Annotated in this window: 47 protein-coding genes, 1 tRNA gene and 7 pseudogenes (1 of these 55 running past the window's edge); 26 read left to right on the forward strand and 29 right to left on the reverse strand. The window is 69.8% G+C overall.

Annotated features, from left to right (window positions below; all coding sequences use genetic code 11):
- Positions 1–313 (forward strand): annotated as a pseudogene (locus ABZ904_RS34625) (hypothetical protein); the annotation flags it as partial.
- A 50-nt stretch (positions 314–363) separates the two neighbouring features.
- On the opposite strand, the pseudogene ABZ904_RS34630 reads toward ABZ904_RS34625, so the two are convergent.
- Positions 364–1,187, reverse strand: a pseudogene (locus tag ABZ904_RS34630) (cytochrome c oxidase assembly protein).
- 11 nt (positions 1,188–1,198) lie between these two features.
- Positions 1,199–1,373: pseudogene (locus tag ABZ904_RS34635) on the reverse strand (DUF2243 domain-containing protein); the annotation flags it as partial.
- On the opposite strand from ABZ904_RS34635, the gene ABZ904_RS34640 reads away from it, so the two are divergent.
- Positions 1,371–1,553 carry a hypothetical protein gene (locus ABZ904_RS34640; protein WP_361005876.1) on the forward strand — a complete coding sequence of 61 codons (183 nt, stop codon included), beginning with the start codon at positions 1,371–1,373 and terminating at the stop codon, positions 1,551–1,553. The pseudogene ABZ904_RS34635 and the gene ABZ904_RS34640 sit on opposite strands and share 3 nt — an antisense overlap.
- A gap of 211 nt (positions 1,554–1,764) precedes the next feature.
- On the opposite strand, the gene ABZ904_RS34645 is transcribed toward ABZ904_RS34640, so the two are convergent.
- Complete coding sequence (locus tag ABZ904_RS34645) at positions 1,765–2,334, reverse strand: hypothetical protein (protein ID WP_361005873.1); 570 nt, start codon at positions 2,332–2,334, stop codon at positions 1,765–1,767.
- 120 nt (positions 2,335–2,454) lie between these two features.
- On the opposite strand from ABZ904_RS34645, the gene ABZ904_RS34650 reads away from it, so the two are divergent.
- Complete coding sequence (locus ABZ904_RS34650; RefSeq protein WP_361827874.1) at positions 2,455–2,793, forward strand: hypothetical protein; 339 nt, start codon at positions 2,455–2,457, stop codon at positions 2,791–2,793.
- 140 nt (positions 2,794–2,933) lie between these two features.
- Here the strand turns inward: ABZ904_RS34650 and ABZ904_RS34655 are convergent, their stop codons facing one another.
- Positions 2,934–3,257 carry a hypothetical protein gene (locus ABZ904_RS34655; RefSeq protein ID WP_361005867.1) on the reverse strand — a complete coding sequence of 108 codons (324 nt, stop codon included), beginning with the start codon at positions 3,255–3,257 and terminating at the stop codon, positions 2,934–2,936.
- 103 nt (positions 3,258–3,360) lie between these two features.
- On the opposite strand from ABZ904_RS34655, the gene ABZ904_RS34660 reads away from it, so the two are divergent.
- Positions 3,361–3,831 carry an HtaA domain-containing protein gene (locus tag ABZ904_RS34660; protein ID WP_361005864.1) on the forward strand — a complete coding sequence of 157 codons (471 nt, stop codon included), beginning with the start codon at positions 3,361–3,363 and terminating at the stop codon, positions 3,829–3,831.
- Between the two features lie 195 nt (positions 3,832–4,026).
- Here the strand turns inward: ABZ904_RS34660 and ABZ904_RS34665 are convergent.
- The 8 genes and pseudogenes from ABZ904_RS34665 to ABZ904_RS34700 form a co-directional block, all read right to left on the reverse strand.
- Positions 4,027–4,356 (reverse strand): annotated as a pseudogene (locus ABZ904_RS34665) (SDR family NAD(P)-dependent oxidoreductase); the annotation flags it as partial.
- Between the two features lie 28 nt (positions 4,357–4,384).
- Positions 4,385–5,605 (reverse strand): transposase, encoded by a 1,221-nt coding sequence (locus ABZ904_RS34670; RefSeq protein WP_361005861.1) that lies wholly within the window; start codon positions 5,603–5,605, stop codon positions 4,385–4,387.
- Between the two features lie 455 nt (positions 5,606–6,060).
- Positions 6,061–6,423 (reverse strand): hypothetical protein, encoded by a 363-nt coding sequence (locus tag ABZ904_RS34675; RefSeq protein ID WP_361827879.1) that lies wholly within the window; start codon positions 6,421–6,423, stop codon positions 6,061–6,063.
- A 1,662-nt stretch (positions 6,424–8,085) separates the two neighbouring features.
- On the reverse strand, positions 8,086–9,090 hold the full coding sequence (locus ABZ904_RS34680) for an aldo/keto reductase family protein (RefSeq protein ID WP_361005838.1): 1,005 nt from the start codon (positions 9,088–9,090) through the stop codon (positions 8,086–8,088).
- A 182-nt stretch (positions 9,091–9,272) separates the two neighbouring features.
- Complete coding sequence (locus tag ABZ904_RS34685; protein WP_361005835.1) at positions 9,273–11,201, reverse strand: glycogen debranching N-terminal domain-containing protein; 1,929 nt, start codon at positions 11,199–11,201, stop codon at positions 9,273–9,275.
- On the reverse strand, positions 11,198–12,553 hold the full coding sequence (locus ABZ904_RS34690) for a trehalase family glycosidase (protein WP_361005832.1): 1,356 nt from the start codon (positions 12,551–12,553) through the stop codon (positions 11,198–11,200). The genes ABZ904_RS34685 and ABZ904_RS34690 overlap by 4 nt, the downstream gene beginning before the upstream one ends.
- Positions 12,550–13,350, reverse strand: coding sequence for a sugar phosphate isomerase/epimerase family protein (locus tag ABZ904_RS34695; protein WP_361827883.1), 801 nt, complete (start codon positions 13,348–13,350; stop codon positions 12,550–12,552). The genes ABZ904_RS34690 and ABZ904_RS34695 overlap by 4 nt, the downstream gene beginning before the upstream one ends.
- 11 nt (positions 13,351–13,361) lie before the next feature.
- Complete coding sequence (locus tag ABZ904_RS34700; protein WP_361001420.1) at positions 13,362–14,408, reverse strand: zinc-binding alcohol dehydrogenase; 1,047 nt, start codon at positions 14,406–14,408, stop codon at positions 13,362–13,364.
- A gap of 126 nt (positions 14,409–14,534) precedes the next feature.
- On the opposite strand from ABZ904_RS34700, the gene ABZ904_RS34705 reads away from it, so the two are divergent.
- The 7 genes and pseudogenes from ABZ904_RS34705 to ABZ904_RS34735 all read left to right on the forward strand — a co-directional run.
- Positions 14,535–15,938 (forward strand): extracellular solute-binding protein, encoded by a 1,404-nt coding sequence (locus tag ABZ904_RS34705; RefSeq protein WP_361827888.1) that lies wholly within the window; start codon positions 14,535–14,537, stop codon positions 15,936–15,938.
- 31 nt (positions 15,939–15,969) lie between these two features.
- Positions 15,970–16,989 carry a sugar ABC transporter permease gene (locus tag ABZ904_RS34710; protein WP_361001414.1) on the forward strand — a complete coding sequence of 340 codons (1,020 nt, stop codon included), beginning with the start codon at positions 15,970–15,972 and terminating at the stop codon, positions 16,987–16,989.
- A complete protein-coding gene (locus tag ABZ904_RS34715; protein ID WP_361001411.1) occupies positions 16,986–17,870 on the forward strand; it encodes a carbohydrate ABC transporter permease in 885 nt (294 codons plus the stop codon). Before ABZ904_RS34710 ends, ABZ904_RS34715 begins: the two co-directional genes overlap by 4 nt.
- 3 nt (positions 17,871–17,873) lie before the next feature.
- Entirely contained in the window at positions 17,874–19,088 is a 1,215-nt protein-coding gene (locus ABZ904_RS34720; RefSeq protein WP_361001408.1) for an ROK family protein, read from the forward strand.
- 31 nt (positions 19,089–19,119) lie between these two features.
- A complete protein-coding gene (locus ABZ904_RS34725) occupies positions 19,120–20,013 on the forward strand; it encodes a Gfo/Idh/MocA family oxidoreductase (RefSeq protein ID WP_361001405.1) in 894 nt (297 codons plus the stop codon).
- A 516-nt stretch (positions 20,014–20,529) separates the two neighbouring features.
- Positions 20,530–20,619 (forward strand): annotated as a pseudogene (locus ABZ904_RS34730) (hypothetical protein); the annotation flags it as partial.
- Between the two features lie 63 nt (positions 20,620–20,682).
- Positions 20,683–20,832: pseudogene (locus tag ABZ904_RS34735) on the forward strand (2-phosphosulfolactate phosphatase); the annotation flags it as partial.
- Between the two features lie 47 nt (positions 20,833–20,879).
- Here the strand turns inward: ABZ904_RS34735 and ABZ904_RS34740 are convergent.
- The 4 genes and pseudogenes from ABZ904_RS34740 to ABZ904_RS34755 form a co-directional block, all read right to left on the reverse strand.
- Positions 20,880–21,345: pseudogene (locus tag ABZ904_RS34740) on the reverse strand (ATP-binding protein); the annotation flags it as partial.
- Between the two features lie 51 nt (positions 21,346–21,396).
- Positions 21,397–21,472, reverse strand: a tRNA-Met gene (locus tag ABZ904_RS34745).
- 448 nt (positions 21,473–21,920) lie between these two features.
- Entirely contained in the window at positions 21,921–22,127 is a 207-nt protein-coding gene (locus ABZ904_RS34750) for a DUF6417 family protein (protein ID WP_361001401.1), read from the reverse strand.
- 305 nt (positions 22,128–22,432) lie between these two features.
- Entirely contained in the window at positions 22,433–24,163 is a 1,731-nt protein-coding gene (locus ABZ904_RS34755; protein ID WP_361001398.1) for an LCP family protein, read from the reverse strand.
- Between the two features lie 648 nt (positions 24,164–24,811).
- Here ABZ904_RS34755 and ABZ904_RS34760 point away from each other — a divergent pair.
- Positions 24,812–26,032 carry a transposase gene (locus ABZ904_RS34760; RefSeq protein WP_361827894.1) on the forward strand — a complete coding sequence of 407 codons (1,221 nt, stop codon included), beginning with the start codon at positions 24,812–24,814 and terminating at the stop codon, positions 26,030–26,032.
- Positions 26,033–26,230: 198 nt separating this feature from the next.
- Positions 26,231–27,039 (forward strand): IS5 family transposase gene (locus ABZ904_RS34765; protein ID WP_361001392.1). Its coding sequence is split into 2 segments (ribosomal slippage): positions 26,231–26,570 and positions 26,570–27,039, totalling 810 coding nucleotides; the frame shifts between segments, so codons are not numbered across the junction.
- A gap of 9 nt (positions 27,040–27,048) precedes the next feature.
- On the opposite strand, the gene ABZ904_RS34770 is transcribed toward ABZ904_RS34765, so the two are convergent.
- Both ABZ904_RS34770 and ABZ904_RS34775 read right to left on the reverse strand, forming a co-directional pair.
- Positions 27,049–28,233, reverse strand: coding sequence for a serine hydrolase domain-containing protein (locus ABZ904_RS34770; protein WP_361001389.1), 1,185 nt, complete (start codon positions 28,231–28,233; stop codon positions 27,049–27,051).
- 358 nt (positions 28,234–28,591) lie between these two features.
- Positions 28,592–29,794: a serine hydrolase domain-containing protein gene (locus tag ABZ904_RS34775; protein ID WP_361827898.1), complete on the reverse strand. Its 1,203-nt coding sequence runs from the start codon at positions 29,792–29,794 to the stop codon at positions 28,592–28,594.
- 563 nt (positions 29,795–30,357) lie between these two features.
- Between ABZ904_RS34775 and ABZ904_RS34780 the strand changes: the two genes are divergently transcribed.
- The gene (locus tag ABZ904_RS34780; protein WP_361001383.1) at positions 30,358–31,326 is read left to right on the forward strand and encodes a pirin family protein; all 969 of its coding nucleotides are present in this window, start codon (positions 30,358–30,360) and stop codon (positions 31,324–31,326) included.
- A 180-nt stretch (positions 31,327–31,506) separates the two neighbouring features.
- Here the strand turns inward: ABZ904_RS34780 and ABZ904_RS34785 are convergent, their stop codons facing one another.
- Together ABZ904_RS34785 and tal are read right to left on the reverse strand one after the other, a co-directional pair.
- Complete coding sequence (locus ABZ904_RS34785) at positions 31,507–33,402, reverse strand: BTAD domain-containing putative transcriptional regulator (protein WP_361001379.1); 1,896 nt, start codon at positions 33,400–33,402, stop codon at positions 31,507–31,509.
- A 206-nt stretch (positions 33,403–33,608) separates the two neighbouring features.
- On the reverse strand, positions 33,609–34,718 hold the full coding sequence (gene tal, locus ABZ904_RS34790; RefSeq protein WP_361001376.1) for a transaldolase: 1,110 nt from the start codon (positions 34,716–34,718) through the stop codon (positions 33,609–33,611).
- Between the two features lie 403 nt (positions 34,719–35,121).
- On the opposite strand from tal, the gene ABZ904_RS34795 reads away from it, so the two are divergent.
- The 9 genes from ABZ904_RS34795 to ABZ904_RS34835 all read left to right on the forward strand — a co-directional run bounded on the left by ABZ904_RS34795 (position 35,122) and on the right by ABZ904_RS34835 (position 42,456).
- Entirely contained in the window at positions 35,122–35,925 is an 804-nt protein-coding gene (locus ABZ904_RS34795) for an aquaporin (RefSeq protein ID WP_361001373.1), read from the forward strand.
- Positions 35,926–36,117: 192 nt separating this feature from the next.
- Positions 36,118–37,374: a YbfB/YjiJ family MFS transporter gene (locus tag ABZ904_RS34800; protein WP_361001370.1), complete on the forward strand. Its 1,257-nt coding sequence runs from the start codon at positions 36,118–36,120 to the stop codon at positions 37,372–37,374.
- Between the two features lie 29 nt (positions 37,375–37,403).
- Positions 37,404–37,826: a universal stress protein gene (locus tag ABZ904_RS34805; protein ID WP_361827903.1), complete on the forward strand. Its 423-nt coding sequence runs from the start codon at positions 37,404–37,406 to the stop codon at positions 37,824–37,826.
- Between the two features lies 1 nt (position 37,827).
- Positions 37,828–38,244 carry an OsmC family protein gene (locus ABZ904_RS34810; RefSeq protein WP_361001364.1) on the forward strand — a complete coding sequence of 139 codons (417 nt, stop codon included), beginning with the start codon at positions 37,828–37,830 and terminating at the stop codon, positions 38,242–38,244.
- A gap of 74 nt (positions 38,245–38,318) precedes the next feature.
- Complete coding sequence (locus tag ABZ904_RS34815; protein WP_361001361.1) at positions 38,319–39,044, forward strand: histidine phosphatase family protein; 726 nt, start codon at positions 38,319–38,321, stop codon at positions 39,042–39,044.
- A 20-nt stretch (positions 39,045–39,064) separates the two neighbouring features.
- The gene (locus ABZ904_RS34820; protein ID WP_361001358.1) at positions 39,065–40,057 is read left to right on the forward strand and encodes an alpha/beta hydrolase; all 993 of its coding nucleotides are present in this window, start codon (positions 39,065–39,067) and stop codon (positions 40,055–40,057) included.
- Positions 40,057–40,917 (forward strand): patatin-like phospholipase family protein, encoded by an 861-nt coding sequence (locus tag ABZ904_RS34825; protein WP_361001354.1) that lies wholly within the window; start codon positions 40,057–40,059, stop codon positions 40,915–40,917. The genes ABZ904_RS34820 and ABZ904_RS34825 overlap by 1 nt, the downstream gene beginning before the upstream one ends.
- Before the next feature lie 76 nt (positions 40,918–40,993).
- A complete protein-coding gene (locus tag ABZ904_RS34830) occupies positions 40,994–41,809 on the forward strand; it encodes an aquaporin (protein WP_361001351.1) in 816 nt (271 codons plus the stop codon).
- A 185-nt stretch (positions 41,810–41,994) separates the two neighbouring features.
- Positions 41,995–42,456, forward strand: coding sequence for an ATP-binding protein (locus ABZ904_RS34835; RefSeq protein WP_361001348.1), 462 nt, complete (start codon positions 41,995–41,997; stop codon positions 42,454–42,456).
- A 39-nt stretch (positions 42,457–42,495) separates the two neighbouring features.
- On the opposite strand, the gene ABZ904_RS34840 is transcribed toward ABZ904_RS34835, so the two are convergent.
- Positions 42,496–43,278: a DUF3152 domain-containing protein gene (locus ABZ904_RS34840; RefSeq protein WP_361827909.1), complete on the reverse strand. Its 783-nt coding sequence runs from the start codon at positions 43,276–43,278 to the stop codon at positions 42,496–42,498.
- 213 nt (positions 43,279–43,491) lie between these two features.
- Complete coding sequence (locus ABZ904_RS34845; RefSeq protein WP_361001343.1) at positions 43,492–43,959, reverse strand: hypothetical protein; 468 nt, start codon at positions 43,957–43,959, stop codon at positions 43,492–43,494.
- Between the two features lie 279 nt (positions 43,960–44,238).
- Here ABZ904_RS34845 and ABZ904_RS34850 point away from each other — a divergent pair, with 279 nt between their 5' ends.
- On the forward strand, positions 44,239–44,895 hold the full coding sequence (locus tag ABZ904_RS34850; RefSeq protein WP_361001340.1) for a response regulator transcription factor: 657 nt from the start codon (positions 44,239–44,241) through the stop codon (positions 44,893–44,895).
- Positions 44,892–46,082, forward strand: a complete 1,191-nt coding sequence (locus tag ABZ904_RS34855; RefSeq protein ID WP_361827912.1) for a HAMP domain-containing sensor histidine kinase — start codon at positions 44,892–44,894, stop codon at positions 46,080–46,082. Before ABZ904_RS34850 ends, ABZ904_RS34855 begins: the two co-directional genes overlap by 4 nt.
- Before the next feature lie 67 nt (positions 46,083–46,149).
- On the opposite strand, the gene ABZ904_RS34860 is transcribed toward ABZ904_RS34855, so the two are convergent.
- The 7 genes from ABZ904_RS34860 to ABZ904_RS34890 all read right to left on the reverse strand — a co-directional run bounded on the left by ABZ904_RS34860 (position 46,150) and on the right by ABZ904_RS34890 (position 56,202).
- Positions 46,150–46,581 (reverse strand): STAS domain-containing protein, encoded by a 432-nt coding sequence (locus tag ABZ904_RS34860; protein WP_361001334.1) that lies wholly within the window; start codon positions 46,579–46,581, stop codon positions 46,150–46,152.
- 189 nt (positions 46,582–46,770) lie between these two features.
- The gene (locus tag ABZ904_RS34865; protein WP_361001332.1) at positions 46,771–47,436 is read right to left on the reverse strand and encodes a response regulator transcription factor; all 666 of its coding nucleotides are present in this window, start codon (positions 47,434–47,436) and stop codon (positions 46,771–46,773) included.
- Positions 47,436–48,719 (reverse strand): histidine kinase, encoded by a 1,284-nt coding sequence (locus ABZ904_RS34870; RefSeq protein ID WP_361001328.1) that lies wholly within the window; start codon positions 48,717–48,719, stop codon positions 47,436–47,438. The genes ABZ904_RS34865 and ABZ904_RS34870 overlap by 1 nt, the downstream gene beginning before the upstream one ends.
- Positions 48,720–48,862: 143 nt before the next feature.
- Positions 48,863–49,876 carry a GlxA family transcriptional regulator gene (locus ABZ904_RS34875; protein WP_361001325.1) on the reverse strand — a complete coding sequence of 338 codons (1,014 nt, stop codon included), beginning with the start codon at positions 49,874–49,876 and terminating at the stop codon, positions 48,863–48,865.
- Between the two features lie 114 nt (positions 49,877–49,990).
- Entirely contained in the window at positions 49,991–51,022 is a 1,032-nt protein-coding gene (locus ABZ904_RS34880; protein WP_361001321.1) for a GlxA family transcriptional regulator, read from the reverse strand.
- A 340-nt stretch (positions 51,023–51,362) separates the two neighbouring features.
- Positions 51,363–52,382, reverse strand: a complete 1,020-nt coding sequence (locus ABZ904_RS34885) for a winged helix-turn-helix transcriptional regulator (RefSeq protein WP_361001318.1) — start codon at positions 52,380–52,382, stop codon at positions 51,363–51,365.
- A 301-nt stretch (positions 52,383–52,683) separates the two neighbouring features.
- Positions 52,684–56,202 (reverse strand): S8 family serine peptidase, encoded by a 3,519-nt coding sequence (locus ABZ904_RS34890; protein ID WP_361001315.1) that lies wholly within the window; start codon positions 56,200–56,202, stop codon positions 52,684–52,686.
- A gap of 604 nt (positions 56,203–56,806) precedes the next feature.
- On the opposite strand from ABZ904_RS34890, the gene ABZ904_RS34895 reads away from it, so the two are divergent.
- Positions 56,807–57,671, forward strand: partial view of a hypothetical protein gene (locus ABZ904_RS34895; RefSeq protein WP_361002294.1) — the 5' end (the start) only. It continues 1,370 nt past the right edge of the window; only the first 865 of its 2,235 coding nucleotides appear in the window; the start codon lies at positions 56,807–56,809; its stop codon lies beyond the right edge, outside the window.

Raw genomic sequence — 57,671 nt, forward strand, 5'->3', positions numbered from 1 at the left:
GACCACCGGTCTCCGCCTGGAGGTTCCCGCTTTCGTCGCCGTGGACCGGGGGCCGCCAGGCCGCTGGGTTCCGATCGGGCGCCCAGACGACGTGCACCAGGATTGCCCACACTGGGGAAACAGGCTGTGTAGCCCATACCGTCATTCCGCCCTGACGCACCTGGGTGAGCAGGGCGCGTCGTTGCTGATGCTGATGCTGATGGCGAAGTCGAGGCACAAGAAGCCGGAGAACGTCCGCCGCTACTTCACGCCGTCTCCCGAGTCGATTGCCGAACTGGCCAGCTTGCTCGCGCCGGGCAACGCGCACCGGTAAACAGCTTGCGGGGACGTTCTCCTCGGTCGCCGACACACCAGGGGGCACGCTCAGGCCGGTGCCGTCACTTCCCGGACGGTGGCGGGCTCGCGGGTGGCCGGGCGCCGGGGCTCGGGGCGCCAGGTGGCGACCAGGGCGGCGGCCAGGAGCAGTTCGGCGATGTCGCCGCCGTAGTACATGATCTCGGTGCCTGCCTGTACCTGGGGGATGGGGGCGTGGATGTCGACCCAGAAGCCGCCGTATATCAGCTGGGAGATGCCCGCGTGGGCGGCGATGGCGACGCCAAGGTAGACCAGCCGTGCGCGTACGCCGGGCTGGGAGGGGGCGGGGTCGGGGCCGGCGATGACGTAGGCGAACAGGCAGCCGGACAGCAGGAAGTGTGTGTGCAGCAGCCAGTGCCCGGCCGGGTTGCCCGTGGTCGCGTTGTAGAGGGGGTGAAGTAGAGGACCGCGAGGCTGCCCGTGGACAGCGCAAGCGCCACGGCGGGGTGGGCGACGAGGTGGGCGGGCGGGCTGTGCAATACGGCAGTCAGCTGCCTGCCCCGGGCCGCGGGCAGGGTGCGCAACAGAAGGGTGACGGGGGCGGCCAGGACGAGCGCGATCGGCGCGTACATGCCGATGAGCATGTGCTGGGCCATGTGGCCGCGGAAGTCCTCGTGCGCGAAGTGCGCCACGGGCGGCAGCAGCGCGATGCCGAGCAGCGCGGTGCCGGTCAGGAAGCCGGCCGTCCGCCACCTGCTCCAGCCCAAGGCCGGATTGCGGCGGCGCGCGCGGCGAGCGAGTAGCAGGTAGGTGCTAGCGGCGGCCAGCAGGACGAGGGCGGGCAGCAGCCACTGAAGGAGGCTGCTGCCCGCGTCGTGCCCGTGAGCGGGCATGTCGTGGTCCATCAGGCGTAGCGGCTCTCACGCCGGCCGGCCGGGGCGCCCGGGTCGAAGGGCTGGCCACTGCGCTGGAGCAGGTAGCCGCCGGCCAGGAACACGGCGCCCAGCACGAGGAAGCCGGCGTCCCACCATGCCTGGTAGGGGCCGCCGTGGACGTGGTGGATGCCTATAGGCCGCGTGCGCGAAGAAGCCGGCGACTACACCGGGGCCGAGGACGTCTACCGCTGCGCCGCCGAAGGAGGAAACTCGGAGGCTGTGGGGCGCCTGAGCTGGTTGCGGGAGAGAAACGGCGACACCGATGCGGCCGCAGCGATCGAACGTGACGGCCTGGACGCTGACCGCACCGCCCAAGACAACTGAATGTTCTGGTCGAACATCAAGGCAGCGGTAGGCGGCCGATGCCGCCGGGTCTCGGTCGGCATCTGGGCCGGCGCTCATCGCGAAGTCGGAAAGGCGTGGCGCCCCCTCCGGGCGGGCGACCAGGGTGACCCGCTGCTGGGTGCTCGGGATGGTCCGGTCCACGGTGCTCCGCCTCTCTCGGTGTCCGGGGCGGCAGACCGTGACCCGGGTGTCAGTCGGTGGTGCGCCCGGCCGCCGCGTCGTCGCCACGCAGGTCGGCGCTGATCGGCTGGCCCAGCAACTCGTCGAGCTGGGCGCGGGCCAGCTCCAGCCGGCGGGCGTACTCGTCACGCTCGGCCTGGAGCCGGTCCTCGTCCGCCGAGGAGACGGCGGCCTGGGCCTCCTGCGCTGCCGCAGTCGCCCCGAGCAGCTCGCGGACCAGGGCCTGGGCAAGCAACTTGTAATCGATCTCGATTGGCGGCTGGCCGGGGACAGCGACGGTGGCCGTCGCGCCGGCCGGCTCCGCCGGGGCGAGCGCACCGGCGGAGGGCGTGGGCGGCACGCCCAACCCCTCGATCTTGTACGTCCGCTTGCCGCGAATCTCCCGCGCGATCTCGCCCTCACGGTCCATCGTTGCGATGAGCTGGATGAACGCGACCGGGCTACCGGAATAGCCGACGGCGTCCTTCAGCACCCCCGTGGCGTATCCGGACGGGTCCACGACAGGGCCCGACGTGGCCAGGAACTGGCGGATACGCAAACGTGCGGTGCGGTCCCGAACCATCTCGTCCTCCAGTGACACATCGCCTGATTGCAGCACGATAGCACGTAGAGAGGAGGACGGCTTGTCACAACTTCCGGGCGAGTACCTCCAGTCCGACGTCGAGCGTTCTGGTGCGTCGTTCAGGGCATCGGCAACGGGTTGATCCTTTCCACTGTCGCGGCCGTGGTCGTGGCCTCGGTGCCCGCTGGTCAGACCGGAGTGGCGAACGGCATGAACACGAACATCAGGACGCTCGGTGGCTCACTTGGGGCGGCCGCCACGGCAGCCATCCTGACGGCGTACGCGGGGCCGGCCGGTCTCGACGGGGTGGGTTACGTCGCCGCCTTCGTTGTGCTGGCGGCAGCCATGGCGCTCGCCGCTGGGGCGGCCTTGCTGATCCCCCACGACGGCGCTCAGACTCCGGGTCCAAAACCGGACCCGATGGTCAGCGACGCGGGTCTGGCCGGGCCGGCGACGACGCACCCGGAGCCGGGGTGATCCCGGCCTGGGCTCGCAACTCCTCGAGCTTGGCGCGCGCCAGCACGAGACGACGCGCATAGTCGTCACGCTCGGCCGCGATCCGCTGCTGCTCGGCCGTCAGTTCCTGGATCACGGCGGGCGTCCCGCTCCCCGTCAGCTCACGAAACAGATACCGGGGCCAGCACGTCGTAGTCGACCTGCAACCGGCCGGCCGGGGTCTCCAGGACTCCGGAGGCAGGCTCGCCCGAGCCGGCGGGGAGGTCGACCGCGGTGATCCGGTAGGTCCGTTTGCCTCGGATCTCCCGGACCAGTTCGCCGTCACGCTCCATGGCCGCGAGGAGCTGGATGAAGGCTACGGAGGAGCCCTCATAGCCGACTGCTTCCTTGAGCACCTTGGTGGCCAGGCCGTGCCGGTCCTCGAGCGGACCGTGCTGCACGAGGTACTGCTTGATGCGGGCTCGAGCCGTACGATCGCGCGCCATCCCAATGAACCTTCCCGGGCCGTCTGTAATCGTGCCAACATGGTAACCGAACACGATTAGAGGAGCATCCAGGGAAACCGGCGAGGAAGAGCGTCAGGGGCTTGTGCACGGCCTGCGGTGGGGACTGAAGAAGTCCTTCGTGGACTACGTCCGCCGGATGCCCGACGGCAAGGGGTCGGTCGGTGCCGGCGCGGTGCCCGTCGGGACCGGGGACCTCTTCTACGAGCACGACGTCGAAAGGAGCGGCGCCGGGGTGTGGGCATTCCGTGGCGACGTCCGCTTCAGTGGGTACTTCGGAATGCTTTTCGTCCGCGTCGCCAACCCTTGGCTGGAGATCGACGGGAGCAGCGTGGTCCTGAGCATCGAGGATCCGCAGGCTCGAAAGGACGCGCCGCGCGTCCCGCTGGTGACGGGAACTCTTCAGCGTCTCGGCGACCAGGACGGCACCGAAGTCTGGGGCAGCGACGACGTTGCTCTGACGGCCGAAGGCGTCGCGCTGTTCAACGACGTCTACGCCGAAGGTGAACCGTTCGAACCTCTGGTGGTCCAGCTCCCCTTGAGCCGGGCGAGCTGATCGTCGAGCATCGGTGCCACCACACCGGTCGGTGAACACCACATCGCGACCGGCCCGGACTCCGTCGAGAGCGAGCGCGGCGACGGTGTCCGGGCTCAAAGGGGCACTCAACCCGTAGTCGGCGAAGGGATCATCAGGGGGATCCTCACGGGTGCGCGCGAACCGGGACGGCCGGACCTCTTCGGAGTTCCCGATGTTCGTGCGCACCGCCGACGGCGCCAGCACGGTCACCCCCACCTGGGTCCCGGCCAGCTCCAGGCGAAGCGTGTCGCTCAGCCCGACGACTCCGTACTTGGCCGTCGAGTAGAGCGCGCTGACCCGATTCGGCACGTACCCGTTCATCGAGGCGGTGTTGAGCACATGGGCCGCCCGGCCCGAGGCGACCATGCCGGGAAGGAACTCCTCGACGCCGTGGATCGTCCCCCAAAGGCAGACGCCGAGCACCCACTGCCAGTCCTCGTGCGTCGCTGTCAGCGCGTGGCGCGGTTTGAAGGCTCCCCTCCCTGAAGGGAGGGGATTCTCCACCCTCCAGGGTTGAGCGGGGATGTACGGCTCAGGCTGCCACCTGAGCCGGCGGCTCAGGTGGTCTTACGCCCTCGACACCGTCCGGGTTCCAACCTGCCCGGACCAGCATCACGCGGGCGGAGTTCTTGTCCCTGGGGGACACGGCTCCGCACACGGTGCAGGCATACGTTCTCATCGAGAGAGGTAGCGCGTGCTTGGTTCTCGCCCCGCACGTTGCGCAGTCCATCGTGGTGTGCGCCGGGTGCACGAGACGGACGTCCCGTGCGTGCTTGCGGCCCAGCTCGATCAGGGCACGCTTCGTCGCCGCGATGGCGGCATCGGCCGCCTTGCGGGCCATGGTGGTCTTCGCGAGGAACTTCGGCCTGAAGTCCTCCACCGCCACCCCGTCATGATCGCGCATGACGGACTTGGCCCACTTGCGGCCGGTGTCCTCCCGCTGCCGCGCGATCTTCCTGTGCAGCTTCGCTGCCTGTGCCTGCGCCTTCCGGTAGCCGGTGGATGCGGGCTGTCCTTTCGGTCGCCGGCGCCGGGCCATCATCCGCTGGTACTTCGCGAGCCGCTGAGCGGCCCGCTTGCCGTGTTCGGCATGCGGAAGGTCGTAGGCGTCGTCGGTGGTGGTCGCGGTCTCCTTCACACCCCAGTCCACGCCCAGGACGTGGCCGCTCTCCACAAGCGGCTCGACCTGGGCCGGGGCGACGAAGGAGGCGTACCAATGTCCGAGCGTGTCCTGGTACACGCGCACACTCGACGGGTCGGCCGGAAGAGCCCGCGACCACACCACGCTCACCACGATCTGGCCCGCAAGGTGCAGACGACCGTCCTTCAGACGGAAACCCCGCTTCGTGTAGTTGAGGCTCGGCCTGGCCTCCCGCTTGCGCTTGAAGCGGGGCATCCCCGCCCGACGGTGCATCGCAACCCGGTCCTTGATGTCCTTCAACGCCTTCGCCCTCGACCTGGCGAAGTCCCGAATCACCTGCTGCTGCGGCACCGAGGCACCCTCGGCCAGCCACGGCGTCACCCGACGCGCCTCGGTCAGCATCCTGTCCAACTGCGCCGGACCACACGTCACCTTCTCGCCGCCCGCTCTGCTCTGCACGTGGGCCTGCCGGGACTTGGCCACGCATTCGTTCCAGATCCAGCGGCAGCGATCCCACTCGGCTTCGAGTGCGCGCCGGGCTGTCTTGGACAGGCGTACACGGAAGGTGTACCGGGCATGCCCGGTGTCCTTCGTGGTCGCTTCTGCCGTCATGCATCCGAACCTACCTGGGAGGACTGACAGTTGAGAGTTCTTGATCATCGTGGGCGGCATCACCGCCGTGCGGGGTGGACACCGGATCGCCCTGACGGCGATCCGGCTGTCCCTGCCCTGCTCCGCAGGAGTCCGATTCCTCCCCCGCCTGAAGACCGGCGCATCCTCGGAGAAAGCCGGTGAACTTTTAGCCTCAGGGGTGCTGCGGTGTGACGCAGCCTGACTGTCGATCCCATCGGGCAGGCCACACTCCCCGCGTGTCTCAGCCGGTGCCCCGACGTGCCGATCACCGTCGCCCTCGCGCATTGAATGAAGCCGGGCCCGTCACCACGGGGGTGTGACGGGCCCGGTCCGCGTCGACGGTGCCACACCCCTTCATCCCCGCACGCGCTGAAAGGGGGCCGCCGCCACCAGGCGGGCGGTTTCTCCTTCAGTTGGGTCCGGCTGGGGCGGTGTCAACCGATGCCGAGGGTGTTCAGGGCGGTGGTCCAGTCGGTGACGATGGCGCGCTGGGCGGCGGCGAGGGTGACCTGGCCGGCGCAGACCGCGGTGTGCAGCTTCGTCTCCACCGGGTCCTTCTTGTTGTTGACTCCGCCGCCCGCCTGGTGGCCGGGGTCTGGGGGTTCAACCCACAGATTGCGAGGGTCGTTAGGGTCACCGCCGAGCTGCAAGCTGATCAAGTGATCGTATTCCGCGTCGCCCATACGACCGGTGTAGCCGTAGGAGGCCGCGTTCCCTTCCTTCTCCTTGCCGGTGACGGAGACGGGCGGGCGGATACCGGCGGTGTAGCCACCCTTACGGCAGATCGTGGACTTCAAGTTCGCCTGCGTGACAGCCGGAGAGATAGCGCCTGGGGTGCACGCCGGATCCTCCAACGGCTCCCCCTTCTCGGTGCGGTAGTGGCAGCTACCCGCCGGGGGCTGCTGTTGCACGCTGTACGTCTTCTGCGGCCCGGCACCGACCGGGATTTGCCGTTCGGAAGTCCCCCCTGCGGCTGCCGTACCTGATGCTCCTGCCGCCGGACTCGCCTTCCCGGACGAGGGCGTGCCGCCGATGGAGGAGGTAGGGGAGCAGCCAGCCAGCACAAGGCAGGCGAGCAGTACCGAGGAACCGGCTCTGTAGGTGGAACGCATCACACCCCTCTCATTACGCGGTTGCTTGAGCAGATGCTCCCCCAGCGGGCTGCTGGTCTACCGCACGAGGTGCGGCGCGAAGGCGCACAACGTCATACAGCACTGCGCCGTCGGCACACAACGAGCGGCCGCATTCTGCACCCCTCGGGGGTGGGATGCGAGCCGGGCAGGCCTCGTTCCGCCCGCTGCACGTCACCGCTCCATTGGTCGTCATTGAGCTCCTGCCGGCGGGCTTACGCCCCGTCGACCGTGTGACGTCCAGCCAGCCGGTCCGTCCGCACCTTGCGCATTCTTGCTTCCGGAGTGCGCTGGGGACTCTCACGTGGTGTCACCGATTTCTCTCACGCGATGTCTCAAGAAACGCATGACATCAAAGCGAGAATGAATAGTGACACCGACATGAGAAGTCACAGGAGGTGGCTCTTGCGGCGCTGCGTGGGGCCGGTGGATACCGCCGCGGGCTTGCTGCCGAACTAGCGTGTGAGCACGGGGGTGTTGCCCGTACCTGGCAGCGGGCGGTGACCGAGGCACGCGAGCGCTACGGGCGGGAGTGCGGCGGGGAGTCCTCGAGCACGGCATCGCGATTCCCGCGCCGTGCTCTCTTGCTGCGGCTGCCGGCCGCGCCCCGCTCGCCCTTTCTTTCTTCGGTGTGCCGGGGTGTCCCGCGCTGGGCGCGACGGCCCCGCCGACGCGCAACACCCGCTACGCGCACGCCCGGCGCCCAGGCGACGTCGGGCACCCTCCTCGGTCGGGTGTTGCGGCCCGGTCGACCAGCATCCGCAGGGACGTGCCACGCGGGCTGGCGGCTTCTGTCGTTCAGTCCAGGGCACGAAGGCGATTGGCTCCCAAGGCTGAGCAACGCTCAGCCTTGGGAGCCAATCAGAGACGCTTTGTCGTGGCGCTTCGACAGACGGGTCTCCCCCACCGCCAGCCACCAGCTATAGCGCTGCTTGGTCATTACGCTGACCGGAGTTTCACCGGCAAGTTCATCACCGCTTCCAGGACGCACGCTACGAGCCGGTCCGCCGACGCGCCCGGCGACGGTACTCAACTGCACACGATTTCGGGCAGCTTGGAGCGCTTGCTGTCCCCTCACCCATCAGCTGGGTGCGGGAGTATGCACACGCGCCGTCTCATGCCGGGGCTGGTTGTGCCGTCCAAGGCCAGCTGTGCTGACCGGAGCTGGCCGTGCCGCCCGGAGTCGACCGCGCAGACCGGTGTGTCGTCCGTGCCGCCCGGAGTCAACCTGCGCCGACCGTCCTCAGGCGGCCCGGTGCCGTTCCTCGGCCGCCCCCTCGCCTGTTCCGGCCACGGCCGGGGCGTCGGCGGTCCGGCCGTGGCCCGGGATCAGGGGCGGCGCTGCGGCACATTGTCGTGGACCCGCTTGGGGTCGGTGACCGCAACCGGCTCCAGGATCTCCTCGATGCGGGCCATGAGGTCCGGCGTCAGCACGACACCGGAGGCCTTGGCGTTTTCCGCGACCTGCTGCGGACGCGAGGCGCCGATGATGGCAGCCGAGACGTTGGGGTTCTGCAGCACCCAGGCCACGGCCAGTTGTGCGAGGGACAGCCCGGCCTCGGCGGCCAGCGGCTTGAGCTGCTGAACGGCCTCCAGCATTTCGTCGCGCATCCACCGCGCGATCATGTCGGCGCCTCCCTTGTCATCGGTGGCTCGCGAGCCCTGCGGAGGCCGGCGACCGGGCTCGTACTTGCCCGTCAGCACACCCTGCGCGATCGGCGAGAACACCACCTGGCCCATGCCCAGCTCCTCGCAGGTGGGCACGACCTCTGCCTCGATGACCCGCCACAGGGCGTTGTACTGGGGCTGGTTGGACACCAGAGGGATACGCAGTTCCCGCGCCAGGGCGTGAGCGCGCCGGATCTGCTCCGCGGGCCACTCGGAGACACCGATGTAGTGGGCCTTGCCGGAGTGGACGATGTCGGCGAACGCCTCCATCGTCTCCTCCAGCGGCGTAGCCACGTCGTACCGGTGCGCCTGGTACAGGTCCACGTAGTCGGTCCGCAGGCGTCGCAGCGATCCTTCGATCGATTCCATGAGGTGCTTGCGTGATAGGCCCCGGTCGTTGCGACCCGGTCCGGTCGGCCAGTACACCTTGGTGAAGATCTCCAGCCCCTCGCGGCGCTCGTCCTTCAGCGCGTGGCCCAGGACGGACTCGGCACGCGTCCCGGCGTAGGCATCGGCTGTGTCGAAGGTGGTGATGCCCACCTCCAGCGCCGCGCGCACGCACGCGGTGGCCGCCTCCGCCTCCACCTGCGAGCCGTGGGTCAGCCAGTTCCCGTAGGCGATCTCACTGATGACCAGTCCGCTACGGCCGAGATGACGGTGATGCATGGAAGTAGTCCTTTTGTTGGCATGTGCGGGAGCGTCGGCTCGGCCCGGTGCAGGAGCACTGGCAGGGCTTTCATCAGGTCATTTCAGGTCCTTCGGTGGCAGCACGTGTCTGCTTCTGTGAAGGTCCCTCTGGCCCTCGGTCGTGTGCCCGGCGCGGGAGAGCGACCGGCGAGGGCCGGTGCTCAGGTCCGTCGTTCGTTCCGCACCTGTTGCCGCGCCGTGCGCAGGGCTAGTGGCGCTGCGGCTGCCCATGCCTGGGGTGAACAGGAATGCGGGTAGGGGGTGGGACCTGTGGTGGCGGAGCGGTCGTAGCCGGCGATGACTTCGGGCAGACGGTAGCCGTGATGGGTCGCTGCCGCGATGAGGCCTTCGGTGATGGTGTCGACCTCGTCGGCGAGCTTGTAGCGGGCCAGACCCAGGGTGATGACGGCGTTGTCGTGGGGCCAGGCGCTGCCGCGGTGGTACGAGAGAGGGTGGTACGGCTTTTGTCCGGCGGCCAGGGTGCGGATCGCCCAGCCGGAGAAGAAGTCCGGTGCCAGCAGGCGTCGGCCGACCCGGCGGGCGTGCTCCGCGTCGAGGATCCCGGACCACAGCAGGTGGCCGGCGTCCGAGGCCAGGGCGTCGACCTGGCGTCCGTCGCCGTCCAGGGCGAGGGCCGGGAAGTCGGCTTCGGGCATCCAGAAGTCCGTTGTGAAGCGGCTGCGCAGTCGGGCGGCGGCGTCACGCAGCCGGTCCGCGTACGGTTCGTCCTGCCAGATGCTGTGGGCGAGTTCTGCTGTGCGCTGGAGTGCGTCGTAGGCGTAGCCCTGGGCTTCCGAGACGGCAATGGGGCCTTTTGCCTGGGTGCCGTCGGTGAAGCAGATGGCGCCTGCGGAGTCCTTCCAGTTCTGGTTGACCAGCCCGCCGGGGTCGGGGGTGTAGAGGAGGTAGCCGTGTTTTTCCAGGCCGCCGTCGGTGAGCATCCAGTCCACGGCGTTGCGGGCGTGCCGCTCCAGGCGTAGGGCGAGGGAGCGATCGTTGGTGGTCTCGTAGTGGGCGTGGAGCAGGACCAGGAAGAGCGGTGTGGCGTCGACGGCGCCGTAGTACCGGCCGTAGGGGATTTGTCGGAAGTGGGCGAGTTCGCCGTGGCGGGTCTCGTGGACGATGCGTCCGGGTTGTTCGCCGCTGAAGGTGTCGTAGCGCTGTCCCTGGGTGGCGGCGAGGGCGCTCAGTGTGGCGGCGGCCGTGCCGGGTCGGTAGGGCAGGAGGAAGTAGGAGGTGAGCAGGGAGTCGCGGCCGAACAGGGTGAGGAACCACGGGATGCCGGCGGCGGGGACGTGTACCTCGTCACCGTCGACTCCGGTGACCGGGATGGTCAGCAGGTCCACGTCGGCGAGGCCGCGTTCGCAGGTGCGGCTCAGGTCGTCCGTCGCCGTCGGCGTCTGCCGGTGGGGGTGCGGCACGGCAGGCGCGTCGAGCGGCAGCCCGTGCGGGTGGGCACGGACGGTCAGGTGGAGTTCGCTCTCGCCGTGCCCGTCGAGCCGAAGGTGCCAGCTGAGGGTCCGCGCGGTGGATTGCTGTGCGTCGGCCGTCGGGGTGAGGGCGTTGGGGGCGGGATGGCAGGCGAGGGTGGTCCGGGCGTGCCAATCGGCTCGGTGGTAGTCGAAGAGCAGGCCGTCGGGTGTGGGGTGTGCGGTGTGTCGGCCGTCGGGTTTGGGGTAGTGGCGGTCGTCGGCCCGCAGTTCGAACAGGTCGGCGAAGTCCGCGTTGACGGTGAGGTCGACGCGGGCGGTCACCGGGTCGGGCAGGTTGCTCACCAGGCGCAGATGGTCGGTGAGGGTCCCTGCGGTGACGGTCTGCCGACGGAAGACGGTGTAGGCGGGTGGTTTGTCCCGCGTGCCCTGGGGGGTGAGGACACACGCCGCCGTGTCGTCCGTCGTCGCTTCGGCGGGCACCAGGGCGCTGGGGCTGGTGCCGTCGACGGTGAGCTGCCAGCGGCTGAGGTGGCGTGCATCCCTGAAGAAGAGTCCGTCGGGGGTGGTGCCGCGGGTGCCGCTGATGCCTGCGTCGGCGTCGAGGCGGACGAAGGTGGCGTCGCGCACCAGCTGGACGCGGGTCTCGGCCGCGTTCATGGCATGGGCTCCTTCGGGTCGGCGCACAGCAGGTCGAGGGTGAGGGCGGCGGTCCAGGAGAAGTGCCGGGCGCCTCGGCCGGTGCCGGTCGTGGGGTCGACGTATTCGGCGAACCGGGACCGTCCTGCCTCCGCGAGAAAACCCTGATGGAGGCGTTCGGCGTCCGTCTGGAGACGGTGGGTGCGCAGTCCTCGGTGGATCAGCCAGGCCGTGTTGAACCAGGCCGGGCCGCGCCAGTAGCGATGGGCGTCGAAGGCATGACCGGTGAGGTCGTAGCTGGGGACCAGTCCGGTGGCCGCTGCACTGAAGTGCGGGCCGTCCAGGACGTCCTGGAGGCGCTGCACGATGTCGTAGGGCAGGCCTGGCACGACGAGCGGGATGAGGCCGGTGACGCTGCGTTCGTCGATCAGGGAGTCGGTCCTGAGGTCGAGGACACGGAACAGGCCGGCGTCGTCGTCCCACAGCCGGGCCACCAGCTGCCGGGTCAGTTCGTCGGCGCGCCGCGAGTGAGGTGCACCATCCATGCCCAGCTCGTACGCCATGGCGGCGAGGGCCCGCTCGCTGACGATGAGCAGGGCGTTGAAGCAGGGGTCTTCCATGGCGAAGCCGTGCTCCAGCGCATGGTCGTCGTAGCCGGCCTCGCGGTAGTTGGTCGCGAGCCGGACATAGCGGCCGTAGTCCAGGTCGGTGGGCCGGTCGGCGGGGTGGCCGTGGTTGAGGTCGGCACGTTGGAAGGCCTCGGGCGCGGCGGGCTGGATGCGCTGCAGGGCCTGGTCCCAGCAGGGGCTGTTGTCCATGCCGGGCTCCCAGGGGTGGACGACGGCCGCCAGCCCTGCGCCGCCGAGGTCGCGGCGGGTGAGTAGATAGTCGTGCCAGGCGGCGAGCCGTGGATAGGCGCGGGCGAGGAAGCCGCGGCGTCGTGATTCCTGCGGGCCTGCCTGGTGCACGAGCCAGGCGGCCAGGGCGTGCACGGGGGGTTGGACGATGCCCGAGGTCTGGGGGGCCGTCGGTGCGCCGGCCGCTTCGCCGGCGTGGGAGGACTGCCAGAAGTCGGGGCTGGGGAAGTAGGCGTCGTGCGGGACGGCGGGGTTGAACACGATGTGCGGGATGCGTCCGTCGGCCCACTGCCCGGCGAGCAGGGACTCGAGTTCCTGCTGGGCGCGGCGCACCGAGAGATGGCGCAGCCCGATGGCGATGAAGGCGGAGTCCCAGCTCCATTGATGGGGGTAGAGGGTGCGGGAGGGAACGGTGGAGATGCCGGTCCAGTTGTCGATGAGGACCCGCGTCGCACCGCGTCGCAGTGTCAGGGCTGCGGCCGCGGTGGACACGGGCCGGTCCAGGAGGGAACTCACGCGCCGGACCTCTGCAGGAAGGCGGGTATGGAGCGGACGGCCTGGAGGGGATCGCCGGTGAGTCGGCATTCCGCGGCGAGGTAGCCGTCGTAACCGATCGTGTGCAGGGCGCCGAGCCAGGCGGGCCAGTCGAGGTGTCCGGCCCCGGGCTGGAAGCGGTTGGAGTCGGAGACCTGGGCGTGGCCGATGACGTCGGCGTGGGCGAGGATCGCGGCGGCCGGGTCGCTCTCCTCGATGTTCATGTGGTAGCTGTCGATGCCGATCCTGATCGAGTCGAGTCCGGTCTGGCGGATCAGCTCGGCAGCCTGCTCGAGCCGGTTGACCATGTGGTCCTCGTACCGGTTGAGCGGCTCCAGGAAGAGCGTGACGCCCTCCTTGCGTGCGTGCTCGCCTAGTTCGGACAGTCCGGCGAGCAGGACCTCGCGGTCCTCCTCCTCGGTGCGCGGCGCCTCGAAGGGCGGAAGGCGGCGGGAGAACATCCCGTAGGAGGCCGGGGTCTGGGCGCCCAGGCCTCCGATCTCGGCGATCACGGTGAGCTGTGATTTCATCTGCGCGATGGCGTCGCGGCGCAGGTCCGCGTCGAAGGCGCCGAAGAAGTGCAGCATGTCGACGCAGACCGTGGGCATGACCACACCGTCCTTGCCGGCCTGTTTCAACTCCTGCAGGCGCGAGGCGAAGTGGAAGTCGCCCTTGCCGCGCAGCTCGATGGCGTCGTAGCCGGCCTGCTGGGCGAAGTCCCACTTGGCCTGCAGGGTGTCTCCGGGCAGGAGTTGCTCCTGGACGGCGGTCTTGAGCATGAGGGGGCCTTTCAGAATTCCAGGACGACCTGCAGCGCCTCGGCGGGGCGCTCGTCGAGTAGCACGTAGGCGTCGGCCGCGTCGGCGGCCGGGATGACATGGCTGACCAGGGTGGTGACGTCCACCTGTCCTTCGGCGACCAGCCGCAGGAACGTCTGCTGGAGGCGTTCGACGCTCCAGCGGCCGGACAGCTGCTGCGGGACGCCGCCGATCTGGGAGCAGATGAGCTGCACGCGGTTGTGGTGGAACTCGTCTCCCAGGCGCAAGCCGATGCCGTCACCCTGGTAGAAGCCGGAGGCCACCACGCGGCCGCCGACGGCGACTGAGCGCAGGGCATCGTGCAGGGCCGGGTAGGCACCGCTGATCTCGATGGCGAGGTCGGCGCCGCGCCCGGCGGTGGCCTCGCGGATGCGTTCGGCCACCGCGTCCGTGCGGGCGTTGAGTGTGTGATGTGCGCCATAGTGCTGGGCGGTCTTAAGGCGGCCGTCCAGCGCGTCGACGGCTGTGACGCGGGCGCCGTTGAGCTGCGCGAGCCGGGTGGTGAGCAGTCCGATGACACCCTGGCCGAATACGGCGACGTCCTCGCCGAGGTGGATGTCGCCGGCCAGTACGGCGTTGTAGGCGATGGCGCCGACCCGGGCGAAGGCGCCGGCCAGGGGCTCGAGCCCGGTCGGCAGGGTGTGGCCGATCATGCGCTCGGCTGGGACGATGCCCTCGCTGCGGTGTCCCCAGATGCCCCACACCAGGTCGCCGGGGTGCGGCAGCCCCGGGGTGTCGGAAAGGTCCGGGGAGACCTCGACGACCTCGCCGACCTCGGAGTAGCCCCAGCCGGCCACGGGGTACTGGATGCCGGCGGCGCCCTCCCGGAAGAGCCGCGCGTCGGGGTCCCAGGTACGCGTCAGGTAGGGGTTGGTCCCCCGGTAGGCGGTGAGCTCGGTGCCCGCCGAGATGCCCGAGTAGCGGGTGCGGACCCTCAGGTGGCCCGGGGGCAGTTCGGCTCTGACGTGCTGGGCGACCTCCACCTGGCGAGGGCCGGTGAATTGAACGACGCGTTCCACGGATGGCTCCGGAAGTGGTGCGGTGGTGAGTTGCGTCGACAATAGCCCCAACTTATGTCTTGTCAATACGCAAAACTAGTGCTGAGATGCGTGTCCAGTAGTCGTAAGCCGGAGCAAGGACACGCAATGCGCACCATGACCCGGCGGTCGAGGATGACCGCGGTCGGCGTCACAGCAGCCCTGGGAGTGGGGCTGCTCACGGGCTGTTCCAGCAGCACCGGACCCGGCAAACCGGACCGTGAGATAACGGTCTGGTCACAGGAGAACCTCCCCGATCGCGTCGCGGCGACGCAGAAGGCGATCGACGGGTTCGAGAAGAAGACCGGGATCAAGGTCCATCTCGTCGGAGTCGACGAGGGCCAGATGCCCCAACTGATCATGTCGGCCGCAGCGGCCGGCAAGCTCCCCGACGTCATCGGCGCGGCCCCGATGGGGCAGGTCTGGCAGATGTACACCAACGGGCTGCTCAACACCGACATCCCGAAGAAGATCATCAACGAGTTGGGGCGCAGCACCTTCAACGCCAACGCGCTCGACCTGACCTCGGACGGGAAGACCAGTCTCGGTGTGCCCTCCGACGCCTGGCTCCAGCTGCTGGTCTACCGCAAGGACCAGTTCGACCAGAAGCAGCTGGCAACCCCCAACACCTACGAGCGGGCCGTGAGCGCCGCCAAGGCGCTCACCACCAAGGGCCATGACGGCCTCTCGGCGGCCACCGACCCGGGCGACGCCTTCACCTCGCAGAGCTTCGAGAGCCTCGCCCTGGCCAACAACTGCCAGCTCGTCGACGACCACCACGCCGTCGCCCTCGAATCCCCGCAGTGCCAAACGGCCTTTCGCACCTACGACCAGCTCGCCCGCACCTACGGCGCCCCGGGCACCCAAACCGTGGACACCACCCGCGCGAACTACTTCGCCGGCCAGTCCTCCATGGTCATCTGGTCGTCGTTCCTGCTGGACGAACTCGCGGGCCTGCGCAAGGACGCCCTGCCCAGCTGCCCCCAGTGCAAGAAGGACCCGCAGTACCTCTCCCGCAACAGCGGCATCGCCACCGCACTGCAGGGCCCCGACAGCACCACGCCGGCCCAGTTCGGCGAGATCACCTCATGGGCGACCACCAAGACGGCCGAGACGTCGGCCTCCCGCCAGTTCATCGAGTACATGATGGGCCCCGGCTACGAGCCCTGGTTCGGCATGGCACCCGAAGGCAAGATCCCCGTGCGCCACGGCACGGCCGCCCAGCCCGACCTCTACCTCGACGCCTGGCGCCACAGCGACATCGGAGTCGACACCAAGAAGCCCTTCGACCAGGTGTACCCGGCGACCCTGCTCAACCAACTCGCAGGCGGCGTCAGCAACATGCGGCGCTGGGGCATCACGCAGGGCGAAGGAGCCCTCGTCGGCGCCACCAACGGCGAACTTCCCGTGCCCAAGGCCATCGGCGCCATGACCAGCGGACAGATCTCCCCCTCCGAGGCCGCACACGAAGCCGACGACGACGTCGCCGCCCTCAAGAAGTCCCTGCAGTAGCCGCCCGCATGCACGTCACAAAGGTCACTTCATGACAACAGCCCCCGTCGGCGCACCGCAGCGCCGCGACACCAGCCCCCGGTCGACAGACCGGCCCCCCCACCGCCGGCGGCGCCCGCTGACCGCCAGCCGTCGCGCCAACCGCGCCGGCCTCGCCTTCGTCACCCCCACCTTCATCGTGGTCCTCGTGGTGGTGATCCTTCCCATCCTGTGGACCGTGCTCCTGGCGTTCCAGCACGCCAAGCTGGTCGACATCCAGGGCATGGGCATCTTCGGGAACTGGTCCCTGGACAACTTCACCCAGGTCTTCGACTCCGCCGGATTCTGGTCAAGCCTGGCCACCACCCTGCTGTACACCGCGGGCGGCACCTTCGGCTCCGTCGTCCTCGGACTCATCGCCGCCCTCGCCCTGCGCAAGCCCTTCCGCGGGCGTGGACTGCTGCGCGCGGCGATGCTGCTGCCCTACGTCGCCCCGGTCGTCGCCGTCGCCTTCGTCTGGGAAGTCGCCCTGAGCCCGCAGTACGGCGTGGTCAACAACTGGGGCCACCGCCTGTTCGGATGGGACAACCCCATCGCCTTCCTCTCCACCCGCCAGTACGAAGTCCACCTGCTCGGTGTGCACTTCGACATACCACTGGCCCTGCTGACCGTCATCGCCTTCGAGTGCTGGCGCTACTTCCCCTTCGCGTTCCTGTTCATCCTCGCCCGGCTGCAGGCAGTCCCGCACGGCCTGGAGGAGGCCGCCATGGTCGACGGGGCCACCATCACCCAGCGCTTCCGTCACATCCTGCTGCCCCAACTGATGCCGGTCATCGCCCTGCTGTGCGTCTTGCGGTTCATCCTGACCTTCAACAAGTTCGACGACGTCTACCTGCTGACCGGAGGCGGCGCGGGAACCGACACCGCCGCCGTCCGGGTCTACGACTTCCTCACCGCCCGTTACGACGTGGGAGCCGCGGCGGCCCAAGCCCTCGTCCTGGCCGCCTCCTTGATGATCCTGCTGGGCCTCTACTTCAAGTTCTTCGGCAACAAGGTCCAGGAGGAATCGTGACCCGCAAGGCCGCACTGACCAGGGCCCAGTTCGAGGACAGAGTCTTCGGCGTCCTGCGCTGGCTCGTCATCGCGTTTCTCGCAGTGATCACCCTGCTGCCCTTCTACTACATGCTGCTGCTGTCCGTGAAGCCCATCGATGCCCTCCTGCTCGACCCGGGATCGCTGTGGGTCTCGGCCAAGGACTTCACGCTGTCCACCTACCGCGACGTCCTCAAGTCCACCGACGACGGCGGTCAGGGCTTCCTGAAGTTCCTGCTCAACTCCGCGCTGGTGTCGCTGGGCACCGTTGTCCTCACCCTGCTGGCCGCCGTACCCGGCGCCTACGCCGTCAGTCGACTGAAGTTCTTCGGCCACCGCCAGGTCAGCGCGCTCTTCCTGGCCGTCTACCTCTTCCCCGCCACCCTGTTGGCCGTTCCACTGTTCGTCATCTTCGCCAAGATGGGCCTGTCCTCCAGCCTGGTCGGCCTCGCCATCGTCTACGTCGCCCAGACCGTGCCGGTAGCGATCTACATGCTGAAGAACTATTTCGTCACGATCCCCCCCTCCATCGAGGAAGCGGCAGCAATCGATGGAGCCACCCGGCTGCAGACCGTCCGCAAGGTGGTCCTGCCCCTCGCCCTGCCCTCCCTCATGGCGACCGGCCTGTACGTCTTCATGATCGCCTGGAACGAGTTCCTCTTCGCGCTGCTCTTCCTGGCCGCCGACCCGGGACAGTGGACCGTGTCCCTGGGCCTGGCACAGCTCTCCAACGGCGTCGAGGTCCCCAAGACCGTCCTCATGGCCGGTTCGGTCGTGCTCACGATCCCCGTGATACTTCTGTTCTTCGCCGCCGAGCGCATGCTGACCGAGGGCCTGACCAGCGGCGCCGACAAGAGCTGAACCATGGGGGATGTCATGATGACGCCAAGTCAGGTCAGCGCGGGCGGACTGTTGCAGCTGATCCGCAGCGGCCGCGCCAACACCCGAGCCGACCTGCAACGCATCACCGGGTTGTCCCGCTCCACCATCGGGCAGCGGCTGGACCTCCTCAACCACGCCGGCTGGCTTCGGCACACCGCCGGCACCTCCACCGGCGGCCGTCCCTCCCACCAAATCGCCTTCGACCCGGCACACGCCTCGGTGATCGCTGTCGACCTCGAGACCAGGCACGCACGTGCAGCTGTCCTGGATCTGGCCGGCACCATCCTTGCCGAGCACACCGCCCCCTTGAACATCAGCGACGGCCCGGACGACGTGCTCAACCAGTTGGCCTGCTGGTTTCCCGAGCTGATCGGCGCAGCCGGTGTGGACGCCACCCATGTCTGCGGCATCGGACTCTCCGTGCCCGGCCCCGTCGACTGGGAGACAGGACAGGTCATCGAGCCTCCCATCATGCCCGGCTGGGACCGCTACCCCGTCCCACAACGCCTGCAAAAGGCCTACGCCCATCACGTAGGCCCGAGCATGGGTGAGGGCCCCATCCCCGTGTTCGTCGACAACGACGCCAACCTCATGGCCCTGGCCGAGCAGCAGGCCAACCACCGCGACTGCCAGGCCTTCGTACTCGTCAAGGTCTCCACCGGCATCGGCGCGGGCGTCGTCGTCGGCGGCAACGTCTACCGCGGCATCGACGGCGGCGCCGGCGATATCGGCCACATCCGCCTGCACGACCAGCCCGACGTCCTGTGCATGTGCGGCTTCCGCGGCTGCCTGGCCGCCGTCGCCAGCGGCCGAGCCCTCGCACGGGAACTGACCGCTCTCGGTTTCGACACCGCCTCCGGCTCCGACGTCAAACGCCTGCTCGCCGAAGGCCACCCCGACGCCATCCGTCTGGCCAGGGAGGCCGGGCGCCGCGCCGGCGAAGTCCTCGTGACCGTCGTCACCCTGCTCAATCCGGGCGTCCTGATGCTGGCCGGAGACCTCTCCGGCGTCCCGTTCATGACCGGAGTACGCGAACTGCTCTACCAGCGCGCCATCCCCCGCACCACCGCCAATCTCCAGGTCGTCACCTCACGCCTCGGCGACCATGCCGGCGTCATCGGAGCCGCATCCATGGTCGTTGAGTCCCTCTACTCCCCCGACCGCGCCGACGCCCGTCTCAACCGCCTCGCACTCTGACGCCCCCACGCCGCACACCCACAGGAACACCGTGACCACACAACCTGCCCCCTGGACACACCGACCACTCGAGGTCGGCCTCGTCGGCGCCGGCCCCTGGGCCCGCGCCATGCACGCCCGCATACTCGCCGCGGGACCCGAAACACGGCTCGCCGCAGTCTGGGCCCGCCGCCCTGAAGCAGCCCAGCAGGCCGCAGCCCCCTACGCGGCCCACGTCGCCGCCGACTTCGACGAACTCCTCGACCACTGCGAAGCCGTGGCTTTCGCCGTCCCGCCCGCCGTCCAGGGCGAGCTGGCACCCCTGGCGGCCAAGCGAGGAAAAGCACTGCTGCTGGAAAAGCCTCTCGGCCCCGACCTGCCCACAGCCCAGCACGTGGCGGACGCCATCGCCGAAGCCGGCGTGATCTCCCAACTCGTCCTCACCAAGCGCTACCACCCCACCACCCGCGCCTTCCTTGACACCGCTCGCACCCTCGACATCGCCGGTGCACGCTCCTGCTATCTCCACGGCGCCTTCCTCGGCGGCGACTTCGCCACCGGCTGGCGACTTGAGCACGGCGCGCTCCTCGACCTGGGACCCCACCTCCTCGACCTCCTGGATACCGCGATCGGCCCCATCACCACCATCCGCAGCACGGGAGATCCCCGGCGCTGGATCGAGCTCACCTGCGAACACGCCAACGGCGCCGTCAGCCAGGCCTCCCTGTCCGGTTCCGTCAACCTGCCGCGCGCCGTCACCCGCGTCGAACTCTTCGGCCCAGACCCCTCCCTGGTCTACGACACCGCCGCAATCGACCACGAGGAGGGCTGGCCCATCCTGCGCCGCGAATTCGCCACCGCCGTACGCACCCACACACCCACCGCACTCGACGCTCAGCGCGGCCTGTATCTGCAAACCCTCATTGAACGAGCCACACAGCAGTGAGCTGACCCGATCCAGACACGACGAGCCCCGCCCTTCCACGGGAGGACGAGGACCACTCGTTCTCACCACGTGAGGCCGCCGACGGTGACCCGCTGCCCCTTCTGCAAGGACAGGTACGCCAGGCCCAGCCGTTGGATGAGCAAGTCATAGTGATCCTGCGGCAGAGTGCGCCGCGCACGTCCGACACCCAGGCGACGTCGAGCACCCTCCTCGGCGTGCTCTCACGGCCTTGCCGACCAGTGTCCGAAGGAGGACGTGTCACGTGGGCCGGCGACTTGGGTCGTGCGGCACCAGGGCACGAAGGCGATTGGCTGAAGGCACTGAGCATCACTCGGATTCCGTCCTGACGCCTCCGCCTCCTCCCGGGCGCCTGTTGCCGGTCGGTCTCCACGCCGGCGAAGCTACTCGTCACTTCACGCGCCCGGGCCGCCGCAGGCGGCCATGGCCGAGCTGCAGCCGTTCGCGTCGATCTCCGACCTCTTTCGCGACTTTAAGCACAGTGCATGACGGCTGGAGATCCGCCGTGGCTACGCCTGCGACCGCAACAGCCGCAAGTGGCAGCGGTTCCTCGCCGGCGAGGACATCGCGCGCGACCCGGACAACGCAGGTCGTGAGAACGTCCGCGCGCAGACCACGCTGCGCAAGAGATTCGAGCGCGTGCGCCTGCCCGCCCATCTCGCCGACGGACTGCGCCGCGGATACCAGGGAGTACATCAAGACGATGTCGATCTCTGCCTAGAGGTCGACAGGTTCTCCTTCGCGATGGTGGCTCGCCATGAAGACTCTCTGACGGTGCTCCGTCCCGTTGCGGTGGCCTGAGGACTCAGCCGACGCCCGGTAACCTGCTGGAGTTCTGGTGGCCACCCCGCTTTGGCCGGCTCCTCGGCTCGGGCCCGGGTGCTGGCAAGGCGGTAGGAGCCGGTGCCGGCCTTGATGAACGTGCCGTTGAACGTGAGGCGGTCGACGATCGCCGTGCAGAGCCGGGGATCAGTGAACGTCTTCGTCCAGCCATCTATCTGGGGAGCGACTCGTTCGAGGCGATGGCGACGCTGTTCTTCTCCTCGCGTTCGGTCAGGACCTGGAAGAGGAGTTCGGCGCCGCGGCGGTCGAGTTCCATGTAGCCGAGTTCGTCGCTGCAGAGGAGATTGACTCGGCAATAGCGGGCGTTGTCTTGGTCAGCTGCTTCTCGTCCGCGGCCTCCACCAGTTCGTTGACCAGCTTCGTGGCGAGTGTGTAGCGGACGCGGTAGCCCTTCATCGCGGCCTCGGTGCCCAGGGCGATCAGCATGTGGGACTTGCCCGTGCCTGAGTCTCCGATCAGGCAGAGCGGCTGCCCCTACAGGCCAAGAGTCCGGCCCCTCGCATATCGTTGAGGGGCCGGAGTTGGTAGCGGGGGCGGGATTTGAACCACGCGACCTGGGTTATGAGCCCAGCGAGCTACCGAGCTGCTCCACCCCGCGTCGGTGCCCCAACCGTACGCCGCGCGCGCCTCGCCTGCAGGGATTTTCCGGGGTGGGGTGTGCCCCACCCCAGGCCGTCAAGAGCCCGTCCCCCCGCGCGGCCGGGATCCGGGCGAACTCGGGCGCTGAAACCGCTGAATCGACCAATACTGCGGCCAACGGTGGCTGCGGGATCGGAAAGCATCTAAATAGCCGGCGGCGAGCTCACTGCGGCGTCTTCCGCGCGGCGACCGTCCCCCAGTCCGCCACCACCATCACAGCAGCGGAGCCCGCTACCCTGGTTGGCAGTCTTCTGTGCCTTCGCCCGTCCGGGGATCCTGCGCATCACCACGGCTTTATCCCATCCTCAAAACGACAGGGTAGGAGTGAAGACATCGGAACGCCTCAGGCCGCACCCGGATCCCGGGTGGGTGCGGCCCTATATGAGCGGTCCGTCTGGGCGATGCGGTCAGATCTCCGACGGGATGCGAGCGGCGATCTCCCGCGCCAGCCGGTCCGCCTCCGCAGACATCGGCCCACCGGCCCGGGCAACCATCACCATCAGGCACAGCAGATCATGCGCCTCTTCAAGCGAGAGCAAGGCCAGGCGCTCGGTCATGTGCGCGACCGGAGCGAAGTCGATCCCGTCGAGATCAAGGTGATCGTAGGGATCCATGCCCGGGCAACGCAGCCGGCCTCCAACTGGTCACGCACCGGTGGACAGGAGAGCAGCCCCGACCGGTGCGGGCACCAATCGGGACTGATCAGCGAAGTGCGGTCGTCAAGGGCGGTCGCCTACACGGCGAAAGGCTTCATGAGGCTTCAGCCGAACGATCGTCCTCATGAGCAAAAGGCCCGGGGACGCATGTGCATGCCGGAACGCGGGCCATCGAGCGAAGACCGTATCCGAGCGACTTATCCGAATGGCCGCCTGACAGCGTCCAGGGTGGCTGTGCCGCCGTCATCACCGTCATCCACGGTTCAGGCGTCGGAGTTGGGTTGGTTGCGGGCGGCGGCGTAGGCCTGGGTGGGAGTCATGTTGATGCCGTTGAACTGGACGGTTTTGAAGGGGCTGACCTGGGCGCAGGATGTGGACTGGTCGGCGGTCTGGGCGTGGGCGTTGGAGACGGCGGCGTGGGTGTCGGCGGGGGCCGGGGAGGTGCTGTGGCCGCTGCCCGTGGGGTAGGTGGTACCGGTGGACCAGTCGCCGCCGATGACAAGGGTCAGGCCGCTGCTGGTGGTCTGTTTGAGGTGGGAGGTGGGCAGGCCGAGGGCGTCGGCGACGGCTTGGGCCTGAGGTTTTTGGCCGGTGCCGTAGGTGAGGGTGGTGGCTTGGGTGGTGGGGGCGTTGGCGGTGGTGGTCTTCTGGCTGAAGCCCTTGCCCGTCAGGGCGGCGGCCAGCTGGGAGGCGCGGCCGGGGATGCTGGTGCCGTTCTCGATGGTGACGGCGATCCGGGCGGGGTCAACGGGCTGGCCGGTAGCGGTGGCAGAGGCCGCGGCTGACTTCTTCCCGTCGGAGCCAGTCAAAGACTGGTCGTTGGCGATCGTCTCGAACAGTGACTTTGACCCAGTATCTGGCACTACTCGGTTACTGTTGTTGGGGTCGGGGGCGGTCTGCATGGTGGTGAAGGTGATCCGCTTTGAGGGCACCTTGTTCAGGTCGGTGGCCAGGCCGATGAGTTTGTTGATGCTGCCCAGGCCGTTGTCGACGGTGAGGGCTTTGGTGGCGGCGTCGGCGAGGCCGTAGACGGCGGTGGGGTCGGTAAGGGTGCCGGCGCTTTTGAATTTGCGGATCATGGCGCCGAGGAAGAGATGCTGGGCGTAGGTGCGGTCCAGGTCGCTGCCGACGCCGAAGCCGTGGCGGGAGCGGACGAACTCCAGGGCCGCGACCCCCTTGAGGGTGTGGGTGCCCTTCGACAGCTTCAGATGCGAATACGTGTCGTACACGTTGTCGCTGACGCACACGGAGACGCCGCCGACCGCGTCGGACATGCTGACGACGCCGGAGAAGTCGAGCTTGACGAAGTGGTCGATGGGGATGCCGGTGAGCTGGTGGATGGTGGCGACCTGGCAGGCCGGCCCATAGAACAGGGCGCTGTTGATCTGCCCGTAGTAGCCGCGCGTGCTGTGCTGCGATGTGGGGTCGGCGCAGGCCGGCACCTGGATCATGGTGTCGCGGGGGATGCTCATGACGGTGGCGTTGGAGCGGTCGGCGGCTATGTGCACGACCATCTCCACGTCTGCGTTCCCCTTGCCGGTCTGCACGCCGGTCTGCGAGCAGCCGCCGCCGAGTTTGCAGTCGGTGGCGCTAGTGCGGCCGTCGGTGCCCATGACGAGGATGTTGATGGGGGTGCGGTCGAGGGCGTCGGGTCTTTCACTGCCGCCGCTGCCGTCGAGGGCGACGCTGTTGATGTTGCCGTTGAGGCGGTGGTAGAACCACCACCCGGCGCCGCCCGCGGCCAGCACGACGACGGCCAGGCATATCCCGGTGATCCGCAGGGCCCGCCTGCCTCGGCGCTTCGGCCGGGCGCGGTGCCGCGTCCGGGCACGGCGCCGCGAGCGGCCGCGGTCGACGGACCGGGAGGCCGCCCGCGCGGCGGCTCGGCCGCCTGGGGGACGCCCGTCGGCGGGCTTGTCCGTACGCTGGCGGGGCGCCTGGGTGGCACGGCGGCGTGTGGCCCGGTCGGCGGAGCCGTCCCGCAGGTCACTCATCTCCCACTTCCACGAATGGTCGGGCCCAGTAGGCCGTTGGGTGTGGCCAGACGTGTGTAGCCGTATCCGTCAGGCGAAGTGAGACGTCAGCTTGCCCGGCTCGGCCATCACACCCCGAAAGACGGCGTGCCGGTATCCGCCCCAGCCGCTCAGGCTCGATCCGGCCAGCTTGCGCCGTTCGTGCCGGCCAGGCCGACGGGCCGGGCAACTCCTCACCACCGTCCGACACCGCCTTGCACACGGCTTGCACGCCGCAGACCACACCCGGCCCGCAGGAGCACCACGATGCAAACCCGGTGCAAAGGCGGCGGGGACACTGCAGTCTCGGGGTCATTTCGGCATGGCCGGTGCCAGGCGACACCTGCGACACCGGACGGGCCGAAGTGACGCGCGCCTGCCTTCACGACACGAGACGGCGCCCCCCTTTTTCAAGGTTTGACCAATCACGTCACGGCGGCTGCTGCCGGACCGGGTTCATCCGAGGATGCCCCGGCCTTCAGGCCGGGGAGGAATCGGACTCCTGCGGAGCAGGGCAGGGATAGCCGGATCGCCGTCAGGGCGATCCGGTGTCCACCCCGCACGGCGGTGGTGCCGCCCACAATGATCAAGAACTCTCAACTGTCAGTCCTCCCGGGTAGGTTCGGATGCATGACGACAGAAGCGACCGCGAAGGACACCGGGCACGCCCGGTACACCTTCCGTGTGCGCCTGTCGAACACGGCCAGGCGCCAGCTCGAAGCCGAGTGGGATCGCTGCCGCTGGATCTGGAACGAATGCGTGGCCAAGTCCAAACAGGTCCACGTGCAGAGCAAAGCGGGCGGCGAGAAGCTGACGTGTGGCCCGGCGCAGCTCGACAAGATGCTGACCGAGGCCCGCAGGGTGACGCCCTGGCTGGCTGAGGGCGCGAGCGTGCCTCAGCAGCAGGTGATACGCGACTTCGCCACGTCCCGCGCCAAGGCCCTGAAGGACATCAAGGACCGGCTTCCGATGCACCGCCGGGCCGGGATGCCCCGGTGGAAGAAGAAGCGGGAGGCGCGGCCGAGCCTGAACTACACCCGGCGCGGCTTTCGCATCAAGGACGGTCGTCTGCACCTCGCGGGCCAGATCGTGGTGAGCGTGGTGTGGTCGCGGGAGCTGCCCGCGGATCCGTCCAGTGTGCGCGTGTGCCAGGACAGCCTCGGCCACTGGTACGCGTCCTTCGTCGTCGCGGCTCAGGTTGAGCCGCTCGCTCAAACCGGCCGCGTCCTGGGCGTGGACTGGGGTGTGAAGGAGACCGCCACCACCACGGATGACGCCTACGACCTCCCGCATGGCGAGTACGGCAAGCGGGCCGCGCAGCGGCTCGCGAAGTACCAGCGGATGATGGCCCGGCGGCGCCGTCCGAAGGGACAGCCCGCATCCGCCGGCTACCGGAAGGCGCAAGCCCAGGCCGCGAAGCTGAACAAGAAGGTGGCCCGGCAGCGGGAGGACACCGCCCGCAAGTGGGCCAAGGCCGTCATGCGCGATCATGACGGAGTGGCGGTGGAGGACTTCCGGCCGAAGTTCCTCGCGAAGACCACCATGGCCCGCAAGGCGGCCGATGCCGCCATCGCAGCGACCAAGCGTGCCCTGATCGAGATGGGCCGCAAACACGCGCGAGACGTCCGTCCCGTGCACCCGGCGCACACCACGATGGACTGCGCAACGTGCGGAGCGAGAACCAAGCACGCACTACCTCTCTCGATGAGAACGTATACCTGCACCGTGTGCGCAGTCGTGTCCCCCAGGGACAAGAACTCCGCCCGCGTGATGCTGGTCCGGGCAGGTTGGAACCCGGACGGTGTCGAGGGCGTAAGACCGCCGGGGCCGCTGGCCCAGGCGGCAGCCTGAGCCGTAAATCCCCGCTCAGCCCTGGAGGGCGGACAATCCCCTCCCTCAGGGAGGGGAGCCTTCAAGAGCCTTCCGGATCAAGACGCCCGGAATACCGAGACGCACGGAAGGTCTCGGCAACGGTTCTTACTGATCATTTCAGAATGAGTTGGCGTGTGGGGCTTGGCAGTTGGGTTTGATGGCGGCAGAGTTCTTCACGTGTCGGATGATCTTGTGCCTGATGACCTGTGGGAACGCGTTGCCCCGTTGCTCCCTCCTCGCCCACCACGGCGTCGGCGGTACCCAGGCCGGTTGCCGACGGATGACCGTGCCGCCTTGCGGGGCATCATTTACGTCCTGTGCAAGGGCGTGAGCCGGGCAGACGTCCCCACGGAGAGGATCGGCTGCAGTGGGGTGATGTCCTGGCGGCGCCTTCGGGACTGGACACAGGCCGGCGTGTGGCCCCGTCTGCACGAGGTCCTCCTGGCGGAGCTGCGGGCAGCGGGCCTGCTGGACATGGATGACGCGGCCGTCGACGGCTCCCATGTCAGAGCCCTCAAAGGGGGGCCCACACCGGACCTTCGCCAGTCGACCGCGCCCGCCCGGGCAGCAAACACCACCTGATCACCGATCGGCACGGGACACCTCTGGCTGTCACCCTGACCAGCGGAAACCGTCACGATGTCACCCAACTGATGCCGCTGCTCGACGCGATACCCCACATCCGCGGGATCCGAGGACGACCACGTCACCGGCCTCGCCGGCTGTTCGCCGACCGCGGCTACGACTACGACAAGTACCGCCGCCTCCTGCGGGGCCGTGGCATCACGCCGAAGATCGCCCGGAAAGGCACAGCTCACGGTTCCGGCCTGGGCAAGACCCGGTGGGTCGTCGAGCGGACCTTCGCCTGGCTCCACCAGTTCAAACGACTCCGGATCCGCTACGAGATACGCGCCGACCTCCACCTTGGCCTACTTCAACTCGCCTGCAGCATCATCTGCTTGAGACGACTCCGGACCTCATTCTGAAATGATCAGTTAATGCGACGTGGCGGGAGGGCTCAGCAGCGTCGTCAGCGCGTTGTCCACGGCCGTCTTGATCTGCGGCGAGTCGATCATGGTGTTGAGGGAGAAGGTGACCTGGCGGCTGTGGTCGGCGGTGGTGTAGCTGTAGGTGGTGTATCCCAGGGTTCCGCCGGTGTGACCGTAGGCCGTGCCGTACGCCCGGTTGGTGACGCGGTCGAGCCCAAGCCCGTAGGGCGACGACTGGCCTGGCAGCGGCTTGACGTCCTGCATGGCGTGGAGCAGGGCCGGAGGCAGCAGCTTTCCGCCGATGAGTGCGCTGAAGAAGCGGTTCAGGTCATGGGTGGTGGAGATCAGCGAACCCGCCGTCCACGCCGCCGACATGCTCTCCTCGGTGACGTCGATGAGCGGGGAGCCCGGGCCATTCATGCGTATGTAGCCGTGGGCGTGCGGGCCGGGAATCCGGACGGAGCTCCCGGGGAAGGACGTGTGGTGCAGTCCGAGGGGTTTGATGAGCCTGTCGGTGATCTCCTGCTCGGCGCTCTTGCCGGTGACCTTCTCGATCAGCATGCCGAGCACGATGTAGTTGGTGTTGGAGTAGTGGCCGGAGGTGCCCGGGGCGAAGTAGGGGGCGTGCCGGAAGGCTTCGGCGAGTAGTTCCTTCGGTGTCCAGGTGCGGAACCGGGACGTGTACATCTGTTCCAGACTGCCGCCCCACAGGGAGTCGGTGTAGTTGAACAGTCCGCTGCGGTGGCTGAGCAGTTGCCGGACGGTGATGTGCCGCCCGTTTGGCACCAGGCCGGGCAGGTAGTGCTCGATGGGCGCGTCCAGGCGCACCTTTTTCTCGGCCGCGAGCTGCAGCACGGTGGTGGCGACGAAGGTTTTGGTGTTGCTTCCGGCGCGGAAGCGCCCGTCGACCGACGGGAGTTGGCGGTGGTGCACGTCGCCCCTGCCGCTGGTGCCGGTCCATGTGCCGTGGGCGTCGTGTACCTCGGCGATGACGCCGGGCACGCCCGCGGTGACGAGGTCGTCCAGGGCCTTCTTCCACGCGGTGTGATCGGCGACGCCAGGCCGATGAGCCGCAGCGGCGTGCGTGGTGGCGGCCGCGGGAGGGGCCGAGTCGGCGAAGGCGGGAACCGCCGCGGGCACCGCCAGGGCACCCGACAGCACAGTGGCGGCAGCAAGCAGGGGAAGACGCATGAAGAAACCTCTCACATACAGGAGTTGTCCGGTTCACGGTTCAACGGGCCGCCGCGCCCGCCCCCGGAGCCGGGCGGGAGGCCGGCTGATCACCCGGTCTCCCGCCCGGACGGCGGGCGCCGCCCATGGGGGAAGCGGCGCACCATCCAGCCTCGACGACGGGTGCCGTGGTCGCCTCAGCCGCGTGGTCGAGGTGGCGTCTCCCCCCAACAGGTGAGCGCCCCGCAGTGGTGGTTCTTACGGCGGACCGGGCAAGTTGCCGCCCGGCTGCGGGCGGCTGCGGTCTGGACAATCGATCGGGACACCGGTCTTCTGGTCGGCGTCCGGGACGGCCGGGCGGTTGCCGCCCCCAGGGTGTTCATCGGCCCGGACGGGCGTGTTCCGGCGTGGCGGTGGGGCGCAGCAGTGTCTTCAGTGCCTTGTTCGTGGCCGTCTTCAGCTTCTGCGAGTCGATTAGGACGTTGAGGGACAGGGTGACCTGGCGGCTGTTGTCGGCCGTGGTGAAGCTGTAGGTGTTGTATCCCGGGGCGCTGCCGATGTGGCCGTAGGCCGTGCCGTAGGAGGGGTCGGTCAAGCGGCTGAGGCCGAGCCCGTAGTCGGTCGCGCCGTTTTGCAGCGGCTGGGCGTCCTGCATCTGGTGCAGTAGAGCGGGCGGCAGCAGCTTCCCGCCGATCAGCGCGCTGAAGAAGCGGTTCAGGTCATGGGTGGTGGAGATCAGCGAACCGGCCGTCGATGCCCACGACATGCTCTCTTCGGTGATGTCGGTGTATGGGGAGCCCGGGCCGTTCATACGCAGGTAGCCGTGGGCGTGCGGGCCCGGGATGCGGACGGAGCTCCCGGGGAAGGACGTGTGGTGCAGTCCGAGGGGTTTGATGAGCCGGTCGGTGATCTCCTGCTCGGTGCTCTTGCCGGTGACCTTCTGGATCAGCATGCCGAGCACGATGTAGTTGGTGTTGGAGTAGTGGCCGGCAGTGCCCGGGGCGAAGTAGGGGGCGTGACGGAAGGCTTCGGCGAGCAGCTGCGGGGGCGTCCAGTGGCGAAAGCGCGTCTGGTAGAGCTCCGAAAGGTTCCCGTGCCACAGGGAGTCGGTGTAGTCGAATAGGCCGCTGCGGTGGCTGAGCAGCTGCCGGACGGTGATGTGTTGTCCGTTTGGCACCAGGCCGGGCAGGTAGCGCTCGATGGGCGTGTCCAGGCGCACCTTCTTCTCGGCCACGAGTTGCAGCACGGTGGTGGCGACGAAGGTTTTGGTGTTGCTTCCGGCGCGGAAGCGCCCGTCGATCGACGGGAGTTGGCGGTGGTGCACGTCGCCCCTGCCGCTGGTGCCGGTCCATGTGCCGTGGGCGTCGTGTACCTCGGCGATGACGCCGGGCACACCCGCCGCGACGAGGTCGTCCAGGGCCTTCTTCCACGCGGCGTGATCCGCGACGCCGGGGCGGTGAGCCGCAGCACTGTACGGGGCGGCGGCCGCGGGAGGGGCCGAGTCGGCGAAGGCGGGAACCGCCGCGGGCACCGCCAGGGCACCCGACAGCACAGTGGCGGCAGCAAGCAGGGGAAGACGCATGAAGAAACCTCTCATATACAGGAGTTGTCCGATTCACACGCGCCGCCGCGCCCGCCCCCGGAGCCGGGCGGGAGGCCGGCTGATCACCCGGTCTCCCGCCCGGACGGCGGGCGCCGCCAACGGGGAAGCGGCGCACCATCCAGCCTCGATGGCGGGTATCCCCGCCGCCTCAGCCGCGTGGTCGAGGTGGCGTCTCCCCCCAACAGGTGAGCGCGCCGCGGTGGTGGTTCTTACGGCGGACCAGGCAAGCTGCCGCCCGAGAGCCAGGGTGTCGGCCGGCCCGCGCAACGAGGTCCCGATATGTGGCAGGTATGACTGCTTTGGGTAGCGACCATGCCGGGTCCGTGAGCTAGATTCGGCGGTACACCGTCCCGGGGCGATTCCGGCCGATAGGGCCGGCCCCGTGGGTCGGGGCGGACGCATCGACGACTGCCCGACCTCGGCCGCTCCTGAGACGCCGCCCGCCTGCCGGGGTTCTCCCTGGCAGAGGTACGCAAGTCCCCCCTCCTAGCGGAACGTCGTCGCGCTGGACGTCGTCCGCACCGTACATACGAAGGACCGCTATGCCGGCCGTGACCGTCGAGGATCTCCTGGTCCTCCCCCGCCTCCCGCGCCCTGACGCGACCGCTATCGACCGCCCCGTCCGCCACGTGGTCACCGCGCCCCAGCAGCGGGAGGGGGCCGGCTTTATGGTGCGCCGCCCGTTCCCGAGTGCCGCTTTGTCCGATGTGGACCCGTTCTTGCTGCTCGACCACGTCGGTGAGACCGTCTATCAGCCGCATGAGGCCAAGGGCGCGCCCTGGCATCCTCACCGCGGGTTCGAAACGGTCACCTACGTCATCGACGGCACGGTGGTGCACCACGATTCCAACGGTGGCGGAGGCGTGATATCGGATGGGGACACGCAGTGGATGACCGCAGGGTCGGGGATCCTGCACGATGAGGTCCCCAGCGAGGAGGTCCTGGCCAAGGGCGGCCTCAGTCACGGCATCCAGCTGTGGGTGAACCTGCCTCGCACCCGTAAGTGGGCGCAGCCGCGCTACCAGGACGTCCGGGCGGACAAGCTGCGGCTGCTCACCTCCGATGACGGCGGGGCGCTGGTACGCCTGATTGCCGGTGGTCTTGGCGGCTATCAGGGACCGGGCGTGACCTACACCCCCATCGTCTATGCGCACGCGAGTCTGCTTCCCCAGGCGCAGGTGCGGACGGGGTGGGATCCGCGGTTCAGCGCGATGGTCTACGTCCTGCAGGGAGTGGGGAGCGTGGGCGCTGACAGACGCCCTGTCAGGGAGGGGCAACTGGCGGTGTTCGGTGCGGGCGATGTCCTCACCGTCCAGGCGGGGGCTCATCAGCGTGGCCGCACCGGCCGCTTTGAGGTGCTGCTGCTGGGCGGCGTGCCGCTGCGGGAGCCGATCGCCCGCTACGGCCCGTTCGTGATGAACACCGAGGCGGAGATCCGGCAGGCCGTCGAGGACTACCAGCAGGGCAGGATGGGCCACATTCCCGCAGCCCACCTGGAGGGAACACCGTGAGGGTGCGGCAGGACCGGCGACGGCCGCAGCGCCGGTGAGCTCGCCCCCGCACCGGGCAGGGGCGGGCGACGGCGTGCACGGGCCAAGGGGCCGGTGCGGGCGCCGTCGTTCGTCGCGGGCGCGGCGCGCCCGCCGGCGTGAGGGAACAGGCGGGCAGCGCTGGGGGTGTTGCCGCGCTGGTCAGCGGGAGCGGACGTAGGCGGTGAGGCCGGCGCGCAGGGGGGCGGGGACCGCCCGGTACAGGGCGATGTGGAGCAGTTCGCCGGTGAAGGTGAGAGCGTCGCCGTCGGCGGTGAGGAGGCCGGCGCGGAGGGCTTGTTCGACCTGCTGGGCTGTTTTCCAGCCGTCGGTGCCGGTGGCCTTGAGGAGCTGCTCGAAGCGGAAGGTGGGGCCGATGAGGGCCGCGGTGCGCAGCAGGTGCGTGAGCGGCTCGCCGACGTGGTGGACCAGGTCGAGGGCCGTGTTGATCAGTGTGTCGGGCAGGTGGTCCGGGTCGTCCAGGGGTGCACCCTGGTGGGCGGCGTGGAGGGCCGCGAGGACCAGGGCGGGGCGGCCGGCGGTGAGTTGGTGGACGCGGTGGGCTGCGTGGGGCACGTCGTGGCGGGCGGCCAGCTCGGCGACGGCGTGGTGCGTCAGCGGTTCAAGGGGCAGCTGGGTTGTGTGGGGCAGGTGTCGTGCGATGCGGTCGGCGCCGTCCTCCCGTGCGCCGAGGATCACCATCATCGGGTGGCCGGCATCGTCCTGGGACAGGTGGTGGAGGGTTTCCAGGGTGTGCGCGTCCGCGTAGTGGGCGTTGTCGATGGCCAGCAGCACGGGGTGGTCGGTGGACAGTCTGCGCAGGAAGACGGCGGCTGCGTCGGGGTGGGCGTGCACGGGCGGCCCGGTGTGCTCGCCGCCGTGGCCGGCGGCCCCGGTGAGCGCGTCGGTGTGCGGCATGGCGGCCTGCAGTCGGTGTGCGATCCCGTCGGCCGCGCGGGTGACCTCTTCGGGCCGTGCGGTGCGGCAGAAGTCCTCGATGGCCTGCTCGAGTGCGGGGGTGGCCGATAGGCGTTCAGGCCCAGGGCAGTGGGCGGCAAGGACGGTGGCGCCGTGGTGTTGGGCGTGGCGGCGCAGTTGGGACAGCAGGGCGGAGGTGCCGGCTCCGGCCCCGCCGCGCAGGACGACGGTGGTGGGGTGTCCGGTGAGTGCCTGCCGCCACTGTGCCTGCAGGTGGTCGAGTTCTTCGTCCCGGCCGGCCAGGTGCTGGTGGGGGGCGTCGGCCGGTGCTGCGGGCCGCGGATGCGCGAGGGTGGGGGTGGGGGTCGGTCGGCCCTGGAGGATGGCGCCGTGCAGGGCCGCGGTGCGCGGGTCGGGGTCGGTTCCCAACTCGGTGCGCAGGGTGCGGCGCAGTCGGCTGAAGGTGTGCAGCGCGGCGCCGGCCGAACCGAGACGGTACTGGGCCGTCATCAGGGCGCGCCATGCCGGCTCGTCGTAGGGGTCGTCGTGCGCGGCTGCCGCGGCCAGGTGTGCCGCCTGCCGGTGGTCGTTCAGGTGTTCCGCGGCCTGCCAGGCGGCTTCGCGGGCACGGCGCAACAGCTGCTCCAGCGTCCGGTCGAGGTCTACGCTCCAGCCGGCCGGCTGGAACTCCTCGACCGCGCGGCCCGCACTGAGCAGGCCCAGTGCCCGGCGCGCGGCGACGTCCGCGAATGCGGGTTCGCCGGCGCGCAGGTGCCGCTCGGCTGTCCGGGTCAGGCGGGCCGCCTCGTCCACGTCGACCTGCCAGCCCGTGGTGTTGAGCCGGTATCCGGATCCTGTGCGCTCCAGGCAGGTGCCCACCACCCTGCGCAGCCGGCTGACGAGGGAGGCGACCGTCTGCCCGGCGGTGGGTGGGGCGTGGTGGGGCCAGAGCGTGTCGATGATGGTGTCCTTGCCGACGACCCGGTTGCGGTGGGCGGCCAGCAACGCGAACAGCAGCACCGCGCGCCCCCGGGGGAGGCCGGGCGGGTTGTCGGGCTGTGCCCCCATCAACTCCAGGGGCCCGATGAGCCGCAGGCGGACGGGCTCTCCCAGGATGAGTGCGGTCGTGCAGGACGGCATGCAGGTGGTGCTCTTTCGTGGCGCGGGGCAACGACGCGTCCAGCCTCGCCGCACCGCGCGCCTGCCCGCCAGCGGCCGGCGGGACGACAACCCCTCGGTTTTGGCCCTGGCCTGCACCGCGCGCCTGCCCGCCAGCGGTTGTCGGGACGGCAATCCCTCCGTTTCGGCCCCCACCCTTCACCGCGCCCTGCTGGTGGGCGGCCGTTTCAGGGCCGGCTCTGCAGCGCGCGGTGCACCACCGCGCGCAGGGCCGTGAAGGAGTCGGCGAAGCGCTCCAGTCCTTCCTTCTCCAGGGCGGCCATGACCTCGTCGTAGGCGATGCCGGCGGCCTGGAGCCGGCGCAGGACCTGGGCGGAGTCCCGGTAGGTGCCGCGCACCCCCCGTGGCAGAAAGACAGCGTGGTCTGCGACCGCGTCGAGCGTGCGGCGGGGCATGGTGGTGATGGTCCCCGGTGCGAGCAGCCCGGTCACATAGCGGGTGTCGCCGTAGTGGGGGTTCTTGGTGGCCATGGAGGCCCACAGGGGCCGCTGCGGGCGGGCGCCCGCGGCGGCCAGGCGCTGCCAGCGCCGGGTGGAGAACGCCTTTTCGTACAGGTGGTAGGCCATGCGGGCGTTGGCGAGTGCGACCCGTCCCTGCAGGGCGGCCTGGGTGGGCCCCCGTTGTTGGGCCAGACGGGCGTCGACGGCGGTGTCGACGCGGGAGACGAAGAAGGAAGCGACCGAGGCGATCGGGGCAAGGGGGCGTCCCTGAGCCTGGGCGTACTCCAGTCCGTCGAAGAAGGCGTGGATGACCTCGCGGTAGCGGCGCAGGCTGAACAGCAGCGTCATGTTGACGCTGATCCCTTCGGCGAGCAGCAGGCTCAGGGCGCGTACCCCCTCCACCGTGGCCGGCACTTTGATCAGGACGTTGGGCCGGTCGACGAGCTGCCACAGCCGGCGTGCCTCGGTGAGCGTGGCGGCGGTGTCGTGGGCCACCAGCGGGGAGACTTCCACGGACACATACCCCTCGATGCCGTCGGAGGCCTCGTAGGTGGGGCGCAGCAGGTCACAGGCCTGCCGCACGTCGCGGGTCGTCAGGGCCTGCAGCGCCTGGTCCACATCCGCGCCTTGGCGCCGCAGTTCCTCCAGTTGCCCGCGGTAGGGACCTGAGCCGTCGCCGATGGCCGCTTGGAAGATCGTCGGGTTGCTGGTGATGCCGGTGACTTTCCCGGCCTGGACGAGTGAGCGCAGTTCGCCCGACTCCAGGTCCCGCCGGTCGAGATCGTCCAGCCACACGGCGACGTCGTGCGCGGTGAGGTGGGCAAGAGGGTCCGTCATAGGGGTCGCTCTTTCTTTCCGGGGCCGACGTGCCGCAGGCCCCCCTGGGCGTGCGACAAGCCTGGAGGGCGGCATTGCAGCCGGATTGCACTGCGCGGCCCAGAGGGGTGGGGCGCCAGCCGTGCAAGAGCGGTGCAAGACGCCGCACCAGTGTGGGCGGCCCGTCTTCACCCCCGGGCGGCCGTGGCCTGATCCGTGGGCTACGTGGCCGTGCCCGCGGGCATGCCGCCGGCCGCGGCGCGGGTTGACCTCGTACAACCGCCCGCCCCGGGGCGGCCCGGTGCCTCGTGAAAGCGGGCCGGCCGGGGCTGTGAACGGGACGCGCAGACAGCCGGAGGGCGCACGCGCCCAGGCCGGGTGTCCCGTCGGTACGCGTGTGTCACGCGGTGATCAGGAGGATGCTGTGGAAACGCAGAGCCGGCGGCGCAGCCTGGGCCGGCACAACTGGCGTGCGTGGCTGAGCGAGTTCGCCGCAACCGCGATCCTGCTGCTGGTGATGGTCACCCTGTTCCGGCACCTGTTCGACGCCGAGGGTCATCTGGCACGCGTACTTCCCTCGCAGGAGGGCCGGCTGGGCGCGGACGCCATGGTCAGCGGGACCACCGTCGCCCTGCTGATCATCTCGCCGTTCGGGCGGCGTTCGGGCGGCCACATGAACCCGGCCGTCTCGCTGGCGTTTTGGCTGATGGGTGCCCTGCCGGGGCGGGATGCGGCGGCCTACGCCGCGGCCCAACTGGCCGGTTCGATCACGGGGGTGGCGGTGGGCCGGCTGGTGTGGGGCGCGCAGACGGCCCATCCCGCCGTCGGCTACGCCGTCATCCGGGCATCCGGCCACATCCCCTGGGCGGCGGTGTTCGCCTCCGAGGCCGCGGCGACCGCCGTGATGCTCGCCGCGGTGACCTTCGTGGCGGCCCGGCCCCGCCTGGCCTCCTGGCTGCCGGCGGTCGCCGGGTCGGTGATCGCCGCGCTGATCCTGCTGGTCGGCCGATGGATGGGCGGAAGTTTCAACCCGGCCCGGCAGTTCGGGCCGGAGCTGTTCTCCCACGACTGGGCGTGGCTGTGGGTGTACCTGATCGCCCCGCTGGTGGGCGGCGCACTCTTCGGCCTGGTGCGCAGGCGCCTGCCACACGCGCCCCCGCTGCCCACCTCACCGCCACCAGCCCCCAGTGACGGCCTGCCCGCCGTGACCGGCTCGGCGGCCCGATGACCGCCGCCTGCCGCGCTCGGGCCGGGCGATGGCCCGATCCGTGGGCACTACGGCCCGCAGGCCGGACATGGCCGCCTCCACAGCGCGGGTTGAAGGCCCGTGAAGGCGCTGATCAAGCGCCGTGATCCTGACATCCGGATCGTTCGAGAAAGGCCCTGTGATGATCAACTCGACTGCCTGGGAGCGTGTGCGATGACCGCCTCACCGTCTGCGGCCGCCAAGCAGCGGCCGGAGTTCCTGGTTGCGCTGGCCTTGGCAGCCGGCCCGGTAGTGGCATTGGGCTTCACCCGGTTCGCCTATGCGCTGCTGCTGCCGGCCATGCGCGAGAAGCTGCACTGGAGTTATGCGGCGGCCGGCGGGATGAACACCGCCAACGCGCTGGGCTACATCATCGGAGCCGCCACCGCCGCCTGGTGGTCGCGCCGCTTCGGCTCCCGGGCAGCGTTCGTGTGGGGCATCGTCATCAGTGCGTTCGCCCTGCTCGCCTCCGGGGCGACCGACAACTTCGCCGGCCTGACCGTCCTGCGGTTCATCGGCGGCCTGAGCACCGCGGTGACCTTCGTGGTCGGCTCGGCGCTCGCCTCCCGCGTCCACAGCGGCGGCCAACAGGCCCGCTCGGCCTCCCTGGTCGGGATGTACATGGCCGGTGTCGGCATCGGCGTGGTGCTCTCCGGCGTGGTCGTCCCCGCGGCCCTCACCGCCTGGGGCGTGTCCGGCTGGCAGGCCGGGTGGCTGCTGATGGGTCTGCTCGCCCTCCTCGCCATCGGACCGGCCGCCTGGGCCGCACGCCAGGTACCCGAGCAGGCCGGCGGCGGCGCCGCCCACGGCGGCCGCGCCGGCCTCAAGCCGCTGACGCCCCTGTTCGTCTGGTATGTGCTGTTCGGCGCCGGCTACGTGTCCTACATGACCTTCGTCATCGCCCTGCTGCACAGCCAGGGCATGAAGGTCTGGGGCACCGGCACCTTCTTCATCGTGCTGGGCGTGGCCTCCGCGGCGGCGACGCTGCTGGTGTGGGGCCGGGTGATCGGCCGGCTGCGCGGCGGCATGGCCCCCGCGCTGGTCTCGGCGGTCGTGCTGATCGGTGTGCTGCCCGTGCTGCTGTGGCACGGGATGGGTGCCGCGATCGCCTCGGCGATCATCTTCGGCGGGACGTTCATGGCCGGGCCCACCGCCGTGACCGTCCTGGCCCGCCGGATGCTGCCCGCGCACGCCTGGACCTTGGGCATCGCCTTGCTGACGGTCGCCTTCAGCGTCGGCCAGGCCGTCGGCCCCCTGGTCTCCGGGCTGCTGTCCGACTCCTCCGGAGGCATCGCCAAGGGCCTGTGGCTGTCCGTCGTACTGCTCGCCGTCTCCGCCGCCGTCGCCCTCATCCAGCGCGAGCGGACCGCTGAGCACCACCACCAGGAGGCGCTCGCGGCCGCCCCCGCCCCGAGCGCCGTCCAGCGCTGACCCCACCCCCCTCAAGGAGCAAGACCCCCATGTTTCACCGCATCCTGGTCGCCGTCGACGGCAGCCCGGCCGCGCACAGCGCGATCCGCACCACCGCCGAACTGGCCTTCCTGACCGGCGCGCAGGTCCGTGTGCTGCACATCGACACCTCCGAGGTGGTCTACGACACCGTCGTCGGCCTGGAGGACGACGAAGCCGCCCACCGGGTCCTGGACTCGGCCGTGGCGACCCTGCGACAGGCCGGCATCCAGGCCGACGGCGAACTACTGGACGGGCTGGTGTCCGATGTGGCGCAGGCCGTGCGGGAGGCCGCCGCGGGCTTCGACGCCGACCTGATCGTCGTCAGCCCGCACCACCGCAGTCGTCTCGCCAGCTGGTTCTCCCCCAGCGTCAGCATCGCCATCGCCCACAACAGCCGCACCGCCGTGCTCCTGGCTCCCGGACAGGACTGAGATGACCCACCGCACAGTGCACGTCACCGAGCAGGCAGGCCTCGCCCGCCTCATCACGGTCGGGCCCCACCGTCTGATCGCCGACGAACCCGCCCCCGCCGGCAACGACACCGGGCCCGACCCCATCGAGGTGCTGCTCGCCGCGTTGGGCGCCTGCACCTCGATGACCGTGAGGATGTACGCGGAGCGCCACGCCTGGATACTGCGCGATGTGCAGGTCCGGTTGCGGCTGGAGCAGGACGGCGGGCCGGCCGTCGTCCGGGAGATCTTCCTGGACGGCGACCTGGACGACGCGCAGCGGCGCAGGCTCATGGCCGTGGCCCAGCGCTGCCCTGTCCACCGGCTGCTGAGCGCCCCGCCGCCCCTGACCACGGTGCAGGTCGAGCAGCCGATCGTCGCGGACGTCGCCGGCCCCTAGCAAGCACGACGGCCCCGGGCGTAGCCGGCCCTCCCGGCCGGCGCACCGGGGCCGCAGGAAAGGCATGGTGGCAGATGCTCCAGCAGCAGATCATTCTCGTCCGGCACGCGGAGACGGCCTGGAACCGCTCCCGCCGCTACTACACCGGGCACGACGATCCCGACCTGACCGCCGCGGGCCAGCGCGAGGCCGGCTTGCTCCGGCCGCATCTTGAGGCCTACCAGGACGCCCACGTGCTGTGCAGTCCGGCGCTGCGGGCCCGCCGCACCGCGGCTCTGGCGGGCCTGAGCGTGGACATCAACCCCGACCTGCGGGAGTGGAGCTACCAGCTGCCCGACGGGCACACCGTGGACGAGCGCTGCGGGAGCGGGCCGTGCCACCACGACATCTGGGATGCCGCCCTGCACACGAGGGCGTGCACGGGCGAATGCCTGCCGGAGGTGACCGCCCGGGCGGACTGTGTGCTCGACTGCGCCCGCCGCCTCACGGCCGGCGGCAGACCCGTCGTCCTCGTCTCGCACGGCAACCTCATCCGGCTGATGACCGCCCGCTGGCTCGGCCTTCCCGCCGCGGCCGGGGCGCACCTGGCGCTGCGCACCGCCTCCCTCGGGCGCCTGGCCCACTACGACGGGCGGCCCAGCCTGCTGGGCTGGAACTTCAGCCCGTCCTTCGACGACCGTCTGCTCGCCCGCCCCCCGGCAGCCACCGCCGGCACCACGGTGCCGGCGGCCGGGCGCATCCCACCCACGGCAGCGCCGCCGCAGCATCACGCCCCCGACGCCGCGATGCACCGCCCCTGAGCCCCCTGATGGAGGAACTGTTGGACACCCACCCACCCGTAGACCTGGATCCGCATGCCACGCGTTTCCTGGCACAGCTGGCCGCGGCCGATGCGCCGCCGCTGGAGAGCCAGTCGCCCCCCACGGCCCGGGCCGGCGCCCTGGCGGGCCAGCGCGCCGCCCAGGCGGTGCTCAAGCCCGTCCACATCCACGAGCAGCACCTGCCCGTCGGGCCCCGTGGCAGGGTGCTGGTGCGGATCGTGCGGCCAAAAGGCTCTTCGGGCGTGCTGCCGGCGGTGATGTATGTCCACGGCGGCGGCTGGGTGCTGGGCGACCGCTTCTCCTACGACCGCACCACCCGAGACCTGGCCCACGCCGGCGGCGTGGCCGTGGTGTTCGTGGAGTACACCCGCTCGCCGGAGGCCCGCTATCCCGTCGCGCTCGAAGAGGTCTACGCGGCCACCGCCTGGATCGCCGAGCACGGGCAGCAGCTGGGCCTGGACGGGTCCCGGCTGGCGGTCGCCGGGGACAGTGCGGGCGGCAACCTGGCCACCGCCGCCGCCCTGCTGGCCAAGCGCCGGGGCGGCCCCCACCTGCTGCAGCAGGTGTTGTTCTACCCGGCGCTGGATGCCGGCTTCGACACCCCGTCCTACGAGCAGTTCGCGGACGGCTTCTTCCTCACCCGCACGCAGATGCGATGGTTTTGGGACCACTACGCGCCCGACCACTCGGTGCGCACCGAATCGACCGCCGCACCACTGCGGGCCACCACAGCTGAGCTGGCCGGGCTGCCGCCGGCCCTGGTGATCACGGCCGAGGCGGACGTGCTGCGCGACGAGGGCGAGGCCTACGCCCGCAAGCTCACACAGGCTGGTGTCCCCGTGATCGCGGTCCGCTACCTGGGGGCGATCCATTCCTTCACCGCGCAGGACGCGCTGGCGGCCTCTCCCCTGACCCAGGCGGCGATCACCCAGGCCGGGCAGGCACTGCGGCACGCTCTGGCCGCGCCCCGCCCCGAGGCGGGGGGCCGCTGATGTCGACGGCCCTGGTGCTCGGCGGAGGCGGCGTGACGGGAATCGCCTGGGAGCTGGGCGTGCTCCAGGCGCTGCAGGAAGCGGGGGTGGATCTTACGGACGCCGACCTGGTGGTCGGCACATCGGCCGGATCGGTCGTGGCAGTTCAGGCCACCAGCGGCATCGGCCTTCACTATCTCCTCGCCGACCAGATGGTGCCCGCCGCCACCTCACGGGAGGTGAAGGCCGACTTCGACCCGCAGGGCACGGCGGCCGCCCTCACCCGGCTGATAGAAGGCGCCCACGACGAGCGGGAGATCAGGGCCCGGATCGGTGCCATGGCCCTTGCGGCGCCCACCGTCTCGGAGGCCGAGCGGATGCGGACCATCCAAGCCCGGCTGCCCGTTGGCACCTGGCCCGCCCGCCGGCTGCTCATCACGGCGGTCGACGCACACACAGGCGATCTTGCCGTGTTCGACCGCGCCTCGGGCGTCCGGCTGGCATCCGCCGTGGCGGCCAGCTGCGCCGTGCCCGGCATATGGCCGCCCGCCACCGTCGCCCGACGCCGCTACGTCGACGGCAGCGTCCGCTCCGCGACCAACGCCGACCTCGCCCTGGGCCACGACGTGGTGGTCGTCCTCGCGCCCGACACCGGCCCCGGCCTCAACCCCGCATCCCAGGGACTGGCCGGCGAGGTGCCCCTGCTGCGCACACACAGCCAGGTCCTGGTCATCACACCCGACGACGCCGCACTCGACGCGATCGGCCCCAATCCGCTGGACCCCGCCCGGCGGCCCGCCTCCGCCCGCCAAGGCCGTCGGCAGGGACAGGCGCTGACCGGCACCGTGCGCAAGATCTGGCCCGCTCCTGCCGCCCGATAGCCGCACGCCATGACCGGCCGGCCGGCCATGGCGGTCTTGCTGCCCGTGCGGCCACCCTGCGACGTACCGTCGAAAGGTGCTCCGGGAAAAAGCCACCGGCTCCGCCACCACGCCTTCAGACCGCCGCCCCCTGCACGGCCTTGCCGACGCGGCCTGGGAGTTCGTGCTGACGTCCGTCCTGCTGTACTGCGTGGTCACTGCCGCCCGCTGGCTGACATCACCGGACTCGCCGCTCGCCGTGACCAGCACCCGCGCGGCCACAGCCATCGGGGGGGTGGTGGTCGGCATCGTCCTCGTGGTGCTGATCACCTCCCCGCCAGGGCGCTGCTCCGGCGCCCACATGAACCCCGCGATCAGCCTCGCGCTGTGGCTGATGGGCGCCTTCCCCGGGCGCTACGTGCCCGCCTACGCCGCCGCACAGCTGGCGGGCTCGGTGGCAGGCACCGCGCTGGGGCGGCTGTGCTGGGGCCCGGTGGTCTCCCGGCCCTCCCTGCGCTATGCCACCGTGCACCCCAATCCGGCGTGGAATGTGACCGCGCTGGTGGCCGCGGAGGCGGGCTGCCTCGCCCTCGTGGTCGTGATGGTCGGGTTCTTCCTGGCCCGCCCCGCCATCAGCCGCTGGCTGCCCTACGCCGTCGGCACGGCGACGGCCCTGATCATCACCGTGCTGGGGCAACTGAGCGGAGGCTCGGCGAACCCGGCACGCCAGCTGGGCCCCGCGCTGCTGTCCGGTGGCACCCAGCTGCTGTGGGTGTACCTGGCCGCCCCGCTGATCGGCGCGTCGCTCGGGGCAGCGGTCCACTGCCTGTTCCAGCGCCGCCGGGGCACCCCCGCACCGTGCACCTACCGGCTGTGCGGGAGCGACGACGCCCTGCGAAACCGGACCCGATAACGCGCACCTGCACCCAGGGCCCAAAACGTGGGAACCAGGTCCGGGAGCACGGCCATGACCCCGCGGGCACACCCGGTTACCCCTGTATGGCGGCGGACCCTCCGCCGCACAGGGCCCCCTCGGAGATCGCCATGCTGTCCCGTCCGCGTCATCCCCACCCTGCAGCTCACCCCACCGTGTGGACCGTGAACGCCGCACGCCGGATGACGCCGCCTGTGACCGGTGCCGCTCGGACGGCTGTGGTGGCACTGCCCGCCGAACCCGCCAGCGTGAGCGTCGCCCGCCGCTGGGCCACCGACCTGCTCACCCGGTGGGGAGTCAGTGCGGACGACCTCGATACGGCCCAACTGGTCATCAGTGAACTGGCCGCCAACACCGTCCGCTACGGCCACGCGGAGATGACCATCCGCCTCCTCCAGCAGACGGGCTGGCTGTCCATGTGCGTGACGGATTCCGGAGCTCCTGTGGCGGCCCACCGCCTCGTCATCCCGCAGGAGGTGGCCGAGCACGGGCGCGGCCTGGGCATCGTCGAGGCACTGGCCGAAACGATCGAGGTGACCCGCGAGCCGGAGGGATGGCGCGTGGGTGCGGTCCTGCGCCTGGCGACGGCCGGGAAGCCGGCGGCGTCATCCGCCGCCGTGGCGTGATGCGGCCGAGCGCCGCACGCGGGTGCCGGCCGCGGTCGGTCAGGGGACCTTGGGGCCGTCGATGAACCGGCCGTTGTCGTCGTACACGTACGCATTGGCCGTGCATCCTTTGAGTCCCTTGATCTGCTGCATCATCACCGGGGCCGGCAGGCCGGGGCCCGGACAGGTGCGGTGGCCGTAGCCCAGGTCGTGGCCTGTCTCGTGGTTGATGATCAGCATGTGGTAGGCGCGGGTGCGGCCGACGTACTGGGGGCTCAGGTCGATCCAGCGCCGCAGGTTGACCACAAGATTCGGCCGGACACCGCAGTTGACCTCGCCGCCGGTGTCCAGGCCCCACTGGGCACACAGCTTGTCGGTCGTGTCGGGCGAGGCCAGGGTGATGAGCATGTCGTAGGGGGGGTCCACCTGCTGGAAGGAGGCCACGCCCTGGCGGGTCCACCCGTGCGGGTCGGCGAAGATGTCCCTGATCTCCTGTGCCACGTCGGCGATGTTGAGATGTGTGCCGTCCTCCAGCCGAATGGCATAGCGCATCAACGTCCCGCCGGTTCCGATGCGTTGCGAGCTGCCCTTGGCCCAGGTGTAGGTGCCCGGCCCGTGGACGGGATAGGTCGGCTTCCCTACAGCGGGTGCTCGGCTCGGGGAAGCGGTCGCTCGTGTCGGGGACGGGGGCGGCTGGGTCGGGGTGCTGGTCGAGACCGCCGGGGTGGGCGTGCTGCGCCGGGCGGGGGCGTGGGGTGTCATCCCCTCGGATGGGGCCGGTGTGCCGGCATCGAGCAGCATGTGGCCGGCGCCGTAGAGCGCGGCGGTCACCACCGCTGTCACGACGATCGGTATGACGGGCAGGCGGCGCCGTGCGCGTCGGCGTCGGCGCCGACGGTGCGCGGCGGGTTTGTCACCAAAGCGGCGGCTGCTGCGCCTTACGGCTCTGTCTGCGGCGCGGCCGGCGTTGAGGGGGCGCTCACGTGGAGCGGCGCCGGAGCGCGAACGGCGACCGGCCGCGGGTTCTGGGTGACGGGTGGGCATGGGCAGGCCGGCTCATCCGTGGATGTGGAGGGCGAAGCCCACCGTGCGGCTGCACTTGCGCAGAGCTTTGTCGAACCCGGGCTGCCGCCGCAACTCGATCCACTTCGCGCGGTCAAACGGCATGCTGCCGGTGGTGGGATCGGGGTTGCGGTAGTTGGTGAATCCCGCCGCGCGCACGCACAGCGCGAACGCCTTGGCCTGCCGAAGTAGCGTCGGTGTCAGGGGTGTGGGGGTCCCCGTCTCCTGCGGCTGCACATCCTTGCAGGCGTCGTAGGCCGGGTTGGGTTCCTCCGGCAGTGGTGTGCCCGCCGAGTCGACCAGGAGGGGCTTGTTCGGGTCGTGGTCGGGCAGCGGGTTTTGGACGTCAAGGCCGTGCCCGCGCAGGCAGCGGGTGTAGGCGATCCACTGGTCGATGTCCTTCATCTTGACGCCGGCCGACGCCTGGACGCCGTCCTTGTCCGCCCCGCCGACCAAGGCCATGTCTTTGCTGGGGGCCCCGCCACAGGCCGACACCAAAAGTGCCGTCGCCACACCCGCCACCGCAAGAGCCCCGGTTTGCTTCCTTCTTGACACCACTGCCGCGCGCCTTTCAAAAAAGCCCCCGGCGGATCGCTGTCGCACTCGTTGTGCACCGGGGCGGTTGTCCGGCAGTGAATACACCCGCTCGTGAATCCACGGTGAGTGCCCGCGCTCACGCCCATTTCACATCGGACACGCATACTGGGAAAAGGAAATGTGTGGCACGCAGGGCGGAAGTGAATGCGGATATTGGTCGTCGAGGACGAAGAACTACTGGCCGAGGCGATCGCCGAGGGACTGCGCCAGGAGGCGTTCGCGGTCGATGTCGCAAACGACGGAGCCGTGGCTCTGGAACGCTTGGCGGTGAACGCCTATGACGTCGTCGTCCTCGACCGTGACCTGCCCCGTGTTCACGGCGACGAGGTCTGCCGGCAGCTGGTCGCCGCCGGCGCCGACGTGCGGATCCTCATGCTCACCGTCTCCGTCGCCGTGGCGGACAGGGTCGCGGGGCTCGGTCTTGGCGCGGATGACTACCTGACCAAGCCGTTCGCCTTCGCCGAACTCGTCGCCCGGGTCAGGGCACTGGGCAGGCGCTCACGTCCCGCCGTACCGCCCGTCTTGGAGCGTGCGGGCATCCGCCTGGACCCGACGCTGCGTCAGACCTTCCGTGACGGACGGTTCGTCGCGCTGTCCCGCAAGGAATTCGCCGTGCTGGAGGAGTTGCTGCGCGCGCAGGGTGCGCCGGTCTCGGCCGAGACGCTCCTGGAACGGGCCTGGGACGAGCACATCGACCCCTTCACGACCGTCGTTCGGGTCACCATCCGCTCGCTGCGCCGCAAACTGGGTGAGCCGACCGTCATCGAGACCCTCACCAGCATTGGATACCGGATCCGGTGATACGCCGACTCCTGGGCGGCAACCTGCGGTTGCAGCTCACCGTGTTCTTCGGATTGATGTTCTTCCTCGCCGCGACAGCGGTGCTGGCGGTGGCGCTGATCCTGGTCCACCACAGCATGCAGTTCAGTCTCGAGCAGCACTATCCCGCGGTCGTCACCCAGGACAGGGACCCTGTGCAGGTGCACGGGTACGTCGTCATCGACGGCGCCAGCCGTCAGATCATCCTCGACTCGATGGACGACAACCTGATGGTCAAGGGCGGCCTCACCGTCCTCGCTGTCGGGGTGGTCGCCACCACCCTGGGCTGGCTCGTCGCGGGACGGCTGCTGCGTCCCCTCAAGTGCATCACCTCCACCACCGAACGGATCGCCGGCCGCACCCTGCACCGCCGCATCGACCTCGACGAACCCCCCGGCGAGGTGAAACGGCTCGCCGACTCCTTCGACAGCATGCTCGACCGGCTGGATGCGGCATTCGCCGGCCAGGACCGCTTCATCGCCAACGCGGCGCATGAACTCAAAACGCCGCTCGCCGTCGGACGGACCCTGGTCGAGGTGGCCATGGCACGGCCCGACGCGCCGCCGGAGATCGCCCGGCTGGGCGAGAACCTCCTCGCCGTCAACGGCCGGCACGAACGGCTGATCGACTCCCTGCTGACCCTGGCCCGGGCCGAGAGCGCGACAACGGACCGGGCGCCGGTCGACCTCGCGGACATCGCACGGACCGTGGTGGGCCAAATCCACCACCAGGCACAGGAGAAAGGCCTCGACCTGGACACCGAGTTGCCAGCCGCCCCCGCCACCGGAGACCCGGTGCTGCTCGAACAACTGGTCCGGAACCTGGTGGAGAACGCGATCAAATACAACACGCCCGGCGGCTGGGTGCGAGTGCGCACCGAGACCACCGCCGAGGGCTCCCGGATCACGGTCTCCAACACGGGCGTGGTCGTCGCCCCACACGAAGTCCCCATGCTGTTCGAACCCTTCCGCCGGCTCACCGACCGGGTGGGATCGGCCCGCGGCAGCGGGCTCGGCCTGTCCATCGTGCGGGCCGTCGCCCGGGTGCACGACGGAGACGCGGACGCCCAAGCCCGCCCGCAGGGCGGCCTGGACGTAAACGCCACACTGCCCACCTGCCCCACACCGGGCCGGAATCGGACAGGCCACCGGGAGCAGCGGGCACGCTAAGGGCTTGCAGCACTCCGGCGGCATCGGCCACCCGGCCCGGTGAGAGGCGCCGTGCACCAGGGTGCGGTCAGTGCTGCGGCAGCGATCCGGGCAGAACCCGGTCGGTGTCGCCCTGGCCGGCTGCCGTGCAGTCAAGGAGCCGGTGGGTGTGCCGGGTCAGGGTCAGCACCCGGCACAGCGCGGTGCTCGCCGGTTGGATGCGCAGCCACTGGCCGCGTCGCCTGCTGAGCGTGTGGGCCTGGACCAGGGGGCGCAGCCCGGCCGCGTCGATGAAGGTGAGGTCGGCCGCGTCGAGGGTCACGCCGTGGCTGTGGTCGAGGCTGAGGCAGAAGTCGAGGGCGCTGTTGACCGCGGGGCTGGTGGCGATGTCCAGTTCGCCGCTCAGGCGCACGAGCATGCTGCAGTCGGACCCCATGTGGAGGGTGATGCGCAAAGGAGACGGGCACGGCCAGGAGATCGTCGGGCCGAGGGCAGGACGGTCGAGCGTGCTCGTGGTCATCACGTGTTGTTTCCTCGAGGTTCCTGGCCGCCTGTCCAACGTGGCGCTCGCTGCTGGTGGCGGGGACGTGGCGGTTGACTGCATCCAGCCTGCGCTCCACCGCGTCCGGGGGCATCGGCCGAGGTGGCGATGGTGGAGATCCTTCGTGGGGATGACGGTGGCGGCCTCCTCCTCCCTGGTGCTTGTGCCCTAGGGGCGGGTGGAGGGCAGGGCGAGTCCTGTGTCGTAGGCGAGGATGACGGCCTGGACGCGGTCGCGCAGGTGGTACTTGTCGAGGATGTGGGCGACATGGGTCTTCACGGTGGCTTCGCTGACGAAGAGTTCGGCGGCGATCTCGGCGTTGGACAGGCCGCGGGTCAGGGCCCTGAGCACGTCCATTTCCCGTCCCGTGAGGGCATCCAGGCTCGGCGGGGCGGGCACCGGTTCGGGGAGTGCGGCGAACCGTTCGAGGAGCCGGCGGGTCACCCGCGGTGAGATGACCGCTTCTCCTGAGGCGACCGTGCGGATCGCTCCGACGAGGGAGTCGGCCGGGCCGTCCTTGACCAGGAAGCCGCTGGCCCCGGCGCGCAGGGCGTCCAGGACGTGTTCGTCCAGGTCGAAGGTGGTCAGGATGATCACCCGGGTCGCCGATTGGGTCTCAAGGATGCGGCGGGTCGCCTCCACCCCGTCCAGCCGGGGCATGCGGATGTCCATGAGGACGATGTCCGGTTGCAGGCTGCGGGTGTCCTCGATGGCGGCCAGGCCGTCGCCGGCTTCGCCGACCACGGTCAGATCGGGTTCGGCTTCGAGGATGAGGCGGAGCCCGGTGCGGATCATGGGCTGGTCGTCGACGAGCAGGATGCGGGTGGCAGTCATCAGGGCTGGGCCGTTTCGTTGTCGGGTGGGGTCAGGGGCAGGTCGGCGCGGACGAGGAAGCCGCCGTGCGCCAGTGGGCCGGTGTGGAGGGTGCCGCCGACGGCGGTGACGCGTTCGTGCATGCCCACCAGGCCGTGCCCGCCGCCGGGCGGCACGGGTCGGGCGGTGGCGGGCGCGAGCGGGCCGTCGTCGCGCACCGTGAGGGTCAGGCAGTGCGGCTGCCAGTCGAAGGTGACGGCGGCGTGGGTGTGCCCGGCGTGTTTGAGCGTGTTGGTCAGCGCTTCCTGCACGACCCGGTAGGCGGTGAGCTCGGTGCCGGCCGGCAGCGGGCAGGCCGTGCCCGTGTGGGTGGACTCCACGCGAAGTCCGGCTTCGCGCAGGGAGTCCAGCAGTGGGGGGATGTCGGCGAGGGCCGGCTGCGGCGAGCGCCTGGCGACCGCCTCGTCCTCCTCGGTGCGCAGCAGTTCCAGCAGGCGCCGCAGCTCCGCGACGGCGGCACGGCCGGTCGCTTCGATGGCGGCGTGCATCTCATGGGTCTTGGCCGGGTCCGTCCTTTGGACGCGGTCGGCGGCGATGGCCTGCACGATCATCAGGCTCACGTGGTGGGCCACGATGTCGTGCAGTTCGCGGGCGATCCTGGCGCGCTCCTCCACCACGGCGGTGCGGGCCAGTGCGACCTGCTCCCGCTTGAGGGCGGCGGCATGTTCGAGCGCTTCGGACGCGATGGCGCGGCGGGCTCTGACCAGGCATCCCAAGGCCCACGCGGCGACCACGAGGACGTCCACGGTGAGGGCGGAGCCGATGCTGTCGGCGGGGGCGATCAGTATTTCGGTGCTGCCGGCCGCCAGGGCCGTCACCGCCAGCAGCTGGTAGGTGGGGCAGCGTCCGTAGCGGACGGTGGTGAGGAAGACCGCCACGGCGACGGCCAGCAGCACCGTGCCGATGGTGGCGCCCCCGCCGGCGGCCGGGGCGGGGATGGAGTGGCGGGCCTGGAGCGCGGCCGCTGCCGCGCCGACGGCCCACAGTACGGCGCCCGGCCATCGGCGATGCACCGCGAAGGGGGCTCCCACCATCAAGGCCAAGGCGATGCCCACCCCGTCCAGGCCGCGTCCGGTCGGATGCGCGGGATCGACGGCCTGCGCGAGGGCGGCCACCGCGAGCAACGGGGCGAGCAGGAGGTCCACCACGGCGGGCGGTACCCGGCGCCGGGCGAGGGCATCGAGATGCCCGTGCCCGCGCGCCTCTCGTGGAAAAGTGAAACGTCTGCCGATGACAGCTCCCAAAGCGGCCCCTTTATCGCGTTACGGACTCGGCAACGTGCAAGGGCTGCGACGGATTTCCGCATCCGGTGCGAAAAGGAAGACGTGGCCCGTTCAGCGGGAAGTACGGCCGGATATGCGGGCCGGAATGGAAAAGGGAGGGCAGGTCAGTGGGTCCCGGCCAGGGCCGGCTGTGCGGTGAGCGTGGTCCTGAACCGCGCCCGGTAGGCGCCGGGGGTGATGCCGCGTTCCCGTTGGAAGGCGCGGCGCAGGGTCTCCTCGGAGCCGAAACCCGAGCGGCGGGCGACGACGTCCAGCGGGTCGGTGCCGGACTCGAGCAGCCCTTGCGCGGCCTCCAGGCGGATCTGCTCCACAAAGCGGGTCACGGTCATCTGGGCCTCGGCGCGAAAGAGCCGGGTGAGCTGGCGCACGCTCACGCCGGCCCGCCCCGCCACGGCCTCCAGGCTGTGATCGGCGGCGGGGTCCGCGGTGACGTCGTCCAGCACCTGCCGCACCACCTGGTGGCGGGGCTGCCGGGCGGCCTGGCGGACGCTGAACTGGGACTGGCCGCCCGGCCGGGCCATGAAGACCACCAGGTACTTGGCGGCGGCGCGGGCCACCTTCGGCCCGAAGTCCTCCTCCACCAGCGACAGGGCCAGATCGATGCCGGAGGTGACACCGGCGGAGCTGATGACCTTCCCGTCGCGCACGAAGATGGAGTCGGCATCGACCTGAACGTGCGGGAAGTGCTCGGCCAGTTCACCAGCCAGGCACCAGTGGGTGGCCGCCCGGCGCCCGTCGAGCAGCCCGGTGGCCGCGAGCGGGAACGCGCCCGCGCACACCGAGGCCACCCGGCGGGAGAATCCGGCCAGGCGGCTGATCCCGGCGATGAGAGGGGTGTCGGACACCGCCCGGCGCCAGTCGGAGCGGCCGGGGATGATCAGGGTGTCGATGGTGCCGGTGAACTCCTCCAGGGCCGTATCCGCCGCCAGCCGCGCACCCGCCGTGGTCACCACCTCCCGCCCCCCGCAGGAGGCGGTCAGCAGCCGGTAGCAGGCGCCCTGGTCGTTGGCGGCGGCGAACACCTCCAGCGGCCCGGTCACATCCAGCAACTGGACGCAGTCGAAGAGCACCATCACCACGAGGTGCGGCCGCCGGCGCGGCCCGCTCCTGCCGTCCATGGGGAAATCCTCCCCCTGCCGCCTCAACCAGCACAAGCCGGTCAAAAGGCCTCGGCGACCGGCGCCCTCGCCGCTACGGCCGCACACCGCGCGTCTGGGATCGATCGAACAAAGTCAGGAGCGGTGGGAGGAGGCCATGGGGCAGTCCGGCTGCGTGCTGCGAAAGCGTGCGCGGTAGGCGCCGGGGGAAACACCGAGCTCGCGCTGGAAGACACGGCGCAGCGTCTCCGCCGATCCCAGTCCGCTGCGGCGGGCGACCACGTCCAAGGGGTCGGTGCCCGATTCCAGCATGCCCTGCGCCGCTTCCAGGCGGATCTGCTCGACGAACCGGGCGGCCGTGGTGCCGGTCTCCTGACGGATCAGCCGGGTCAGGTGGCGCACGCTCACCCCCGCCCGCGCCGCCAGCGCGGGCAGCTTGTGGTCCGCCTGGGGAGCGGCCGTCACGGCGTCCAGCACCGCCCGCACGCCGGCGCTGCGGCCATACCGTGCGCGCAGCCGGACGCTGAACTGGGACTGGCCGCCCGGCCGGGCCATGAAGACCACCAGGTCCTTGGCCGCAGCACGCGCCACCTCGGGGCCCAGGTCCTCCTCCACCAGCGACAGGGTCAGGTCGATGCCCGCCGTGACGCCCGCCGAGGTGATGATCCGTCCGTCACGGATGAACAGCGCATCACGGTCCACGTGTACCGACGGGAAGCGGGCGGCCAGTTGGTCGGCCTGCCGCCAGTGGGTGGCCACCCGGCACCCGTCGAGCAGGCCCGCGGCCGCGAGCGGGAAGGCCCCCGCGCATAGCGAGGCCACCCGGTCGGCCGAGCGGGCCAGCCGCGTCAAGTCCCCGATCAGCCCGTGGTCTTCCACGGGCACGTGCCAGTTGGGGCTGCCGGGAACCATGAGCGTGCCGATCCGCCCCAACCACTCCTCCAGCACCCCGTCGGCGGCCAGCCGCAACCCGGATGTGGTCCGCACCTCCTTACCGCCGGGCGAGAGGGCAACCACCCGGTAGCGGCCCCCGTGGTCGTTGGCGGCCGCCAGGACGTCCAGCGGCCCGGTGACGTCCAGTGCCTGCACCCCGTCGTAGAGGACCATCACGACGAGGTGGGTGCGCGGGCGTCTGTCCGCGCCGGCCGGGCCGTTCGAGGTGATCATGACTGCAAGGGTCGGGCCAGGCCTTACGGCGGGGCAAGGACCGATACCCCTCGTATCCGGCCATCGCCCGCGAGAGGGCCGAAACGGTGGGAATCCCCCGGCCGGGCAAGCGCTGGGCATCCTGCGGCCGGCTGCGGACGACGGGGGGCACAAGCTCACGGCCACGACAGACCCCGCACATCCGCAACCGTCATCGTCGGGATCGCAATCCCCCGGCACTGCTGCGCGAAGCGCCGTGCTCATCAGCGCTGCCACCGGCCCGGTGGTGCTGCGCCGTTCCCGCCGGGTGTTCGGGGCCATCTCGGCATGCCGCCCGGCTCACCCGTGCTCTCCCCCCTTCTCACAGCAGCCCGGCCCGGGCGGCGTACCAGCCCAGCTGCATGCGGGTGGTGCAGCCGGCCAGGGACATCAGGCGGCGGATACGCCGGTGAACGGTGCGGACGCTGAGCCCCAGTTGGGAAGCCAGGGCCTTGTCGGGCAGGCCGGCCAGCATCAGCGCGAGGAGCTCGAGGTCCTCGCCGCTGAAGGTGGCCTGCGCGTCGCTGTCCGGTCCGGCCCGCTCGTGTCGCTGCAGGGGTACCGAGCGGTCCCACACCTGCTCGAACAGGGCGGCCAGGGCGTCCACGATCCCCCGCGTGCGGATCAGGAGGCAGCCGGCGGCCGGCTCTTGATCCGCGCCCACCGGGATCAGGGCAAGGCGGCGGTCGGCGATGACGAACTTGCTGGGCAGGGCCGTCGCGGCGCGGGCCTGTTCGCCGGCATCGAGGTAGCAGCGCAGGTGTTCACTCGCGCCGGGCTGGGCCAGCACGGCCCGCTCGTACACGGCCCGGTAGCGCACACCCCGGCCGAGCATCTCCAGCTCCGTGTCGTTGTTCTCCAGTGCCAGGGCAAAGGGCAGCCGGGCGAAGCTGAGTACCTCCCGGCGGGCCGTGCGCTGCAGGCGCACGAAACACTCCCGGATCTCTCCGGGGCCGTGGACGAGCTCTGCCGGCATCTCGAAGCCGCCGGCACGTCCGCGGTAGGTCTGCATCAGTGCGTCGATACGCGACTGAACTTTCAGCAGGGCCAGTTGACGCTGCATCACCGCCGCCGCCACCGCGACATCGGGTGCCATGGCCGCATACTGGCCGCCGTCCACAGCATCCTCTCTCGCCACCAGCCCCAGCGCTTCCAGACCCGCCAGGTCCTCGGCCAGGGCCGGCAACGGCAGATCCAGGACGCCGGCGAGCCGCTCGATGTGCTCGCCGCCCAACGCCAGCAGCGTCAGATAGACCCTCTCCTGTCCCGGCGAGCAACCCAGCGGGCCAAGAACAGGCTCCGCCTTGTGATCCGGCCCCTGATCCACCACGGTGACCTGCACCCCTCCCTGACCCGCTCACGCCACTGCAGCACCCAGTCCGCCGCCTCGTCCCGGTCGTGTGCAGCTCTGCTGCCCGGCTCCGTGAAGGCTGACAGACCTTGATCGGGCCGGTAACCACACGGCGGGCCATCCTTGCCTCACCCCGGGTCATCCCCCGGGCCGGCTTCGTCGCTACGTCATCAGCCGGGTGTGCGGCCGGCCACTGTGCCAGTCCCCGGCCCCCTGAGTGTGTTCACGGGTACCAAAAGGCCGATGGGCCGGGCATTGAGCCCGGCCCATCGGCCCCCATGGGGAAAAGCGATCAGCTCTTGACCTTGAACGCGTTGTTGAGGATCTGGTCGACAGAGTTGCCGTCCGCGTCCTTCGCGGTCACGTGCAGGGCCACGGTGCCACCCTTGACCAGCGCCTCGGCGGGGAGGTGCATACGGTACTGACCGTCGTCGCCACGGACCATGCGAGCAGTGGTCCAGTGTCCTCCACCGTCGGTGGACCAGGCGCCCGTCATCGAGGCGATCTTGGCGGTCACACCGTCGAGGCGCTTCGTCGCGAGCCCGATCTCCATCGGCTTCCCGAACTCCGCCTTGTCGTACCCGTCAAGCGGCGTACGGAGGTTGATGTTGAGCAGCGGCGGGAGGTACGTCTTGGTGCCGGCGGAGGTCATGTCGGTGGTGAAGTGCCACGTGGCGCTGGACTCGGTGCCCGCTCCAGCCAGTTCCTGCTGCATCATGGTCTCGCCGTGGAGCACCCAGTCGGTCTTCTTGGTGGGGACCTTCGGAATGAACCAACTGACCGGGCCGGACCGCTCGTCGTCGAAGACGAGATCGCCATCCTGCCACAGCTGGTAAGTGAGCCGCCGGCGGTCGGCCTCGCCGACACCGGGAATGGAGTCGGCGACCGAGTCCCCAGCGGTGTCGGTCATCCGGTTGATATTCAAGAGCATGTTCCGCGCACCGGTCCCGGGCTCCCAGTCAACCTCGACCTCGCCCGCCTGGGTGAGCGGTCCGCCGAGCTTGACCTCCTTCTGCTTACCCGGAAGGTAGTGCTCCGCAGCGTTCTGGAAGAACGTAATGGCGTCGGCGTAGGAGCCTTCCACCTGGAACGCATGCAGCCAGTCGACCCCGGGAGTGACGTAATCCGTGCGGTGGCTGGGAGCCGTCAGGCGCTGCCGGATCGCGACACCGGCGAGCGCGGGCACCCGGGCCTCCCAGACCCGGTCGCCAAAGGCGCCCGGCTGGCGGAATTCGGTGTCGATCTGCGCCAGACCCTTGATGTCCTGACCGGTGACCGTGTGGGTGAGATCTGCAGGGAACGCGGTCCCCTGCCAGTTGAGGTCGTACTCCGTGGTTGCGGTCCATGGCCGATTGGCGACAACGGCGTCGTTCATCCGCACGTACTGCATGGTGTGGGTGGTGCCTGCCGGTGCCGCGGTGTCCGATCCGTCGCCGGCGTACAGGTCGACAGGGCTGTCCTGCGAGCCGAAGTCCTCGACCAGCGACCCGGTCTGGAAGTTGAACGCGTTGTCGGCCCGCTGATGGACGCCGACCTCAGCGAGGCTGGGATTCGCCTTGCGGCCCGGGATGCTGACCGAGAACTTGTGGGCCTTGCGTGCGTCGAGGACGAGGTTGTCCATGCTGTAGGGGAAGACGTCGGGCAGGTTCAACAGAACGCCCTCGGCCTTGCCGTCGGCGGACACGCTCGCCATACGCGCGACCATGGCGAAGTGCCGACCCTGCTGGAACCACATCGTCTTGCCGCCGGGACCGATCGGCACATCCTGGAAGAGTCCGTTGGCCCTGTTCATGATCCGGACGATCGACGGGGTCGGCGCGCCGTTGCGGTCGACCGCGGAGATGTGGAGCGGGCACATCTCAGCCGCTCGCCAAACTGCCACCGGCAGAGTCAGAGCTGTGCCGGCGCCCACGGGCGTGGCCGCGACCTTTCCGGTCCACGCGCCGTCGTCGATCATCGCTGTATCGACGGTGACCTTGACGGAGGTCGACTTGCCTGCTGGAACGGTGATCCGGGAGGCGGACAGGGTGACTGCTGTGGGGTCAGCCGGCTGCTGATTCGAGTCCGCGACATCGACGTTCAGGTCATAGGTCACGTCGGTGTCACCGGTGTTGGTGAGCGTGACCTGGCGCGAGACCGACCCGGAGGTCTTGCAGTCGAGGTACCCGAAGTCGAAGGCACCCCGGTCCGGGACGACCTGCTCCTGAAGCGAGCGGCCGATGTTCAGCCGACCCGAACCCATCTGGTAGGCGGAGGTGCTGCTTCGCGGGGCGTCAGAGCTCTCCTGAAGGACGCTCTTGAGCTGCGCCGGGGTCCAGTCCGGGTGTGCCTGGGCCAGGATTGCCGCCGCGCTTGAGACGGGCGAAGTCCCCAACCCGGCGCCGCTCAGCTGGGTGTAGTACTGGTCGACCGGGTCCCCGACGCTACCGTCCGCGGCGCGCGCCTGGACGACGAGATCGCCGGGAGCTCCCATATCCGGCTTCAGGGAGTTGTCACCCCATACGGGGCCACGACCGGACATGGGGTCCAGCATATCCGTCATGGTGGTCGATGCGACCGTGAGTGCGTCAGCCGCACCCGCCGGCTGAGCCAGCGACCCCGACAATGTCCGCACGGAGGGCACGACGAAGAGCGTGCCGTACTGCTCCGTCAACTTGTTGATTTCCATGCTGACGGGGTCATCGCCCTCGCTGACGACGCCGTCGGCTACGCTGATGTTGGCGACCTTGGCACCGTGTTGAGCAGCCCAGTCCATGCCGGCCATGAGTCCCGACAGGGAGCCCTCGCCCGCGTCGTCCAAGAACTTCGCGTTCAGGAGGTCCGCGTCGTATGCGACGCCCTTGCGCTGACCGTCCGCAGCCGCACCCGAACCCGCGATGCTGCCCGCGACGAAGGTGCCGTTGCCAAAGTGGTCAAGAGTGTCGGACGAGTCGCTGAAGTTGGCGGCGTCGACGACCTTGCCGGCCAGGTCGGGGTGGGTGGTGTCGATGCCGGAGTCGATGACGGCGACCTTCACACCCTTGCCGGTCTTGCCGGCGGCCCATGCCTCAGGCGCGCTGATCTTGGTGAGGTTCCAGTCCAAGGGCCCGGCAGCCGACTTGACCGAGGCGTGCTTGGCGACCGGGGCGGCATGCACCTTGGCGTCGAGCCAGACATGGGTCACGCCGGCCAGCGGCCCCGCGGTGGCCAGGGCCCTGATGGCGCGGTGCCGTGCCAGGGCTGCGCGTCCGGCCTCGGCGAGGGAGGCGCCCAGACCCTTCGCGGCGTCCTTGCGCGCCTCACGGACCGCAGTGGCGTGGATGCTGCCGAGCTCCCGGACCACGTGCAGCTTGGTTCCGGACAGGGTGCCAGCCGCACTGCGGACGCCCGCGGCGTGCTGCACGATCAGCGGGAGAGCCGCGCCATGGGCGTCGTCGTATCCCTCATGGACCAGTTCGGTGATGTCGAACAGTTTCGGGTCGAGCACCGATCCCATCAGCGGGATCATGTCGCCCGGCACAACGCTGACGTGACCGTCGCTCCCGGTCGTGGTGCTGAAGAAGGTCGAACGGCCGGGGATGACGGCCGGCGTTATCGCGACTCTCGGGTGGGCGGTGCCCAGGCCCTGGACGAGCACGCGGTCACCGGTGACCAGGGTGACCGTCGCGGACTTGCCGGAGGCTGCCGGGGCCGGCTTGGCGGCTTTCGCCGTGTGGCCGAAGGCACCCGTGCCGATCCGGGCGGCGTTCGCGACGGCCTGGGCGGGCACGGCGGCGATACACAGCGAACCGGCGGCGAGGAAAGCCGCCGCGGCCATATGAAGACGTTTCAACAGAACTGACTCCTTGGATCACAAGCAGGCAGGCAAAAGCCGCGCCGCATGTCCCGGTACAGGCCCGGAATCGTGGATTCACATGCCGGGCGGCGACATCTTTCAACGCTGTAGATCGTCCGCGAAAGAGCCTGGCGTGGCGAAGAGGAGCCACGTCAGGAACTGGCCATACACGCCCCGGCCAGGCCAGCAACTCCGCCGATCCTGCGGCCACATGTCAGGAATCATCAGAGGTGGGTCGCCCAGAGGGGCACGTCGGAAAGAAATGCCTCACTCGTTACGGCATGACGTCACAGGCGATGTCCCGATCAGAGGGAATTTGGGCCTACCAGTGACTACTAGTCCCGTTTCCGCCGCTGTTTTCCCACGGCGCAGGAATTCTGATTGGCAGACATATGACATGACCGGTGTACGCCTTGATCCAAGTCTCGACCTGGTGTCCGTACGCCCTGCAAGCTGGGCGAGATCAGTGCACGATGCATTCGGTTTGGGGCGGACTCGGCTGTGCCTTCTTTCCCATGTCCGAGCACGTGCGCATGTCTGACCACTTGTTCGTGCTGGAGCAGCTTCGTCCATGGATGCTCCTGTCATAAGAGAGGCTTCGATGCGCAAACGGCGAATAGGCACTGCGGCAGCTGCCGTGCTGGCCGCTCTCCTCGTCCCCGCAGCGGCGCCGGCGTTCGGCGTGGCCACGACCGGAACCACAACGCCGACAGTCCAGCCCCTGACGTCGGGGATCTCGGATCAGCAGACCCACACGGTCACCCTGGTGACCGGCGATCAGGTCGCCGTCTCCCAGAAGGGCAGCGCCACACCGCGGGTCTCCGTGCTCAACAGGACCGCTGGCGTCGGCTACCTCACGTACACGCTGCACGGTGACACCTATGTGATCCCCTCTTCGGCCCAGCCCTATGCCGGCCGTCAGCTCGACCTGAACCTGTTCAACGTGTCCAAGATGATCAGGGACGGCCGAGCGGACTCCGCCGATGTGCGGATCCCCGTACACCTGGACTACACCGGCCAGGCTCGTCCCACGACACCGGGTGTCGTACTGACCGACTCCGGCACCGACGGCGCGGACGGGTACATCACCCCGAAGACGGCACACCTGTTCGGCGAGGCACTCACTTCCCAGAACGCGGCCAACGTCAAGGCGGGCCCGGGGCAGACCGCCTTCCTGGGCGGAGTTGCCTCACTGTCCACCGGCCAGGCGGCCCCCACCTCAGGCAGCACCGTCACCCCGCACTTCCCGATGAGAACGACACGGGTGGATGCCCTGGATGCCGCGGGCAACCCGGTCCCCTACGCCCTGGTCCTCATCCTCAACGCCGACGACCTCAACCGGGCCGCAGAGGTGGTTCCGGTCATCAACGGCACGGCCAGAGTCAGTCTGCCGGCCGGGAACTACGCCGCCATCCGCTACGACGACACGTTCGACGACACCGGTCACCTGACCGCTGTGCGCCAGG

Origin of the sequence: Streptomyces sp. NPDC046900 (assembly GCF_040644975.1) — a bacterium.
GTDB lineage: Bacteria > Actinomycetota > Actinomycetes > Streptomycetales > Streptomycetaceae > Streptomyces.

Bases quoted from the DNA above. Each gene is read 5' to 3' on its own strand.
- ABZ904_RS34880 (WP_361001321.1), bottom strand. From the start codon at position 51,022: ATGATCACCTCGAACGGCCCGGCCGGCGCGGACAGACGCCCGCGCACC.
- ABZ904_RS34775 (WP_361827898.1), bottom strand. From the start codon at position 29,794: ATGCGTCTTCCCCTGCTTGCTGCCGCCACTGTGCTGTCGGGTGCCCTG.
- ABZ904_RS34770 (WP_361001389.1), bottom strand. From the start codon at position 28,233: ATGCGTCTTCCCCTGCTTGCTGCCGCCACTGTGCTGTCGGGTGCCCTG.
- ABZ904_RS34655 (WP_361005867.1), bottom strand. From the start codon at position 3,257: ATGGCGCGCGATCGTACGGCTCGAGCCCGCATCAAGCAGTACCTCGTG.
- tal (WP_361001376.1), bottom strand. From the start codon at position 34,718: ATGACGGACCCTCTTGCCCACCTCACCGCGCACGACGTCGCCGTGTGG.
- ABZ904_RS34750 (WP_361001401.1), bottom strand. From the start codon at position 22,127: ATGGATCCCTACGATCACCTTGATCTCGACGGGATCGACTTCGCTCCG.
- ABZ904_RS34785 (WP_361001379.1), bottom strand. From the start codon at position 33,402: ATGCCGTCCTGCACGACCGCACTCATCCTGGGAGAGCCCGTCCGCCTG.
- ABZ904_RS34670 (WP_361005861.1), bottom strand. From the start codon at position 5,605: ATGACGGCAGAAGCGACCACGAAGGACACCGGGCATGCCCGGTACACC.
- ABZ904_RS34875 (WP_361001325.1), bottom strand. From the start codon at position 49,876: ATGGACGGCAGGAGCGGGCCGCGCCGGCGGCCGCACCTCGTGGTGATG.
- ABZ904_RS34720 (WP_361001408.1), top strand. From the start codon at position 17,874: ATGGGGGATGTCATGATGACGCCAAGTCAGGTCAGCGCGGGCGGACTG.
- ABZ904_RS34705 (WP_361827888.1), top strand. From the start codon at position 14,535: ATGCGCACCATGACCCGGCGGTCGAGGATGACCGCGGTCGGCGTCACA.
- ABZ904_RS34815 (WP_361001361.1), top strand. From the start codon at position 38,319: ATGCTCCAGCAGCAGATCATTCTCGTCCGGCACGCGGAGACGGCCTGG.
- ABZ904_RS34755 (WP_361001398.1), bottom strand. From the start codon at position 24,163: ATGAGTGACCTGCGGGACGGCTCCGCCGACCGGGCCACACGCCGCCGT.
- ABZ904_RS34845 (WP_361001343.1), bottom strand. From the start codon at position 43,959: ATGGCCTTGGTCGGCGGGGCGGACAAGGACGGCGTCCAGGCGTCGGCC.
- ABZ904_RS34760 (WP_361827894.1), top strand. From the start codon at position 24,812: ATGACGACAGAAGCGACCGCGAAGGACACCGGGCACGCCCGGTACACC.
- ABZ904_RS34695 (WP_361827883.1), bottom strand. From the start codon at position 13,350: ATGCTCAAGACCGCCGTCCAGGAGCAACTCCTGCCCGGAGACACCCTG.
- ABZ904_RS34780 (WP_361001383.1), top strand. From the start codon at position 30,358: ATGCCGGCCGTGACCGTCGAGGATCTCCTGGTCCTCCCCCGCCTCCCG.
- ABZ904_RS34680 (WP_361005838.1), bottom strand. From the start codon at position 9,090: ATGCATCACCGTCATCTCGGCCGTAGCGGACTGGTCATCAGTGAGATC.
- ABZ904_RS34800 (WP_361001370.1), top strand. From the start codon at position 36,118: ATGACCGCCTCACCGTCTGCGGCCGCCAAGCAGCGGCCGGAGTTCCTG.
- ABZ904_RS34825 (WP_361001354.1), top strand. From the start codon at position 40,057: ATGTCGACGGCCCTGGTGCTCGGCGGAGGCGGCGTGACGGGAATCGCC.
- ABZ904_RS34685 (WP_361005835.1), bottom strand. From the start codon at position 11,201: ATGAACGCGGCCGAGACCCGCGTCCAGCTGGTGCGCGACGCCACCTTC.
- ABZ904_RS34805 (WP_361827903.1), top strand. From the start codon at position 37,404: ATGTTTCACCGCATCCTGGTCGCCGTCGACGGCAGCCCGGCCGCGCAC.
- ABZ904_RS34865 (WP_361001332.1), bottom strand. From the start codon at position 47,436: ATGACTGCCACCCGCATCCTGCTCGTCGACGACCAGCCCATGATCCGC.
- ABZ904_RS34860 (WP_361001334.1), bottom strand. From the start codon at position 46,581: ATGACCACGAGCACGCTCGACCGTCCTGCCCTCGGCCCGACGATCTCC.
- ABZ904_RS34810 (WP_361001364.1), top strand. From the start codon at position 37,828: ATGACCCACCGCACAGTGCACGTCACCGAGCAGGCAGGCCTCGCCCGC.
- ABZ904_RS34710 (WP_361001414.1), top strand. From the start codon at position 15,970: ATGACAACAGCCCCCGTCGGCGCACCGCAGCGCCGCGACACCAGCCCC.
- ABZ904_RS34850 (WP_361001340.1), top strand. From the start codon at position 44,239: ATGCGGATATTGGTCGTCGAGGACGAAGAACTACTGGCCGAGGCGATC.